Genomic DNA, 41,883 nt, shown 5'->3' with positions numbered 1-41,883 from the left:
CCGCGCGCGCGGACCCGCTCGCCTTCGCCGCCGCGCCTCTGCTCGTCCGCCCGCGCTGGCGCCCGGCGGCCTGCTCAACCGGGCCACGGTGCGGGCCTTCAACGCCGCCTGGTACGGCAAGGCCCCCGCCGTCCCGCGCCGGATCGTCCAGGGCATCGCGCCGTTCTTCCACCCGCTCGACGGCGTGGCCGGCTGGAACCGGATGTACGGCCCGCACGGCTTCGTGCAGTATCAGTTCGTGGTGCCGCTCGGCGCGGAGGACACGCTGCGCCGGGTGGTCGAGCGGCTGTCCGGCGCGGGGGTCGTGTCGTTCCTGACCGTGTTGAAGAGGTTCGGGGCGGGGACGCCCGGCATGCTGTCGTTCCCGATGCCCGGCTGGACGCTGGCCCTGGACATCCCGGCCGGGCAGAGCGGGCTGGCCGCGATGCTGACCGAGTTCGACGACTGGGTCGCGGCCGCCGGTGGCCGCCTCTACCTGGCCAAGGACTCCCGGATGTCGGCCGCCACCATGGCCGCGACGTACCCCCGGCTGGGGGAGTGGCGGGAGATCCGGCGCCGGGCCGACCCGGACGGCGTCTTCGTCTCCGACCTCGCCCGTAGGCTGCGCCTGTGCTGATTCCATCGTCGAGGGAGTGGCCATGAGGAACGCGCTGGGCTCGGTCGACACCGTCCTGCTGCTCGGCGGGCGCAGTGAGATCGGCCTCGCGATCGTGGAGCGGCTGGTCCGGCGGGGCGCCCGCCGGGTCGTGCTCGCCGCGCGTGACGCCTCTGCGCCCAGCAAGGACGGCGGCACCGCCGTGCCGGCGGAGGATCTCGAACGGCTCGGGGCCGAGGTCCACGTGCTGGACTTCGACGCCGCCCGCGCGGAGACGCATGCCGCCCTGATCGAGGAGGCCGCCGCCAAGGTCGGCGACCTCGACGTGGTGATCCCGGCGTTCGGCGTGCTCGGCAGCCAGGCGGTCTACGACGCCGACCCGGTGGCCGCCGCCCGCGACGTCGCGGTCAACTTCGGCGGCCACGTCTCGATCGGCCTGGCCGCCGCACGACGGCTGCGGGAGCAGGGCCACGGCACGCTCGTCGTGCTGTCGTCGGTGGCCGGGGTGCGGGTGCGGAAGGCGAACTTCGTGTACGGCTCGGCCAAGGCCGGGCTGGACGGCTTCGCCCAGGGGCTGGCCGACGCCCTGCACGGCTCCGGGGCCCGGGTCGTGGTCGGTCCGGCCGGGGTTCGTGGATCGGCCGGATGACGCGGGGGATGACCCCGCCCCGATGTCGGTGACGGCGGCGGAGGTCGCGGACGCGGTCGTGGAGGCCCTGGACACGCGGAAGGTGACCGTGTGGGTCCCCGCGCGGCTGCGGCTCGCGTTCGCCGTCATGCGCCTGCTGCCCCGGCCCCTATGGCGAAGGCTCCCCCGCTGACCCGGTGACGGGCCGGCGGGGGAGCCTCCTTCGATCGGCCGGGATCAGCTGGTGACCAGCGTCAGTCCGTAGACCGACAGGGCCTCGTTGACGGGCTGGAAGTAGGTGGTGCCGCCGGAGGAGCAGTTGCCCGAGCCGCCGGAGGTCATGCCCTGGGCCTGGCTGCCCGAGATGAACGAGCCGCCGGAGTCACCGGGCTCGGCGCAGACGTTGGTCCGGGTCAGGCCGCTGACCGTGCCCTGCGAGTAGCGGACGCTGGCGTTGAGCTGCTGCACGGTGCCACAGTGCCAGCCGGTGGTCGAGCCGGCCCGGCAGATCGAGGAGCCCACGGCGGCGACGCTGGAGCCGCTCACCCTCGCGTTGCCGTACGACACGATGTTCGTGGGCGTCCAGTTGCTGTTGACCGAAACCCAGGAGTAGTCGTTGCCGGGGAACGAGGAGCCCTGGAAGGTGCCCTGCGCGACCCGGTTGTAGCCGGTCGTGGTGTTGCCGGCGCGGCCGCAGTGACCGGCGCTGACGAAGCCGGGCGTGCTGCCCCTGCGCACCGAGAAGCCGATGGAGCAGCGGGCGGAGCTGTTGATGTAGTACGCGTCGCCGCCCTGCAGGTTGTAGAAGGTCTGGGGCTGCTCGTTCGACTGCTCGACGCGTACGGCCGACTTGTCGGCGCCGCTCGCGGCCACGAACGCCTCGGCCTCGGCGGTGTTGGAGGACAGCACGACGACGCTGTTGCTGCGCACGTCGACGTACCACACGGGCGTGGAGGCCGGCGCGTTGGCGGCGGCCCGGTCCAGCGCGGCCTCGGCGGAGTCGAGGGCGGCGAGGTTGCGGCTGACGATCTTCGGCTGCGCGCCTGCGGCCAGCACCGCGCCCGCCTTGGAGGCGTCGGAGGTGGCGACGATGAAGCTCTCGGAGGTGGTGCCGGAGACCCACGATCCGGCGTAGGCGTCACCGATCGCGGCGCGGACCTTGGCGTCGGTGGACATGGCCTTCGCCTCGTTGGCCAGGCGGGCGTCGACCTGGGCGGGGGTGAGCCCGAGGTCGCGCTGCATGGCCTCCATCATCGCGGGCGGGGGCTTGACGGCGGAGGAGGCGGGAGAGTTGTTCGGCTCGGCCATGGCGGGGGTGGCGACCGTGGCGAGGGCCGTGACGGCCAGAGCGCATCCGGCGAGTACGGTGCGTCTGTGGAGCATGTGGGGCTCTCCTTGTCTCTGGGGGGTGCCGTCAACGTAACCGACCTCCGCTTTCAGGTGGATCTATCAATTCGCCCCTATCACCGAGTTATGGAACCGCCCCTGTCTGGGGATTCGCTGGCCCGGAAATAACCGCCCCCGAACCTCCGGCATGAACGAGGACCCCTTGACCAGCAGGTGGTCGGCGGTCTTCCACCCCGCCTTGTCCGGACGGTCAGGGGACCGCGCCGTATTCGGGGTTGGTGACGAGCCAGTCGGCGTAACGGGCGCTGCGCCGCACCGCGTCGGCGTACGCGGCCCGGGCGTGGGCGGCGACGACGGGGGCGGCGGCCCGCGCGCCGATCGAGTCGGCGTGCCAGCCGAGCAGATGCCGCCACCGCAGCGGCGCCCCGGCCAGCGGCATCATGACGAGCCCGGCGGTGAGCCGGAAGGTGGCCTGGCACAGGGCGACCGCCTTGCCCACTCCGACCAGGTGCAGGCAGGTCCCCACGTCCGTCTCGTAGATGGACTCGGGCACGAACCCGGCCCGCGCGCAGGCGGCGGCGAAGCAGTCGGCGAAACAGCCGTCGCCGGGGGCGACCGTCCAGTGTTCCTCGGCGAGGCTGGACAGCTCCAGTTCCTTCTCTCCCGCGAGGGGGTGGTCCTCGGACAGGAGCACGAAGACCGGGTCGGTGCCGACCGTGGTCCAGTTCATCGCCTCGGCCGGGGGAGGCGGGCTGTCACCGCACGTCCCGAGCAGCACGAAGTCGAGCCGGCCGGCCACCGCGAGCGCGGTCAGCTCACCGGCCGACCATGAGGTGCGGGTGGTGACCGGGATGCCCGGCTGGTCGGCGGTCAGGCGCTCGACGAGCCCGCCGAGTATGGGCCCGTTCGTCGCGCCGATGCGATAGCCGGGCAGTTTGACGGAGGTGTTGGCGAACCGCACCGCGTCCTCCTGGAGGTCCCGTACGGCGGGCAGCAGCACCCGGGCGCGGGACAGCACCATCTCGCCGAGAGGAGTGGGACGGGCGCCGTTGCGGTCGCGTTCGAACAGCGGACCCCCGAGTGAGCGCTCGATGCGCTTGAGCTGAGCGGTGAGCGACGGTTGGGCGAGGCCGAGCCGGGTGGCCGCTTTCGTGACGCTTCCGGCTTCGGCGACCGCGTGCACGATTCTGAGGTGGCGGATCTCCAGATCCATAGGGGGAAGGTACGGCCCCCGTGGTATGGCTGCAATCCCGCATTGTCATGAAATTTGACTTTAACCCGTGAGCTATCGCCCCCCTTGTGACGCATGATGCCGGTGGGCTGTGTCGCAGGGGGGCGGCCGCCGCGTGGAACGTGTTCTCGCAGTGGATGCCGGGCGGATCTCGGCCGACTGGTTACCGGCTGGTAGGAACCCAGCGGGTGCGGATTACTAGAACGCGTTGCAGTTAGCTGGGGGCCGACGTACGTTCGAGGCATGCGGACACGTGTCACCGACATGTTCGGTATCGAGTTCCCCATCTTCGCCTTCAGCCACTGCCGGGACGTCGTCGCCGCGGTCAGCCGCGCCGGCGGCATGGGGGTGCTCGGCGCCCTGTACTTCACCCCCGAAGAGCTCGAGATCGAGCTGAAGTGGATCGACGACCACGTGGACGGCCGTCCGTACGGCGTGGACGTGGTGATGCCCGCCTCCTACGAGGGCGCGGACCTCGACGTGGACTCCCCGGCCGAACTGGTGGCGCGACTGCAGGGGATGATCCCGCAGGGGCACCGGGCCTTCGTGGAGGACCTGCTGGCCCGCCACGGCGTGCCGCCGCTGGACGGCTCCGACTCCGGCAAGGTGCTGCTCGGCTGGACCGACGCCACGGCCCGGCCGCAGGTCGAGGTCGCGCTCCGGCACCCCATCGCGCTGCTCGCCAACGCCCTCGGCCCGCCGCCCGCCGACGTCGTGCAGCAGGCGCACGCGAAGGGCGTGAAGGTGGCCGCGCTCGCCTCCACGCCCCGGCACGCCGTCAAGCAGGTCGAGGTCGGCGTGGACGTCGTCGTGGCTCAGGGCACCGAGGCGGGCGGCCACACCGGCGAGATCTCCACGATGGTGCTGATCCCGCAGGTGGTGGACGCGGTGGACGTGCCGGTCCTGGCCGCGGGCGGCATCGGCTCCGGCCGCCAGATGGCCGCGGGCATGGCGCTCGGCGCCGAAGGCGTCTGGACCGGCTCGATCTGGCTGGCCGTGGAGGAGGCCGACACCTCCGAGACCGTGCGGCAGCGCATCATCGCGGCCACCTCCCGCGACACGGTCAGGTCGCGGAGCTGGACTGGCAAGCCCGCCCGCCTGCTGAAGAACGAGTGGACCGACGCGTGGGAGTCGGCCGAGTCGCCCGGCACGCTGCCGATGCCGCTGCAGTTCATGCTGATCTCCGACGCGCTGCGGCGGATCGGCAGGTCGGACGCGACCGAGCTGGCCACGTTCCCCGCCGGCCAGATCATCGGCGCGATGAACCAGGTCAAGCCGGCAAGGCAGGTCGTCTTCGAGATGGTGGAGGAGTACATCGAGGCCATGGAGCGCCTCGGCCGCATCACCGGCGACGGGTGACGCAGCGGGCGGCAGGGGCCCTCGCGCACCCACGCCCTCACCCCTGCCGCCCCGCCTTCCCCGATCGCTCGGCCGCTGCGATTCACAGCTCGATTGGCATCAGCGGCGGATCGCTAACCTGCGGGTTATGGAACGGCGAGACATAGAGATCTTTCTGACCCTGGCCGAGGAACTCCATTTCACCCGTACGGCCGAGCGGCTGGGCGTCAGCGGTGCCCGCGTCAGTCAGACGATCAAGCGGTTGGAGCGCCGGTTCGGTGTGACACTGTTCCAGCGCACCAGCCGCCAGGTGGCGCTGACCCCGGTCGGCAGTGCGCTGCGCGAGGATGTGCAGGCGGGCTATCAACGCATACAAGAGGGCATCGCCAAGGCCATCGCCGCCGGGCGCGGCTTCTCCGGGATCTTGCGGGTGGGCTTTTCCAGCCCGCTGGTGGGGGAGGCCATCATGGCCGCCGCCGAGGCGTTCCGCACCCGTCATCCCGAATGCGAGGTGCGCATCCGCGAGGTGCACCTGTCGGACGCGTTCGGCGCGTTGCGAGCCGGCGAACTCGACGTGCAGATCACCGAACTGCCCGTGCGCGAGGCCGATCTGTCGAGCGGGCCGGTACTGCTGCGCGATAAGCGCATGCTGGCCGTATCCGCCCGGCATCCCTTCGCGCGGCGGGACAGCGTCACAGTGGAGGACCTCACCAGGGACACCGTTCTCGCGCCCACCGGCGCGCCCGAGTATCTGCTCGACGCGCTGATCCCGGCGCAGGCGCCCAGCGGGCGTCCCATCCGGCGGACGCAGATGATGACCTCGCGGCAGGAGTTGCTGACGCTCGTCAGTGCCGGCGCCGGGATGGCCGTGGTGGGCAACCAGGCCACTCGATACCACGCCCGGCCCGACATCGTCTACGTGCCCATCGCCGACCTGCCGCCCATCGAGTATGGGCCGGTCTGGCCGGCGGGCGCTCAGACCGGCAGGGTGCGTTCGTTCATTACGCTCCTCCGCGCGGAGCTCGATCGCTAACACAGAGGTTAACGATCGTTGCGGATTTCGTCGTTGTCGCAGGCAGACGGGGTGCCGAGGATGGAGGCGCCTACGAGGAGAGGAGCATCATGACGAACCCCATCCCCCAGGAGTACAAGGGCGGCGTCCCCTACCTCAACGTGCACGACGCCAAGGCGGCCATCGATTTCTACCGAAGGGCCTTCGGCGCGGAGGTGAGCATCGAGATCCCCCGGCAGGGCGGCAAGATCGCTCACGCCGAGTTCCGGATCGGCGAGGCGGTCTTCATGCTGCGCGACGAATACCCCGAATACCACTTCCGCAGCCCGAAGACGATCGGCGGCACACCGGTCAACCTGCTGGTCTTCGTGCCGGACGTCGAGACGTTCGCCGAGCGGGCCGTAGCCGCCGGAGCGCGCGTCATCCGGCCGCTGGAGATGCAGTTCCACGGCGATCTGCAGGTGGAGGTGGAGGACCCGTTCGGCCACTCCTGGTTCTTCGCCAGCCGCGTCACGGAAATGAGCACAGAGGAGCTGCAGGAGGCGGCGTCAGCGGTGGACCTCTGATCGCCACCATATGATCGGAAGGGATCCCGTCGATCGTCCTGACTTTCACTGGCGGTGCGGTCCCGCGAGCCGAGGGAGGATGCCGGGGATGAGTGGTGCCCGCGACGAGACCGTGGCGGACGCCCCGCCGATCATGGGGAACGTCCCCGGCTCCTACGCCCTGAGCGTCTTCAGGGAGCGCCACCCCGTGCTCGTCCGCCAGGTCGCGCGGGCCCTGCCGTACCCGCCCGACCGGCGGCGCGCGCTCGACCGGCTGCTCGACGAGGTCGTACGCGACGTCATGGAGCCGCTGGAGCCGTCGGCGCACGACGGCGCGGCCTGGGCCGAGTGGGGACGCGGCAAGATCGGCCGCCGCTATGTCGACGTGCCGTTCCTGTGGGGTGAGAGCTACTTCTACCGGAAGCTGCTGGAGGCCGCCGGATACTTCGGCGACGGTCCGTGGCGCGGGATCGATCCGTTCGGCCCGATGAAGCAGGCCGAACTCGACGGCCCGGTCGTCGACGGAGAGCTGGCGGCGCTCGACGGGACGGCGGCGCTTCCTCCGGGCGAGCGGGCCGAGGCGCTGCTGCTCGGCTCGCTCTGGGGCAACCGCGCCGACCTGTCCTTCGGTGTCACCCTCAAGGGCGACCACGAGAGGGCGGCGGACCTGGTGGTGGACGACCGCCCGCTGTTGTGGTCGCTCATCGAGGCCGCCGCACCGGGAAGGATCTGCCTGGTCGCCGACAACGCGGGGCGCGAACTGCTGCCCGATCTCGTGCTGGCCGACCACCTCCTCGCCTGCGGGCTCGCGGGTGAGGTCGTCCTCCACGTCAAGCCCTTCCCGTACTTCGTCTCCGACGCCACACCGGCCGACGTGCTCGCGTGCCTGCGGCGGCTCGCCGCCGCCTCCGGCCGGGCCGGAGAGGCCGGCGCCCGCCTCTGGGGCGCGATGGAGGAGGGACGTCTCACGCTGCGGGCGCATCCCTTCGCCTGCGCTCCGCTGCCCTACGCGGACATGCCGGACGACCTGCGGGAGGAGTTCGCGTCGGCCTCCCTGACCGTCATGAAGGGCGACCTGAACTACCGGCGGCTCGTCGGCGACCGGATGTGGCCGGCGACCACGCCGTTCGCCGCGGTCACCGCCTACTTCCCCGGGCCGGTCGTCGCGCTGCGCACGCTGAAGTCGGACGCGCTCGCCGGCGTGCCGGAGCGGACGCTGGCCGAGCTGGACGCGGCCGGCCGCCCCTGGAGGACCACCGGCACCCACGCCATGGTCCAGGCCCGCCCCTGATCGCTGCCGGATCCGTCCGCGTGCTCCGGCCTTCTTATCCGCCGGCGCCGGCTCAGGACACGCGCCTAGCCTTCCATGAGCCGGGCCAGTCGGTCCCAGGCCGGGGACGAGGCTCCGGGCTGGGTTTGCACGGCCAACCGGGCGACATCCGGGGTGCGGACAGGGCGGGTCTCGGATCGGCTGTGGCGATTGGCGAACCAGTTCCGCGTACGGTCCGCGAGTGCGGGGAGGCGGGGATCGCGCGGCGGCCAGTCGTAGGCGGCGTCGTGTTCGAGGTAGAGCGCGCGGAACTCCGGGTCGGTCATGAGCTCGCGCTTCTCGGCGATCCACAGGGCGGCGTCCTCGGGTGAGGCCGTCTGCATCAGGATCCAGCCGTCGCGTTCCAGACGGATCTGGCGCTCGCTGACGCCCAGGTCGCGCAGATCGTCGAGATGGTCGGCGACCTCCGGAGAGACGAAAAGCCGGTCGCCACCGCGCAGCTGGGCGAGTTGTTCGCGGGTTCGCCGCAGCCGCGCGATGCGGTCTCGGAGGTCGCGGTCGATCTCGGCGATGGCCGCCGTGAGCGCATCGGGGTCGGCGTCGAGGAGGTCCTTGATGCGGGCCAGCGGCACCCCCGCCTGAGCCAGAGTCCTGATCTTGACGAGCTTGACGGCGTCTTCGGCGGTGTAGCGCCGGTAGCCGGACGAGTCGCGGCCGGGCTCGGGGAGCAGGCCGCGCTCGTGGTAGTGGCGGATCGCTTTGATGGTCACTCCGGCGTAGTCCGCGAGCCGGCCGATCGTGAACACACTGGACATCCTTCCACCGGATTGTCACGCCCGTCGGGTCAGGCGGCCGCCGCCGTTACGGAAACGCGCTCGGCCGTCGCGGACGTCGTGGTAGGAGACGAGCAGCAGCCGCAGGTATCCGTCGAACGTCTCCAGTGGGTATCCGGCGGGTGCGAAAAGGCCGGGCCGGATCGGCACGTAGCGCTGTGGCGGGGCGGAGGTCATGCCGCCGGCGAACTCGGTGAAAATCCGCTCCTGTGATTCGTCCGCCGGTTCGTACGTCGTCCGCTCCTCGAGCTGACCGTCCACGATGCGGACGTCGATGCGGAGCTGATCGGAGCGGTAGGTGCCCACGTAGGGGGTGAGGTCGACGTCCTTCTCCGGTTCGGTGATCAGAGTGGGGATCCGGACGCCGAGACGCTCGCTCAGGAGCCGCTGCAGGATCCGGTCGTGCAGCACGATCGCCCCCGGAGTGTTGCCGAAGGCGGCGAAGACCAGGTCGTGCTCGGGTACGACGCACAGGATGGACACACCGCCGGGCGACGCGCCCGACATGGCGAGCACGGTCGTGTCGCCGAAGGGGTACCGCACCCAGCCCAGGCCCATCGGCGGGACGTTCGGGGTCGCCATGTCGTACGAGACCTGCTGCATCAGCGCGGTCGACTCGGCCGACAGAACACGTGCGCCCGACGGGGACAGACCGCCCGCGAGGTGGGTGCGCCCGAAGGCGAGCAGGTCGGCGATGGTGCCGATCGGTGTGCCGCCGGCCGGCCCCCAGGTGTCGGGCAGCATGAACATGCCCGTGGGCCTTGCCGCCATGGTCCGGGGGTCGGGGAAGTGACCGATGGCCGTGCTGCGAAGGATGGCCTGCTCGGCCGAGGTGCCGGAGTTCTTCATGCCGACGCGTGCGTAGATGTCGCGCTCGAGCAGTTCGGGGAAGGACATGCCGGTCACCACTTCCAGCAGGCGTCCCGCGACGATCATGCCGCCGTTGGAGTAACTGAGCCGCTCGCCGGGTTCGAACAGGATGCCGCAGCCGCTCGCGAGGCGGTGGACGTAGGTCTTCAGAGCGTCGCGGCCCTTGACGTCGGGGAAGAACAGGTCCGCGTCGATGCCGTTGGTGTGCGAGATGAGGTGCCGGACCAGGATCTTGTCCGCCGCGCCCGGTGCGGTCAGGGCGAAGTCGGGGAGGTGCTTCACCACCGGCGTGTCCAGGTCCAGCAGTCCCCGGTCGACCTGCTGCAGGACCAGCGTGGTGGTCAGGACCTTGGTGACGGAGCCGAAGAGGAATCCGGTGTCCTCGAGCATCGGGGCGCCTGTGGCGGCGTTCGCGATGCCGTGGGCGACGACCACTTGCTCGCCGGCGTGGTAAACGCCGGCGACGAACCCGGGGACGTTGTTGGACTCGCAGTAGGCGGCGGCCTGCTCGCGGATCTGGGCTTCGACGGTGTGCAGCGCGTTGTCGTTCATGTGGAGCATCGTCGAACCTTGCCCTAGGGGCAAGGTCAAGAGGCGGTGGTGGCTCGCAGCGGAGCGCGTCAACGCCCCTGGTAAACCGGCGGGCGCTTGTCGCGGAAGGCGCGGGAGCCCTCCTTGGCGTCCTCGGAGCCGATGACGGGCCAGCCGATCGCGTCGGAGACCTTGAACGCCTCGGCCTCCGGCATGCCCAGCGTCTCGCGGTAGGCGCGCAGGATCGCCTGGACGGCCAGCGGCCCGCAGGCGGCGACCTGGCCGGCGATCTCGCGGGCCGCCGCGAGCGCCTGACCGTCCGGCACGACCCGGTTGACCATGCCCATCGCGAGCGCCTCGGCCGCCGTGATCGCCCGGCCGGTGAGCAGCACGTCCATGGCGAACGCGTACGGGATCTGGCGCGGCAGCCGTACGGCGCTGCCGCCCATCGGGAACAGCGCCCGCCGGGCCTCGAACAGCCCGAGCGTGGCGCTCTCGCCGACGACGCGCAGGTCGGTGCCGACGAGCAGTTCGGTGCCGCCCGCCACGGCGTACCCCTCGACCGCGCACACGATGGGCTTGGCGGGCAGCGCCTCGGGATCGCGCAGCAGGCCTTTCCAGTGGTAGTCGGGGATCTCGGCGGCCCGGCGGCGCACCCGCTCGTCCTCGGACGGCGTGCCCATGGCCTTGAGGTCGGCCCCGGCGCAGAACGTGCCTCCCTCGCCGGTGAGGATGCCGACCCGCACCTCCGGCTCGTCCGAGATGTACCGCCAGGCCTCGGCGAGCCCCACCAGCATGTCCTGTGAGAGCGCGTTCCTGGCCTCCGGCCGGTCCATCGTGACGATCACCACGTGACCGTCGCGCTCGATCCGGCAGTGCGGGGTGCTGATGGGCAGGAGCTCCACGGGTGTCCTCCGGCTGGGCGGCGTCGCTGATTCAATCAAGCGCTTGTTAGACATGGCGCGCGGGGTTAGTCTGCCCGCAAGAACTAGAACCGATTCTCATCTGAGTCGCTCCGCATTGCCAGGTCTTGTCAGCGTCGTGCCGGCGTGCTTCACTCCGGGGCCGCTCACGCCGCCGACGCCCGGTTGCGGTGCCTTGAAGGAGCTGGCATATGGGCTCACTCGGTTTCTGGAGGCTGGCGCAGGCCGACCCGGCGTGGATCGCCGCGGTCGATCCCGACGGAACGGAACATCCCGCGGGCGAACTGCTCGCCAGGGCCAATCGCATCGTCCACGGCCTGCGTGAGCTGGGCCTGCGGCCCGGGGACGGCATCTGCGGCCTGCTGCCCAACGGCGCGGACGGCCTCGTGCTCTACCTCGCCGCCCTGCAGGCGGGGTGGTACTACACGCCGGTCAACTGGCACCTCACCGGGCCCGAGATCGGGTACATCGTCGCCGACAGCGAGGCCGCCGCGTTCTTCGCCCACGAGCGATACGCGGCGGAGGCCGTCAGGGGCGCACAGGAGGCGGGAATCGCCGCCGGCCGGTGCTTCGCGTACGGCGAGGTCGAGGGCTTCCGGCCGGTGGCCGAGCTGACCGACGGCAGGCCGGACACCACGCCCCCCGACCGTACGGCCGGGGCCACCATGCACTACACCTCGGGCACCACCGGCAGGCCGAAGGGCGTGCGGCGCGCGCTCACCGGCCTCGACCCCGACGACTCCGCCGAGCTGATGACGGGGCTGCTGCGGCTGTTCGGCGTGACGCCGGGCCGGCCGAACGCCCACCTGGTCACCTCGCCGAGCTACCACACCGCCGTCACCCAGTTCGCCGGTACGGCGCTGCACATGGGGCACACCCTCGTCTTCATGGACAAGTGGGACGCCGAGGAGACCCTGCGCCTGTGCGAGCGCCACCGCGTGACGAACTCCCACCTGGTGCCGACGCACTTCAAACGGCTGCTGTCGCTGCCCGAGGAGACGCGGCGCTCCTACGACCTGTCGTCGCTGTGCTGGATGATCCACGCCGCCGCGCCCTGCCCGGTGCCGGTCAAGTGGCAGATGCTGGAGTGGTGGGGCGACGTGATCTACGAGTACTACGCCGCCACCGAGGGCGGCGGCACGATCGCCACCCCCGAGGACTGGAAGAAGCGGCCGGGCACGGTCGGAAAGGCCTGGCCGGGCAGCGAGCTGCTGATCGTGGACGACGAGCTCGCACCGGTGCCCACGGGCACGCCCGGCACCGTCTACATGAAGATGGGCATCTCCTTCGAGTACAAGGGCGACCCGGAGAAGACCGCGGCCAACCGGTTGCGCGATTACTTCACCGTCGGGGACATCGGCTACCTGGACGAGGACGGCTTCCTGTTCCTCTGCGACCGCAAGGCCGACATGATCATCTCGGGTGGGGCCAACATCTACCCGGCCGAGATCGAAAAGGAGCTCATGGTCCACCCGAAGGTGGCCGACGTGGCCGTGTTCGGCATCCCGGACGACGAGTGGGGCGAGCGCATCATGGCCGTCGTCGAGCCCGCGCCCGGCGCCGTTCCCGGGCAGGAACTGGCCGCGGAGATCGTCCTTTCGCTGGAGGGCCGCCTGGCCCACATGAAGTGGCCGAGCCTGATCGACTTCATCGACGAGATGCCCCGCGAGCCGAACGGCAAGCTGCTCAAGCGCAAGCTCCGCGCCCCCTACTGGGAAGGCAGGGACCGTGCCATCTGAAGGGACCGTGCCTCCTAAAGAGACCGTGCCATCTGACATGTCCGAGGACCTGGTCGCGACGCACGTCCTGGAGTTCCCCGGCGGTTACACCCGGACGACCGGGCCCGTCATCGGGCGGTTCCTCACCGAACTGCGCGACCGGCGGCTCGTCGGGGTCCGTACGGCCGGGGGACGGGTGCTGGTGCCGCCGCTGGAGTACGACCCGGACACGGGCGAGCCGGTGACCGAGGAGTACGTGGAGGTCGGCCCGGCCGGGACCGTCCAGGCGTGGGCCTGGGTCGGCTCCCCGCGCCCCCGGCCACCCACTCGACCGGCCGTTCGCCTGGGCGCTGATCAAACTCGACGGCGCCGACACCGCCCTCGTCCACGCGGTGGACGCGGGGAGCCCGAAGGCGCTGCGGCCCGGCATGCGGGTGCGCCCGCGCTGGCGGGCCGCCACCGCCGGGCACATCACCGACATCGAGTGCTTCCTGCCCGAGGTCGCCTCGCTCGTCGCGCCCGTGCGCGCCGAGTATCGCGTCACGCCGGGCCGGGCGCTCACCCGGTTCCTGGAGGGCGTGCGCGACGGGAGGTTCGTCGGCGGCCGGTGCGCCGAGTGCGCCGCCGTCTACGTGCCCTACCGCGAGTCGTGCCCCGCGTGCGGCTCGGTCGTCGAGGAGGAGGTGGAGGTCGCCGACACCGGCACGGTCACCACCTTCGCGATCAACAACCTGCCCGACCCCCGGGCCCCCGAGGTGCCGTTCGTCTCCGCGTACGTGCTGCTGGACGGCGCGGACACCCCGATGATCGCGCTGATCGGCGGGGTGCCGGCGCACGAGGTGCGGCAGGGCATGCGGGTGCGCGCCGTATGGGTGCCGCCCGAGGAACGGACGCTGTCGATGACCAACGTGAAGTGGTTCGAACCGACCGGGGAGCCGGACGCCGACCTCGACGATTCAACCGGAGGTGCCTGATGCGCGAAGTCGCCGTCGTCGCCTTCGCCCAGACCGTCCACACCGGTCACGACACCGGGCTGGCCGAGCCGGAGCTGCTGCTGCCGGTCATCGACGAGGTCAAGCGGGCGACCGGGCTGAAGAGGTTCGGCTTCACGTGTTCCGGCTCGTGCGACTACCTGGCCGGCGCGCCGTTCTCGTTCGTCTCGGCGCTCGACGCGGTCGGTGCCTGGCCGCCCATCAGCGAGAGCCACGTCGAGATGGACGGCGCCTTCGCGTTGTACGAGGCGTGGGTGCGGCTCCAGCACGGCGACATCGACACCGCCCTGGTCTACGGCTTCGGCAAGTCGTCGATGTCGGACATCCGGGAGATCATGACGCTCCAGCTCGACCCGTACTATCTCGCGCCGCTCGGGCTCGACCAGGTGTCGTACGCCGCGCTGCAGGCCTCCACGGTGAACGCGGACAGAGCGGCGCTGGACGAGATCGTACGGCGCAGCCGGGCGGACGGCCGGGCCAACCCGTACGCCCTCGACCTGCCGGACCCAGCAGGGGACGAGTTCGAGGTCGAGCCGCTGCGGCCGTACGACGTCGCACCGGCCACGGACGGGGCGGCGGCCGTGGTGCTGGCCGTAGGCGACCGTGCCCGTGAGCTGGCCGGGCGGCCGGCCTGGATCACCGGCATCGCGCACCGCGCCGAGCCTCATTACCTGGGCATGCGTGACCTGTCCCGGTCGGTGTCCACGGCCGAGGCGGGCCGGGCGGCCGGGGTGGGCAAGGGCCCGGTCGACGTGGCCGAACTGCACACCCAGTTCAGCCACGAGGAGCCGATCCTGCGCGAGGCGCTCGGCCTGTCCGGGGACGTCGTGGTCAACCCGTCGGGCGGGCCGCTCGCGGCCAACCCGGTGATGGCCACCGGCCTGATCCGGATCGGCGAGGCGGCCCGGCGGATCCTCGACGCCGCGGCGGACCGCACGGTGGCGCACGCCACCTCCGGGCCGTGCCTGCAGCAGAACCTCGTCGCCGTGCTCGAAACGTCCGCGTAGGGAGTCGCCGTGGGAAACCGCTGTGCCGTCATCGGCGTGGGCCAGACCCGGTACCAGACCAGGCGGCGGGACGTTTCGCTCGCCGGGCTGGTCCGCGAGGCCGCCCTGCGGGCACTGGAGGACGCCGGCCTGACGTTCGCCGACATCGACGCCGTCGTCATCGGCAAGGCCCCCGACCTGTTCGAGGGCGTGATGATGCCGGAGGCGTACCTCGCCGACGCGCTCGGCGCGGCCGGCAAGCCGGTGATGCGCGTGCACACGGCGGGCTCGGTCGGCGGCTCGACCGCGCTCGTCGGCGCGTCGCTGGTCCAGGGCGGCGTGCACGGGCGGGTGCTGGTGGTCGCCTTCGAGAAGCAGTCGGAGTCGAACGCCACCTGGGCCCTGTCCACGCACCTGCCCTTCAACGCCTCCCTGGTCGTGGGCGCGGGCGGCTACTTCGCGCCGCACATCAGGGAGTACATGCGCAGGTCGGCGCGCCGACCACATCGGCACGCTGGTCGCGGTCAAGGACCGGCTGAACGCGCTGAAGAACCCGTACGCCCACCTGCGCATCCCCGGGATCAACCGGGAGATGGTCGAGTCGACCCCGATGCTGTGGGAGCCGATCCGCTACCTGGAGACCTGCCCGTCGTCGGACGGCGCCTGCGCGATCGTGCTCGCGGCCGAGGACAAGGTGACCGGCACGCCCGCCTGGATCCACGGCACGGCGATGCGCTCGGAGCCCATCATGCTGGCGGGCCGCGACGTCGTCAGCCCGCGGGCCGGCCGCGACTGCGCCGCCGACGTCTACCGCCAGGCCGGGGTCACCGACCCGCGCCGGGAGATCGACGTCGCCGAGGTGTACGTCCCGTTCTCCTGGTATGAGCCGATGTGGCTGGAGAACCTCGGCTTCGCCGCCGAAGGAGAGGGCTGGAAGCTCACCGAGGCCGGATGCACGGCCCTCGACGGCGACACCCCGTGGAACGCCTCCGGCGGCGTGCTGTCGTCCAACCCCATCGGGGCCTCCGGCCTCATCCGCTTCGCCGAGGCGGCGCTCCAGGTGCGGGGCATGGCGGGAGAGCACCAGGTCGAGGGGGCGCGCCTCGCGCTCGGCCACGCGTACGGCGGAGGCGCCCAGTTCTTCGCGATGTGGATCGTCGGCAGCAGTAAACCCTGAGCGCGGGAGGTCCGCCGGATGGAGTTCAACCACGCCGATCTTTTCGAGGGGCTCGCCGACGCCATCGGGGACCGCGTGGCGGTGGTCTGCGGCGACGACCGCCTGACCTACGCCGAGCTCGACGCCCACGCCAACCGGCTCGCCCATCACCTGGCGGCGCACGGCGTCGGCCACGGCACGCACGTGGGCATGCAGCTCTACAACGGGGTGGAGTACGTCGCGGCCCTGCTGGCGACGCTGAAGCTGCGGGCCGTGCCGGTCAACGTCAACTACCGGTACGTCGAGTCGGAGCTGCTGTACCTCTACCGGGACTCCGGCGTCGCGGCCCTGGTCTTCGACGTGGAGTTCGACGACCGGGTCGCGGCCGTGGCCGCGCAGGTCCCCGGGCTGCGTCACCTCGTCGCCGTCGGCGGCCCCACCGCCGTGCCGGGCGCGGTGCCGTACGAGGAGGCGGTGGCGGGGCAGCCGGAGGGCCGGGGGTTCCCGCCCCGGTCCGGCGACGACGTGTACGTCATCTACACCGGCGGCACGACCGGCATGCCCAAGGGCGTGATGTGGCGGTCGGAGGACCTGTTCTACGCCTTCGGGGGCGGCAACCCGTACGGCGAGCCGCTGAAGACGCCGGAGGCGGTGATCGAGCAGGCGCGCGGCGCGGCGTCGCCGATCGTCATGATGACGGCGGCCCCGCTGATGCACGGCGCGGCGCAGGTGGGCACCTTCATCGCCTGGTGGATGGGCGGCACGATGGTGTACGTCCGCAGGTTCGACGCGGCCGCCGTGCTGCGCGCGATCGAGCGGGAGAAGGTCGTCAGCCTGAACATCACCGGCGACGCGATGGCCCGCCCGCTCGCCGACGAGATCGCCGCCGGCTCCTACGACCTGTCGTCGCTGTTCGCGCTCAGCTCGACCGGCGCGATCCTCAGCGGGGCCGTACGCGCCCGGCTGGAGGAACTGCTGCCCGGCACGATGATCCTCGACAACTTCGGCTCGACCGAGTCCGGATACACGGCGTCCGCCGTCGACGGGTCGTCGCCCGAGTCGGGCCTGCGCTACCGGCCCAACGGCAACGCCTGCGTGGCCGTGCTGGACGAGACGCTGACCCCGGTCGAGCCGGGCTCGGGGCGGATCGGCACGGTGGCCAGGAGCGGCCGGATCGCGTCCGGCTACCACAACGACCCGGACAAGACCGCCCGCACCTTCGTGACCGACGCCCACGGTGTCCGGTGGCTGCTCACCGGCGACCTCGCCACGGTCGAGGAGGACGGCACGATCCGCATCCTCGGCCGCGGATCCCAGTGCATCAACACCGGTGGGGAGAAGGTCTTTCCCGAGGAGGTCGAGGCGGTGCTCAAGGGGCATCCCGCCGTCTTCGACGCCGTGGTCACCGGCCTCCCCGACGAACGCTGGGGCTCGCGGGTCGCGGCCGTCGTCCAGCCGTACGACGGGACCGCGCCGACGGCGGAGCAGCTCGACGCCCACTGCCGCTCCCGGCTGTCGGGCTACAAGGTGCCGCGGACCTACGCGTTCGTGGAGGAGATCCTCCGCTCCCCGGCGGGCAAGGCCGACTACCGGTGGGCCGGTCAGGTGGCCGCCGCCGCATCTCAGCCGGCCGCATCTCAGCCGGCCGAGCGTCGGCCGGCCGCGCGTCAGCCGGAGTAGGCGGCGGCGAGGGCGTGGAAGACCTCCTTCGGCTCCCGTCCGCCGTCCTTCAGCAGCCGGACCACCCCGTAGGAGGACATGTCGAGGTCGCCGCGCGGGTCCGGGTCGTACGTCGTGCCGTAGCCGGCGAAGGTGAACCAGAAGGCGCTGTCCACGCCCTCCTCCTCGAACACGGCGAGCAGTTCGCGGAGGTAGCGGACCTGCTCACCCTCGTCGCGGCGGTAGTCGCCGTCCAGCCGCGGCGGATCCACGGTGTAGTCCACGATGGCCCACGCCATGCCGCCACGTGCGCCTGCCCCTGTGTAGGCGCACGTGCCGAACTCGGTGACCGCCACCGGCTTGCCGTACCGGAAGCGGGAGCGCAGCTCCTCGCGGTAGGTCGCGGCGTTGCGCCGGTCGCGGTAGGCGTCCACGGCGACGATGTCGAACGGGCTCCAGTCGACGTCCTCCCAGTCGCCCGAGGCGTACGTCACCCGCCCGCCGAAGACCTCGCGGGCGGCCTCGGCGGTCTCGGCCAGGAAGGGGTTCAGCCGCGCGGGGATCTCGGCGAACCGGGCGCGCAGCTCGGCATCCCCCTTGCCGAGCGCGGCCATGCGGTCGAAGAAGGTCTCCCCGGGCAGGAAGCCGGCGCAGAAGATGCTCAGCTCGCACCCCGTCACGAGCACCACCTCCGCGCCGTCGCGCCGCACCTCCTCGGCCCGCTCGGCGCATTTCGCGAAGTACGGCGCGAGCTCTCGCGCGGTCATCTCGCAGGGGAAGGGCGCGAACCACACCTCAAGCCCCGCGTCGGCGGCGTGCCGCGCGGCGACACTGAGCCGTTCGGGATGCCCACCGGTGATGCGGACGGCCGTGCAGTGCAGCTCGTCGGCGATGACGCGCATCTCCGCGCGGACCGTCTCCGGGTCGAACGTCTCCCGGCTGATGTGCCCGCCCGGCAGGAATCCGGTGTCGTAGTTGATGCCCCTGCCTCTCATCGCGCGTCCCTCGCCTCGATGCCGACCATCGTCATGATCGGCCCGGAGCCGAACGCGCCCGCGACCAGGAGCCCCACCACGAGGGCGGCGATCAGCAGCACGTTGGACAGCCAGACCATGGTGGACACCGGCAGCGTGAACGCGCCGATCAGCCGGGCCGCGCAGTCGGCGAGCAGCGCCCCGCCCCAGATGCCGGTGAAGCGGCGCTCGGCGCGGCGGAACCGGGCGGAGCCCGCGAGCCGTTCCCAGGCTGCCTCCCGCACCGCGTTCCCCCGGGTGATGAAGGCGCGCATGCCCGGGGTCATCACCGGGCGCGCGGTGAACGCCGAGAGCATCATGAACAGGCTGATCACGCCGCTGAGGGCGGAGTCCTTGGCGATCATCATGCGGGCGTCGCCGGTGACGAAGCTCAGTGCGATGCCCGCCACGTTCACCGCCAGAGTCAGCCCGGCGAGCCCGTTGAGGGTGCGGTCCCTGACGATCCCGGCGACCACCCGGACGGCCGGGATCACGCCGCTCACGGCCAGCGCGGCGACCTCGCTCGTACCGAACGCGCCGTGCAGGAGGTAGTAGCACGCCATCGGCGCGGCGACGTCGAGCGCCAGCGGCGTGAGCATCGTGCCGAGGTTGCCCCGCCGGGGCTGCTCGGCTCTCGCCGGGGCGGTCAGGGTCTGGGTCATCGGCTCCTCCAGCGCTTCTTCGTGTACGCGTCAAGCGTCTCGAAAGCCGGAGGAGCCGGGCAGATTCAGCGATCCCGTTTGCGGCAGTACAAATGTCCCGGTCGCCGTCAGAGCTTCTTGGCGCCCTCGGTCGCGAGCGCCGCCACGGCGCCGAGGCCGAGGTAGACGACGCCGCTGCCCCGGTCGAGCCGCCGCCGGGCCCGTGCCGAGGAGCGCAGCCGCCCGGCGAGGACCGAGGCCAGCAGCGCGTACGTGCCGTCGCTGGCCATGCCGAGCGCGACCCACACGGCCCCGAGCACCAGCACCTGCGGCGCCACGGGACCGCGGGCCGGATCGATGAACTGCGGCAGGAACGCGAGGAAGAACATGGCCGTCTTGGGGTTCAGCACGTTGACCACGAACCCCTCGCCGAACAGCCGGCGGGGCGAGGCCACCTTGACCTGGGCGTCCTCCGCCTCGGACCGCCGCATGAGCTTGCGGACGCCCAGGTAGACGAGGTAGGCCGCGCCGAGGTACTTCACGACGGCGAACGCCGTGGCCGAGGCGGCGAGCAGCGCGGTGATCCCGAACGCCGCGGCGGCGATGTGGACCAGCGAACCGGCGTGGACGCCGAGGACCGACACCAGGCCCGCCGTACGGCCCTGGGCCACGCTGCGGGTGACGATGTAGAGCACGGCGGGTCCGGGGACCAGGAGCAGCGCCAGCGTGGCGGCCGCGAACAGGGCGAGCGTGGGCAGAGTCGGCATGGTCGGATGGTACGGACACCGCGCCCGTTCCGGCACGTGGATTTAGAGCACGGCGTTAGAGCACGGTGTTTAGAGCACGGCGTTAGAGCACGGTCAGCACGCGGGGGCCGTCCTCGGTGATCGCGATGGTGTGCTCCATGTGGGCGGCCCGGCTGCCGTCCACGGAGTGCAGCGTCCAGCCGTCGGCCGCCGTGTGGTAGCCGTCCCGGCCTCCGGCGATGAACATCGGCTCGATGGCCAGGGCGAGGCCGTGCCGCAGGGGGTAGCCGCGGCCGGGCCGGCCGTGGTTCGGCACCGACGGGTCCTCGTGCATGCGGCGGCCGATGCCGTGGCCGCCGAAGTCCCTGGGCATGCCGTATCCGGCCTCCTGGGCGATCGCGCCGATCGCCGCGGAGATGTCCCCGATGCGGTTGCCCACGGTCGCGGCGGCGATCCCGGCCTCCAGCGCCCGGCGCGTGGTGTCGACGAGTTCCAGGTCGCCGGGCCGCGGCGTGCCCACGATGAACGTGACGGCGGCGTCGGCCGCCCAGCCGTCCAGTATCGCGCCGCAGTCGACGCCGACGACGTCCCCGTCCCGCAGCCGGTAATCGGTCGGGATGCCGTGCACGATAGCGTCGTTGACGGACACGCAGATCACGGCGGGAAACGGTGTCGGCGCGAAGGACGGCCGATAGCCGAGGAACGGGGAGCTCGCCCCGGCCTCACGCAGCACCTCCCGCGCCGTCTCGTCCAGGTCGGTGAGCCGCACTCCGATGGCCGCGGTTTTCCTTACGGCGTCGAGCGCGCGGGCCACCACGCGCCCCGCCTCCCGCATCGCGTCCAGCGCGGCGTCGGTCTTGATTTCCACCATGACATGCCCTCCCGGGGTGGCACCAATAACTATACCGGTATTAGTATCACGGTCATGGTGAGAGTGCCCCTGACCCCCGAGGAGCGGCAGCGGGGGGAGCGGTTCGGCGTCCTGCTCCGGCAGGCGCGCGGCGAGCGCAGCATGGTCGAGGTCGCCGCGGCGGCCGGGCTGTCGGCAGAGACGCTGCGCAAGATCGAGACCGGCCGCGCGCCGACCCCGGCCTTCTTCACCGTCGCGGCGCTCGCCGCCGCGCTTAACCTGTCGCTCGACGAACTGGCGGCCGCCTGCGCCGAGGGTCCGCAGGCCACCGAATTCCGCCAAGCCGGCTGACGTCCGCCGGAGCCTCCGGCCGGGAGCGTGCGGCGCGGCCCCTACGGCAGGCCGGGCGCCAGGCCCTTGCCGAGCGCGCGGCGCCGTACCGCGGCGAGCATGAACCGCCTGATCAGGCCGCTGCCCGGTCGGATGACCCGCCAATACCGGCGCATGGCCCGGTGCGCGGCCGGGCTCGTCGTGACCACCCTGGTCTCGGTCACCAGCAGCGTTCGCCCGCCGCCCAGAGGGTGCAGGGTGAAGGAGAACGTGCCCTTTGCGTAGCCCGGGCGCGTGAAGGCCGCGAAGTCGGCCGGCCCGGCGAGCCTCGGCTCGTTCACCTTGGCGGGCGGCCGCCACCACCGGCCGGCCAGGCCGACGGTGACCTCGTGTCCGGGCCTCTCCCGCAGGAGGACGAAGCCGCGGGTGAACCGCAGCGACGCCAGCGCGGCCCACACGCGGTCGGCGCTCGCCTCGATGGCGACGGCGTGCCGTTCTGCGAACTCGGGGTCGGGCAGGATCGGCGGCGTCCCCGAGACCTCCCGGTCCAGGTTGTCGAGCAGGGCCTCCACCACCGCGTTGTGCCTGCGCCGGATGACCAGCGGCCACAACAGGCGCATCGCCCCCAGTGTGCGTCCTTTCACCTCGTGCCGCACCAGCGTGCCACCCTCCGCCGGGGTGAGGGTGAAGCCGTGACCCCCGCTGAAGCCGCCCGGGGTGTCGAACCAGAGCCGGCTGCCGGGCTCGACGACCCCGACCCGGTATCTCATCGGGCCGTGCCGTACGGGTGCGCCCTCGGCGAGGCCCTCCGGCAAGGCGAACGTGCCGGGGAGCGGCCAGAGGCGGTCGCGCTCGGATCCGAGCGCGCCGAGCACGTCCCATACCTGGTCCGGAGTGGCGGAGACGACTCGTTCGTGCACGTTGTGCACCATCGCTGACCTCCATACGGTTGCGTATGGTCCGACTATACGCAACCGTATGGAAGACTTGCGGCATGGGAAGGGTGAGTGCGCAGGACTGGGCGAGGGCGGCGCTCGACGCCCTCGCCGAGGACGGTTTCGCCGCCGTGGCCGTGGAGCCCGTGGCGGCCCGGCTCGGGGTGACGAAGGGCAGCTTCTACTGGCACTTCGCCAATCGGCAGAAGCTCATCGAGGCCGCGCTCGCGCTGTGGGAGGCGGACTCCGAGCAGATCATCGCGAACCTGTGGGAGATCACCGACCCGGCCCGGCGGATGCGCACGCTCCTCGGGGCCGCCTTCGGCGACCCGCGTGACGCCGCGATCGCCTTTCGCCTGATCGGCGCGGCCGACGACCCCGCCGTCGCCGAGGTCGCGCGCCGCGTCACCGCGCGCCGCCTGGACGTCATGCGGCAGACGCTCGAGGAGCTGGGGCAGCCCCCGGACCTCGCCCGGCGGCGCGTCCTCGCGGGGTACGGCGTCTACGTCGGCGTCGCCGCCCTCCGCCGGATCGGCATGCTCGACGACTCCGCCGAGTTCGTCGAGACGGCCGTCGCCGAGATGGGTCTCGACCTCCCGCGGTGATCCCGCGGCCCCGCTCGGAAGGAGCCGGTCCGCCGCCGTAGCGCGGTCCGAGCCGGCTGACTCCCCGGCCGCGCCGTTCTCTAGGAAAGTTCGTACACCAGCGAGGTCGTCCCGCCGCCCGTTGGACCGGGCCGCTGTGTCTGCACCCAGAGCCGGGTCGTGCCCCGCACGGGCGCGATGTCGACGATCCGCTCGCCGGGGGCGGCCGCCGGCAGGGTGAACCTGCTCCATCCGCCGTCGCGCAGGTTGAGGACGTAGGGCGTGCCAGAGGCGGGATGGGCGGCCATCCACACGCCGCCCTCGGGGTCCACGCGCACCGTCGTCAGGCCCGCCCTCGTCAGGTCCGTGCCCACCTGCGTCCACCGGGTGCGGTCCCAGTGGAGGACGACGGGGCTGCCGCCGTCCGCCCAGTAGGGCCCGGCCGCCCACGCCTGGCCGTCCGGCCGCACAGCCAGGTCCAGATCGCTCAGATGGGAACGCCCGCGACAGGGCGGACGAGCGGAGTCGACGGAGCACGGGTAGAGCACGTCCTTCCATGACGCGCCGTCCCAGTGCAGCGTTCTGTCCCCCCGCTCCCGGCTGACGATCCACGCGTCGTCCGGGCGTGCCGCGGCGACCGCGGTGAAGTCGAAATCCGGCGGCGACGGCTGCCGGCGCCAGGCGTCGCCGCTCCAGCGCAGCACGGTGGAGGGAGCCCCGTCCGGGTCCATGCCGGTGACGAACCAGGCGCCGCCCCGCGAATCGACGGAGATGTCGATCACTCCGCTCCACGTCGCGTCCCGGGAGAGCAGACGCGTCCAGCGCCCGCCGGACAGCCGCCACAGGTGCTCCGTCACGGTGTCGTACTTCTGGGGGACGCTCACGGCCGCCCAGGTCGTCTCCCCGGACGGAGATCCGCCGATCTCGACCCCCGAGGCCTTGGCGAACTGTGCGGGCAGGCCGGCGCGTCTCCAGGAGGTCCCGTCCCATCGCAGCATCGACCAGCCGGGGCCCGGTCCCCTCCTGATGAACAGCGATACTCCGCCGCCCGCGGCGGGGACCATCGACAACGGAAAGTCCGCGTGGTCCTTGGCGGCGTACCTCAGGGTCCATCGCGACGACGACTCGACAGCGCGGCCGGCCGTCCACCCGGCGTCGTGCGGGGCCGTGTCGGAGGCCAGCGCGGATGCGCACACGAAGACCAGGGCGGCGACTGCTCCCGCACCGGTACGCATCCAGACATGATCGCATGAGGGCCGGAATCCGATCGTCTCATCTGAATCTTTCAACGGTCTTCACGCACGGCGGCCTCCCCGCCCCGGCGGCCGCCGACCGCGTTCGCTGAGGTGAGCAGGGGCGGCCGCCAAGCGCCGGGCCGCCCACGACAAGGGCGGGCCGCCGGTCTTCCTGTACAGCGGGCGGAGGAGACCCGACGCTGGGACCATCGCCGGCGATCGGCGGCAGCCGGCCCGTGACGGTGTGGCCGGCTCACCATGGAGGTGCCGGATGCGATTCCCCCACGGCCGGTTACGTGGCCCGGTCGTCCTCGCGGCCGTCGTAGCCGCGGCGTCCGCGGTGACCGGGCTCGTCCCGGGCACGGCCGACGCCGCGCCGCGCGGATCGGCTGGCGTGGCCCGCCTGCTGCCCAGCCCGGTTCCCACTCCCACCCCGACGGTGAGTTCGACGCCGAGCGTCGTCGTCTCGCCCGCCGAGGTCGTCGTGCCCGAGGGAGGCTCGGCGCTCATCCATGTGCGGCTCAGCCAGAGGCCGTCGTACGGCTGGGTGACCGTCGACAGCGAGCGGCTGCTCGGCGACCCGGACCTGTCGATCGGCCCCCGGCTGCTCTTCCCCGCGGACAGGTGGAGCACCTGGCAGTCCCTCATCGTCTTCGCGGAGGAGGACGACGACGCGACGGACGGCACCGCCACGTTCCAGTCCCGGATCAGTCAGCTGCCGGGCAGCGGCGTCGCCGTGTGGACCGCCAGGGAGCTGGACAACGACGTCCCCACGCCGAGTCCCACCTGAACCTCGTCAGAAGTAACGCGAGCTGAGATCCGTGGTGGGCCAGCTCGTCACCTTCCCGATCTGGGCGTTGAACAGGTCGGCGAGCACGTCGAAGTCGGGGGACCCGCTCTCCTCCCGCCGGTTGAACAGGGCGGCGTAGGTGACGCCGTTCTGCAGGCGCGCGATGTAGGTGTAGGTGCCGGGCTGTGAGCCGTCGTGCCAGGTGTTGACGTGTCCCGTCACCTGGCGCACCCACAGGCCGGCGCCATACCAGGAGCCGTACTGGTTCACGCCGATCTCGGGCTTGGCGAGCATCCTGCCGATGGAGGTCGAGTTGAGCACCGCGTTGGGCGCGTCGAGCACCTTCGCCAGGCGCACCAGGTCGACGGCGGAGGCGATCCAGCCGCCGTTGGGGCCCTGGCAGGCCATGCCGAACCCGCCGCCGTACGGCGCGGGCAGGACCTGGCCGGTCTCGTCCAGGATGGTCTGGCCCGTGTACTTCGACTCGTATATGACTTCACCGGAGGCGGCCTGCGACCGGAGCGTACGGCCCAGCCGCGGACGGGTGATGCCGAGGGGCGCCAGGACCTTCTGCCTGACGTAGGACTCGTAGCTCGTCCCGGAGACCTTCTCGATGATCCGGCCCAGCAGCAGATAGCCGTAGTTGCTGTAGGCGAACTTCGTGCCGGGAACGAAGTCGAGCGGCCGGGCGCTCGCGTACCTGACGATGTGGTCCTGGGTGATCGGCAGCGGCACGCCGAGCGCCTTGGCGATGGCGCGGTCCATGTGCAGGTAGTCGCCGGAGACGTCCCGGTCCCAGCCCCCGGTGTGCTGCAGCAGCCGCCACACCGTCACCTGCGCCAGCCGGGGGTCGGCCGAGGTGGACAGGCCGAGGAGCTTCGCGACCGAGGCGGTCAGGCTGAGCTTGCCCTCCTGGGCGAGCCGCATGATCGCGATGGCGGTGATGTGCTTGCTCAGGCTCGCGATGCGGAACAGCGACGTGGGCGACACGGCGGGAACGGCATGGCTGCCGTCGGAGTATCGGTAGCCCCTGGCGAGCACCAGCCTGCCGCCCTTGGAGACGGCGAGCTGCCCGCAGGTGATCCCTCGCTCCTTGATATAGGTCTTCATCAGCGTGTCGAACCCGGCGAGCGAGGCGGGCGCCACCCCGGTGGCCTCCACGACGGGCGCGGGCAGCATCCTCGAACCGAACGCGAGGGCGGGCGCCGCGACGGCACCCATCTGGAGGAAGTTCCTCCTGCTCAGACCTCCCTGATCCTCAGATGTGGACGCGAACAGCGACATTTTCTGCATGTCCAATTTCTAGTGGATCAACGCCGCCGCCGCACACTTCACGCATCTGTCCGGGGGAGGAGGGCCGCGACCAGGGCGGCGACGGCGGGCGGGTCGGGCGGCTCGCCGTACGTCGCGGCGTAGACCCGGCGGTCCGATCCCGGCAGCTCGGACACCCGCACACCCGGGTGACAGTGGGCCGACATCGCCAGCCGGGGGAGGAGCGCCACGCCCAGCCCGGCCGCGACCATGGCCTGCACGGCCACGTAGTCATCCGTCGTGAACGAGACGCGCGGCTCGAAGCCCGCCTCGGCGCACAGCGCGAGCAGATGCGCGCGGCACCGCTCGCACCCCGCGATCCACGGCCCGTCCGCGTACGCCGCCAGGTCCCCGCGATCGCCGTACGCCGCGGGGGGTGACGAGGAAGCTCGGGTCGTCGAGCAGGTGGACCAGGCGGACGCCGTCGTCCTCGGGAGCGGTCTCGCCGTAGCGGAAGACCACGGCGACGTCCACCCGGCCGGCCCGCAGCAGGCGCAGCGCCTCGGGCGGCTCGGCCTCCATCAGCCGCAGGTCCAGCCCCGGATGGTCCTGGGCGAGCCGCGCGGCGGCGGCCGGGACGAACGTGCCGAGGGCCGAGGGGAACGCGGCCAGCCGTACGCGTCCGGCCCGCAGCCCGACGTGCGCGGCGAGCTCCGCGGACGCCGCGTCGAGGCGGCCGAGGATCTCCGCGCCCCGCTCGGCGAGCAGGCGGCCCGCCTCGGTGAGGCGGATGCCGCGCCCCACCCGCTGCACCAGCTTCGCGCCCGTCTCCGCCTCCAGTCGCGCGAGGTGGTGGCTCACCGAGGGCTGCGAGTAGTGCAGCTCCCGCGCGCGGCGGTCACCGTGCCGGTCCTCGCCACGGCCACGAGGACCCGCAGTCGTACGACGTCGAGCGGCATTCATCGATCCCGTCTATGGATTGGCATCGGAACTTCAGTTGGACCTATTGTCCCGTCGGCGGCCAGGCTGGGGGCCATGAGCGACATCCGCGACATCCTGGACGCCCGGCGGCTCATCGCCCCGCACCTGCCCGAGACTCCCATGTGGTCCTATCCCGTGCTCGACGCGGCGGTCGGCGCCGAGGTCCACGTGAAGCACGAGAACGTCCAGCCGACCGGGGCGTTCAAGGTGCGCGGCGGCATCACGCTGCTGGCCCGTATGGCCGACCGCCGTCGCGGGGTCGTCACCTACTCGACCGGCAACCACGCGCAATCCGTCGCGTACGCCTCCCGCCTGTACGGCGTCCCCTGCGCCGTCCTGATGCCGGAGAACCCGAACCCCGCCAAGGTCGCCGCGGTCGAGGCGCTCGGGGCGGCCGTCGAGGTCCGGGGCGCGACGATGGTGGAGGCCGCCGGGCACGCGCGCGACCTCGCCGAGCGCACGGGACGCAGGCTGATCAGCCCGGCCGACGAGCCGGACATCCTGGCCGGGGTGGGCACGCTCTACGTCGAGATGTTCACCGCCAGGCCGGACCTGGAGGCGGTGTTCGTGCCGGTGGGCAGCGGCAGCGGAGCCGCCGCCGCGTGCCTCGTCGCCGCCGCGCTCGCGCCGGGCTGCCGGGTGATCGCCGTCCAGTCGGCCCAGGCTCCGGCCGCGCACGACTCCTGGCGGCTGCGGGAACCGGTGACCCGGCCCGTGAAGACCGTCGTGGAGGGGCTCGCCACCGGCTCCGCGTTCGCGCTCCCGCAGGCCGTGATGCGGGAGGGCCTGGCCGACTTCGTGCTGGTGGACGACGACGACATCCTGCGGGCCCAGCGGCTGATGCTCACCGAGGCCCACACGCTGGCCGAGGGAGCGGGGGCCGCAGCGCTCGCGGGGCTGCTGGCCCGTCGGGAGGAGTTCGCCGGGCGGAAGGTGGCCGTGGTCTGCACGGGCGGCAACGCCGGCCCGGCCGAGCTCGCCCGCCTTCTGGTCGCGATGAATTAGACGACCGACCGATCGGTCGTATAGTTTGCAGGGGTGACAGAAGACGGCCGGCGGCTACGCGGGTTGCGCAGCCGCGAGACGATCCTCCGGCAGGCGGTGGAGCTGTCCTCCGTCGAAGGGCTCGACGGGCTCTCCCTGGGGCGGCTGGCGACGGCGACCGGCGTCAGCAAATCCGGGCTGTTCGCGCACTGGCGCGACAAGGAGCAACTGCAGCTCGACGCCGTGGAGTGGGCCGTCCGGCAGTGGACCGAGCAGGTGGTGGGGCCCGCTCTGCGCGCCCCCGCGGGCGTACGTCGCCTGTTCGCGCTGCACGAGGCGCGGCTGGCCTTCTACGGCGACGGCGTGCTGCCCGGTGGGTGTTTCTTCTTCGCCGTGCAGGCCGAGTTCGACGACCGTCCCGGAGCCGTCCGCGACCGGCTCTCGCGGTCCATGCGCGAGTGGCAGGGGCTCATCCGCCGGCTGGTCGCGGAGGCCGTGACGCTGGGCGAACTGGCCGATGGCGTCGATCCGGCCCAGCTGGCCTACGAGATCGACGCGCTCGGCGAGATGGTGATCGTCCATTCCCGGTTGCACGACGGGGCGCAGGCCCTCGTCCATGCCCGCCGTGCCGTGCTCGCGCGCCTGCGTGCGCTCTGCCCCGACCCCGCACTTCTCCCGGAGGATTGACATGACCGCAGGTGGCGTCCACGAGACCGTCCAGGTGCACTTCGACGACCTCGACGCGATGGGGCTGCTGCACAACTCGCGCTACGCCGTGCTGGTCGAGCGGGCGATCGGCGCGTTCTGGCATCGGCTCGGCTGGGCGGCCGACCCCGCCCGGTCGGCGTTCAGGGACGTGCTCATGGCCGTACGCGAGTTCAAGGTGACCTACCACGTGCCCATCGCGGAGCCGGGCGAGCAGTCGGTGCACTTCTGGCTGGAGCGGATGGGACGCACCAGCGGGGTCTACGGTTTTCGCGTGCTGTCCGCGGACCGCGCCACCGTGCACGCCGAGGGCTACCGCGTCAACGTCAACCTGGATCCGGCCACTTTCCGTCCGACGCCGTTCAGCGACGAGATCCGCGAGGCCGCCGCGCCTCTGTTGCCCACGGCGCTCGCGGCGCTCCCGGAGGCGGCGCCGTGCTGAGGAGGCGCTGAATCGCCGGGCGGCGGCGAATCAGGGGCTCAGGGGCCGATGTCCTGGCGGGTGGCCTCCTCGACCTCGTGCAGGCTCTGCCGGGTCAGTTCGAGTTCCGAGGTCAGCTCGTCGAGTGCCCGGGCGCCGCCGCCCGCGCCGTCGGAGGTCGCCGTCATGGCGGAGATCTCGACGGCCCGCGCGACCAGGCCCTCCAGGCTGATGGCGCCCGACTGCAGCCGGGCCAGCACCCGCTCCCGCGCGCCCGACAACCTGTCGTACACCTCGCGCTGCCCGTCCAGCGCGGCGATCGACCGGTCGAGCTCGCCCGCGACCTCCTGCCGGGCCGTCTGCCGCGCCCGCGTGAGCCGTACGTGCTCCTGCTCCAGGAACCGGGGATCGAAGCGGGCAAGCGCCGCGCCGGTGACGGACGCGTGCCCGGCCAGCCGGCGCAGCGTGCCGACGGTGTCGTCCACCTGCGGGCGCATGGCCGCGATCCGGTCGAGCAGGAGCTGCCCGCGCATGGAGGCGGTCAGGTCGGCGAACGACGCGGCGGCCCGCTCAGCCCGCCGCAGCCACGCCTCCTCGGCGCTCCCCTTCGCGACCGGCGGAGCCTGCGGTTCCGTACGGCTCTCGCCTCCGGTGGACTGCCACGCGGAGGCGAACGCCTTGATGAGCCAGACCGCGACCCCGGCGACGGGCACCCCCACAGGAGGGACGCCGACCGCCCAGGCCGCGCCCGCGGCGGTGGCGCCCAGAAGCAGCGCCCAGGGGTCGCGGAGTTCCTCGGTGAAGCGGGACAAGGGGGCTCCCAGGTCGGACGGTGGGGGTCGGTCAGAAGTTGGAGATGACGGCGGTGAACACCTCGTCGATGCTTCCCGGCTTGCGCGAATCGTAGGCGGCGGCGTCCGTGGTCTGCGAGATGCGCCGCAGGACGTTCAGGTCGGCGTCGCCGCCGTACGCGATGGTGAACATCCGCACGGTCTCCTGCCCGGCCTCCTTGTGCAGGTCGGGCAGCAGGTTCTCGAGCGAGATGGAGTTGTTGTCCTCGTTCTTGCCGTCCGTCAGGAACACGACCGCGTTGATCGCGTCGCCGCTCTGGTGCCGCAGCACGTACTGGTAGGACGCGAGGGCCGTGTCGTACAACCCCGTGCCGCCGTTGGGGATCAGGCCGTTGATGCGGCTCTTGAGCCGCGACTGGTTGTTCCTGCCCAGGGGGACGAGCTCGCGGTAGTCCTTGTCGCCGTCCTGCTTGAGGCTGAACATCCACAGGCCGACGCGGTCGTTCGGGCCGAACTGCGGCAGGGCGTTGATCGCGGCCTGCTTGGCGAGGTCGAGCTTGGTCTTGCCGGTGCCCTTGACGTCGGCGCCCATCGAGCCGGAGACGTCCATCACCATCAGCACGTTGGCGGGCTTGCGCAACTCGGCCCAGCTCTTGAGGATCCGGTCCAGCACCTGCGGACTCGGGGTGCTGAGCGTGGTCGCCGGCTGCTTGGGGTCGAGGCCGTTGGCGGTCGTGATGAGGTCGCCCGGCTTGCTGTCGAACGACCGGAAGGCGTACTTCTCGAACTCCCGCTGCCGATCGGGCTCCCGCAGGTACTTCAGGAAGTCCGCCGCCGCGGCCTTCTTCGCGGCGTCCGCCCAGGACAGCACGGCGTACGGGTGGTCGGAGAAGAGCGTGCCCTCCTTGGGATAGATCGCCACCAGCGGCACCTTCGGCTTGGCGTGGTCGCCGAGCGTCTTGGGGTCGCCCGTCGGGTTGCCCTGGTTGTAGTCCCACACCGACTTCTCCTCCACCGTCACGGCGGAGATGTACGACATGGCCGTCCCCGAGTCGTCGGCGTGCTGGAGGTTGGACAGGAAGGTGAGAGTGGTGTCGCCGTAGTGGACGATCGACCGCTCGACCCCCTTGACGAAGTCACGCGTCCTGGGCGCGGCGACGTCCCGTTCCGTCAGGTCGCCCGACAGCCCCGTGGCCGCGAAGTACGCTCCGACGGTCGCGTTGAGGCCGGAAGTGGAGAAGTTCGGGTTCGTCTTGCCGAGACGGAACTTGCCCCACTCCGGGTGGTCGTACTTCGCCCAGCCCTTGGGGTCGTTGGCGAGATCCAGGATGTCCGACCAGCCGATCTTCTTGGACGGCCAACCGAGCGCCTGGGCCATCGGCTTGGGCATCGCGATGACCAGCGGAGACGTGGCGATCGTCGGGTTGTCCGCGGACACCGGCGACGCCTGGTCGCCGCCCTCGACGCGCTGCCGCAGGAGGGTGACCCAGCCGGTGCTCGCCGGCGTCCAGACGTCCGGCTTCGGACCGTCCTGCCGCTCGTCCCAGCCGCGTGCCAGGGCCTGCATCGCCCCGCCGGACGCCTTGGAGTTCACGACGACGTCCACGCACTGCCCGTCCACCTTGTGGCCGTTGTAGCTGTTGGCCATCGTGCGCAGCAGTTCGGCCTTCTCGCTCGATGCGGCGATGGTCAGCATGATCCCGTCGTCGCCGCAGGCGCGTCTGCTCGCGTTCCCGCCCTCGTCGTCACCGCCGTTCCCGCCGCCGCCCGAGACCCCGCCGAACAGCAGCTTCAGCCCGACGATGAGCGCTCCCGCGAAGATGACCGCGACGACGAACGGAGCCACGCTGCGGCGGCGCTTCTGCTGCGGTGGGGGGTACACGGTCTCCTCCATTGCCACGGGATACCTGCATTTATCCCGACGAACGGCGGATCACGTTAGTTGCCGATCATCTCGTCCTGCTAACGCCCCAGCCCCGTTCCCACGCCCATCCACAGAACCTGATAATTCTCCGTAATAACACGAACACTACGAGTAAAGTGCCATTCCGGCGACGAGCCTCGGCTCGGGCGGAAGTCGTCGCCGGGAAGGCCGGTCGCCGAGGGGCGGTCAGGGCGAGATGCGGCGGTGGACGAGCTCGGCCAGGGTCGCGTGCACGTCCTCGACCGGCTGGTCGGGGTGCAGCGCGCGCCGCTCTATGGCGACGGTGAGCACCATGCCGAAGACGGCCGTGGCGGCGGTGCCGGTGTCGAACCCGGGGCGCAGCTCGCCGGCCTCCACCGCGTCCGCGAGGACCCGCTCGTACACCGCGAGCACGCTCGTACGCAGCCGCAGGACGGCGTCCTGCCACGCCGCCCGCCACAGCTCGGCCAGCAGCACCCGGGCGAACGGCCCGTACTCGTCGAAGAAGCGGAGCTGGGCGAGCATGAGCGCGTCGAGCACGGCGACCGGCGACGTGGCGGGGCCGCGCGCGGCCTCGGCGAGGGCGCCGGCGAGCCGTTCGATGCCGTGGTCGAGCAGGCCGGCGAACAGCGCCTCCTTGCTGCCGAAGTTGTAGAAGACGGTGCCCTTGGCCACCCCGGCGCGTTCGGCGATCGCGTCGACGGTCGTGGCGGCGAAGCCCTGCTCGGCGATGAGGTCGGCCGCGGCCCGGTACAGCCGCTGCCGCGTCTCGGCCCGCCTGCCGCCCTGCTCCTTCGCCGGACCGTCCACCGGGCGGCTCACAGCGACAGCTCCGGCTTGAGGCGGCGCATCGACCACGTACGGCCGCGGTGGACGGCGAGCACGGTGAGCGCGAGACCGAGGGCGACGAACGCGGACAGCACGCCGCAAGCCTGCCACACCACGGCGGTGTCACCACCGCTGATGAGGCGGCGCATCGCCGACACCACCCAGCTCATCGGCAGCCACGGCGAGATGGCCTGGAAGAACCCGGGGGAGGTCTCGATCGGATAGGTGCCCGCCGACGAGGTGAGCTGCAGCATGAGCAGCGCCAGCACCGCCACCCGTCCGGGCGGTCCGAGCAGCGCGTTGACCGCCTGTACGACGGCGAGGAACGCCGCCGCGACCAGCACGAGGAAGGCCACCACGCCCGGCCAGTTCGCCGCCTCCAGGCCCAGGCCGAAGCGCAGCACGGCGAGCAGCACCGCCACCTGGAGCGTCCCCATCGCGAGCCCCGGCAGCCAGCCCGCGAGGGCCGTGCGCCACGCCGGCGCCGACCCGGCGAGCAGGCGCGGGTTGACCGGCCGCAGCACCATGTACGTCACCATCGCGCCGACCCACAAGGCGAGCGGCACGAAGAACGGCGCGAATCCGGTCCCGTAGTTGGGCACCTCGTTGTCCACCTCGGTGGCGAGCCGGACGGGGTCGCTCATCATGTCCGTACGGCTGTCGCGCTCCTGCGTGCCGTAGTCCGGGATCCGGGCGGCCCCGTCGCCGAGCTTGCCGGCCAGCTCGCCCGAGCCGTCGGTCAGCTTGACCAGCCCGGAGTCGAGCTTGCCTGCGCCCCGCTCCAGCTTGCCGATGCCGTTGTCGAGCTTGCCCGCACCGGAGGCGAGCGAGGCGAGGCCGGTGTTGAGACTGCTCGCTCCGTTGTCGAGCCTGGCCAGGCCGGTGGACAGGCTCGACGCACCGCTGTTCAGCGTGCCGAGGCCGCGGGACAGTGAGGTGGCCCCGCTCAGCGCCTTGTCCGTGCCGTCGCGGAGGCCGGAGGCTCCGTCGGCCAGTTGCCTGAGCCCCTTGTCGAGCTGGTTGAACTTGTCGCGGGCGTCGTCCAGCGCGCTGCCGAGGCCGGGTGCGGCGGCGGCGAGCTCGCGGGCGTCGTCCGCCACCGCCCGTGCCGTACCGGCGAGGTCGTCGAGCCTGCCCGCCTGGGTACCGAGGCGGTTCTGCAGCCGTCCGGCGGCCGACGCGAGGTCGCCCGCCGACCCGGCGGCCCGCTCGACCAGCGCGCGCAGCTCGGGATCGGGCGTCGGGATGGGCGTTCAGCCAGCGCTGGACGGCGCGCAGGTCCTGCCTGGCCGTGCCGGCCGAGCCCTGCACCTCCTGCGGCAGGCCGTCGAGCGCGTCGGCGAAGCCGTCGGCGCCCTTCGCGAGGGTGAGCGCGGCCTGCCGGATGCGGTCGCCGTTCTTCTCCAGCACGGGGACGTATTCGTCGGCCGCCCGGTTGACCGTGGGAGACAGGGTGTGGACCTGGCGGTAGACCTCGCGGTTGCCCTCGGCCAGTTTGGCCGCCCCCTTGTCGAGCGCGGACAGGCCCTTGCGCAGGTCGGCCGCGCCCGCGGCCGCCTTCGACAGGCCGGAGGACAGGGCGGCCGAGCCGGTCCTGGCCTGGTGCAGTCCGTTCGTCAGCTGCTTCGACCCGCTGTACAGGGCGTCGGCTCCGGACGACAGCTTGCCGGTCGCGTTCTGCGCGGACCCGAGCCCCTTGGCCAGCGAGGCGGCGCCGTCGCTCGCGGCGGCGGCTCCGTCGTGCAACCGGTCGGCGCCGTCGGCCGCCTGGGCGGTCTTGTCGTGCAGTTCGCCGAAGGACAGGAAGATCTGGTCCAGGTAGTCCTTGACCGCGCTGCGCCCGGCCGCCTCCTTGACCTCCCGGAACACGGCGTCCGAGATCGTTCGCATGATGTAGCTGCGCCCGGTGTCCACCCGTACGCCGAGCTGGGCCGGGCGCGGCGTGCCGTCGCCGGAAGGTGAGGCGAGGTCGGCGCTGAAGTCGGCCGGGATCGTGAGCGACAGGTAGTAACGGCCCTCGCGGACGCCCCTGTCGGCCTCGGCCGCGTCGACCCGGTGCCAGGCGAAGACCTTGCGGTTCTCCAGTTCGGCGGCGAGTTCACGGCCCGCGTCCACCGTGCTCGGCGGGCCGCCCGCGGCGCCGGCTGCGGTGGCGGGACGGTCCTCCACGACGAGGGCCACCGGTACGCGGCTCAGGTTCCCCTGGGGATCCCAGAACGACCAGAGGTAGAGCCCGGCGTACAGCAGGGGCAGCATGATCACGGCGACCAGCGCGGCCCTGGTGAGCCGCGAGCGCATGAACCTGCGCAGTTCGAGCCGGCCGGGGAGGGGGACGCTCATCGCCGCTCTCCTTCCTCGGTCTCATCGGCGCGCGCCGCCCCGGTGTCGTCCCCCGGGTCGTTTCCGATGACGGGCGGCGGGGGAGGCGGGGGGAGCGGGGGACGGGCAGCGGCAGCAGCGTGGTGGCCACGCCGGTCGCCTCCTCGGCGTCGGTGCACGCCGCGACGACGGTGAGCCCCTGGTCGGCGAGGCCGCGCAGGATGTCCCACATTTCGTGCCGCCTGCCGGCGGGGATGCCGGTGTCGGCGTCGTCCACGAGGAGCAGGCCCGGCTGGTCGAGGAGGGCGAGCGCGACGCCCAGCCGCACCGCCTGGTCCCGGGTGAGCTCCCTGGTCAGGGTCCGATCGCCGTGTGGCAGGGCGTCCGGGTCGAGGCCGGCGTGGGCGAGCGCCGACCGCGCGGCGTCCGGATGCCGCCTGCGCCACAGGAACCCGTGCGGGCGCAGCCGCTCCTGCAGGTGCTCCCGTACGGACAGGGCGTCGTCGAACGGGTTCACCTCCGTGAAGAGCCCGAGTGCGGCGATCTGCCTGATCCTGCGGGGCGTCGCCAGGCCGCCGACGGTGAGCGTGCCCTCGGCGGGCTTCATCCGTCCCGCGAGGGTGAGCAGCAGGCTCGTACGGCCGCTGCCCGCCTCGCCCGTGACGACGGTGAGCGTTCCGGGGGCCGCGTGCAGGGAGACGTGCCGGTAGACCCAGCCGTGACCACCTCGCACGCCCAGCCCCCGCGCCTCCACCTCGACGCCTTCGAACACGCCGGCCATGGGACCGGACGGCCCGGCGGGAGTTCCGGCAGAGGGGGTGACGTCCCCGGCGGTTCGCCCGGCATCCACGTCTGTGCTCCATTCTTTTGCACTGACCAGTCGGTACAAAAGAATATCGCCGAGGGCTCCTCGCCCTATGCCCCGCCGTGGTGTGATTTCACCTACATGCGACGAGGCCCGGTCAGCGGTGACCGGGCCTCGTGGTTCGCGCTCAGCCGACGCTCAGCCGATGCGCTGCCAGAGCGCCGGCACGTTCGGGGGCTCCCAGCCGGCCTGCGCGGTGTGTCCCTGGAGGCAGCGATAGGTCGAGCCGCCGTAGGTGACCGTGTCGCCGGCCGCGTACGTCCGGCCGGCCTGCCAGGTCCCGCCGGGGCCGGTCGTCGGGCTGGTGGTCGGGCTGGTGGTCGGGCTGGTGGTCGGGCTGCTGCTGGGCGGCGCGCCCTGGACGTTCAGCACGAAGTCGAACGTCGCCTCGAGGCCGGCGCCGTTGGTGCGGACGTTCATCAGCAGCCTGGCGTCGTAGATCGTGTCGGTGTTGTTGCGCGGCTCGCCGGGGAAGTACAGCTGCGTCGTGAGGATGGGCTTGTTGGGGGCCTGTGCCTTCACGTGGATGTGCCGGGTACGTCCCGGGTAGAGCCCGGGGACGATCGTGGTCAGCTTGTACGCCCCGTTGGCGTTGGTGTACTGGTGGCCGCGGAAGTTGAAGCCGACGTTGTCGTAGGCGCCGTTGGCGTCCGCCTGCCAGAAGTCCAGCAGCACGTTGGCGAGCGGCTGGCAGGAGAGCCCGAAGACGTAGCCGCTGACCGTCAGGGGAGTGCCGTTGCCCGGCAGCGTGGTGCGCTGCGGGGAGTTCGGCTTGAAGTACGGCCCCTCGATCTGCTCGACCGTCGGCTCATCGTCGTCGTCGCAGAACGGCGTGGGGAGCAGCGGTCCGCCGGTGACGGCGACGTCGCGGGCGAGCGAGGCGTGGGCCGCCGTGCCCGCCAGGATCGACATCGGCGCGCCGATCAGCGCCGCCTTGAGCAGGGTCTTGCGGGTGATCCCGCCGGGCTTTTCCTCGTCTCCGAGGTCTACGGGTTCCATGGGATTCCTCCATGTGAGGGTCGGGGTGTGGAGGAGTCAGGACGACGGCCCCCCTCCGCGAGGTACGCCGCCCTGACTCCTCACCGGGCGTACGGCTTCCGCCCGGTCGGGAGACGTCGCCCCGCTGTGCGCGAGTCAGGCCGGGGCGACGTCGTGTGGTCAGACGGGCTGCCAGAGGGCCGGGACGTTGGGCGGCTCCCAGCCGGGCAGTGAGGTGTGCGACTGGAGGCAGCGGTAGGTCCTGCCCGCGTACGTCACCGTCTGGCCGGCGGTGTACGCGGTCCACTCCTTCCAGGTGGTGTCGCCCTGGTCGCCGCCGATGGTGAGGGAGAAGGAGGCCGAGTGGTCGGCGCTGCTCCCGTCGGCGTTGAGACCGATGGAGTACGTGCCCGGCGCCGCGCCCGCGGTCGTCGAGATCGTCACCTGGGACGACTGCCCCGCGGTGATGGTCTGCGGCGAGAACGACACCGACACCCCGGCGGGGACGCTCGACGCCGACAGCGTCACCTGCTGGGCGTTGCCCGAGCTGACCTGGGTGAACAGCGTCGTGGCCGTCGACTGGCCGGCCTGGACGGACGCCGAGGACGGGTTCACCGAGACGGTGTAGTCGTCCGTGGGCGCCGGGCCCTGCCCGACCGCGAGCTTCCACAGCACGTACGCGATGCCGTCGGCGTTGCGGTCCAGGGCCGTGGTGTTGACGTTGGACGGATAGGTGTCGCACGCGGAGTGGTAGCAGCGGTCGAACGCCTGCCCGGCCGTGCCGCCCCACTTCTGCGCCTGGGCCGCCGACTTGACCGTCTCGGCGCCGGTGAAGACGCCGCCGACCCGTACGCCCGCGTTCTTGAACGGGGTGTGGTCGCTGCGGCCGTCGCCCTCGGTCTCGATCTCCGTCGGGACGTTCAGCGTGGCGTAGTAGTCGTTGAACAGCTTCTGGAGCGCGGGGTCGTCGTCGTAGACGAAGTATCCGGCGTTGGGCGAGGCGGTCATGTCGAAGTTGAGGTAGGTCTCCACTCCGGCGGCGCCGCCGTTCTGCACGTAGTACGTCGAGCCGCGCATGCCCAGCTCCTCGGCGCCCCACCAGGCGAACCGCACGTGCTTGGTGAGGGTGGGGTTGCGCGCGGCGAGGGTGAGCGCGACCTCAAGCAGCGAGGCCGAGCCGGACCCGTTGTCGTTGATGCCGGGGCCCGCCGCGACGCTGTCGAGATGACCGCCGAGCATGACGGTCGGGCTCGCCGGCCCGCCGGTCCAGTCGGCGATCAGGTTGGTGTGCGTCTGGCCGTTGTAGGTGAAGCTCTGCGTCCGCGTGCTGTATCCGGCGGCGTCGAGCTTGGCCTTCACGTAGTTCAGCGCGTTGGTGTACGCGCCGGACGGTGAGGGCCGGTTGCCGATCGCCTGCAACTGCTGCAGGTGGGCGTTGATGTTCGCCACCGGGATGTCAGGCGTGGACGGGTCGGGGTTGCCGGACTCCACCGTGAGCGAGTAGGTCGCCTGCCTGTCGACGTCCGTGCCGTCCGCCACGATCGTGATCGGGTAGGCGCCCGCGGGCGTGCTCGCGGACGTGGCCAGCCTGAGCTGCGAGGTCTGCCCGGCGGTGACGGTGGCCGGGGTGAACGTCGCGGTGACGCCGGCGGGCAGGGTGCCGGTCCTCAGCGTGATCTGCTGGGCGCTGCCGGTGGTGACCGTCGTGCTCACCGTGGTGGTCACGGCCTGGCCCGCCTGCGTGCTGCCGGAGGCCGGGTTGACCGAGACGGAGAAGTCGTTGCCGCCCGGGTTCGCCGTGCAGGTCGGGTCGTTGGTCGCCGGGACGTTGACCGCGGTCCAGGCCGCCTTGACCGCGTTGAACTCCACGCAGCTGCCCGGGAACAGCGACTTGGCGGCGTTCAGCGTGTTCACCCGCGCCTTGGCGTGCGTACGCGGGAGGGTCTTGAGGTTCAGCGAGGCCAGGAAGATCATCCCGGCCTTCTGGATGCCGATGCCGGTCAGCGACGAGGGCCCGCTGCAGACGGGGCTGCTCGGCTTGCCGCCGCCGGGGTTGGTGCCCTCGGCGAGCAGGTAGAACCAGTGGTTCTGCGGGCCGGCCGCCGAGTGGACCTCGGTGTTCGGGATCGAGGCGCTGTAGCAGTCCGGGTCGCCGTTGGTCGAGGGCCGGTACATGTACCGGATCGGCCCGCCGCCCACCAGGTTGACCTCTTCGCCGACCTGGTAGTCCGGTGGGTCGTTCGGGTTGTTCGCGTACGCCTCGGTCAGCGCGCCGAAGATGTCGCCGGTCGACTCGCCCATGCCGCCGGCCTCGTTGCCGCTGCCGGCGCCGCCGCCCGTGTACTGGTCGATGGCGTGGCCGAACTCGTGGCCGACCACGTCCATCGAGGTCGCCTGCTGGTTGTTGGCCTGGTTGTGCCCGAACGAGGTGGAGCTGCCGTCCCAGTAGGCGTTGACGTCGTTGAGGCCCACCTTGACGGGGAACCCGCCGCCCGAGCCGTTGATGCCGCTGCGCCCGAGCCAGTCACGGAGCATGTTCCACTCGGTCTGCACCGCGTAGAGAGCGTCGACGCACGCGGTTTCGAGGCTGGTGCCCGAGGCGTTGCCCCAGTCGTCGTCCGGCCCGGTGTAGGCGCCGCCGCTCTGGCCGCCGCAGCGGATACCTGGACGGGTGGTGTCGGTCATCGAGTAGTTGCCGGCCGACCCAGAGGTCTGGATCGTCACCGGGTTGCCGTTGTAGTAGCTGTGCCCGACGCCGGCCTTGACGTCGTCGTAGGAGTCGAGCACCTTGCCGGTGACGGCGTCGACGAAGACGTGCAGGACGCTCGGGACGTCGCCCTTCTTCCTGCCGGTGACCACCGTCTCCCACGCCAGCCTGGGCGTGTCGAGGGCGGCGTCGACGAGGAGGGTGGGCGTGCCGACGGACTCGACCGAGGCCAGCAGGCCGCGCGCCTTCGCGGCCGCCTGGGCCTCGGTCACGCGGGGCACCTCGGAGACGTTCAACTCGGTGCGCTGACCCGTGGTGACGACCTGCACCGTCTGTCCGGACGCGTCGGTGGAGACGATGACGTCGCCGCCGTGGACGGGCAGGCCCGCGTGGGTGCGGGCGTAGGTCAGGTAGCGCAGCCCGCCCGCGCCGGTGACGGTGCGGGCGAGCGTGAACTCGTCCGAGGGCGCGGTGTGCAGCGCCTGCGCCGAAGCGGCCAGAGCGCTCGCCGCGCTGGCGAGTGCGCGCGCCTGGGGGCCGGGTGGGGCCGGGGCGCTCGACGCGGAAGCCGGCGTGATGGCCGTTCCCGCGAGGGATGACGAGGTCAGGGCTACCGCCGTCAGTACGGCCAGCGCCGCTGACCTTGCAGGGGGTCTCACTCCTGGTGACTCCTGTCCCTTGGGGGGTTGAGGGGAGGAGCCGGCCGGGGCTGAGACACACCGTGACATCGACGACGGAGGGCGGGTAACCCCGCACCTTCCTATACGGTCGCGCTATAGGGGGCTGGCTAGGGCTGGGCAAGAGGCCCGTGACGCCCGAGCCAGTCCTGGTAGACCGCCGACTTCTCCGCGTCGGCCCAGTACGCCCGGCGCACCGCCGCCACGAGTTCGGCGATGTGCGGATCGACGGGACCGGCCTCGGTCCAGCCGATCAGGTGGCGGAAGCTGAGCGGGGTCCCGGCCAGTGGGCGGATCGCGATGCCCGGGTAGCCGCGGCTGGTGGCCTGGAACATCCCGACGCAGCGGGACGCGGCGATCAGGTCCACCGCCACGCTGAGGGTGGCCTCGCAGCCGATCTTCGGCACGAACCCCGCCCGTGCGCAGGCCTCGCCGAAATGCTCGCGGTGGCCGACCTCGATCATCACCGGCAGCGACCATTCCTCCTCGGCGAGGTCGGCCAGGTCGATCTCCTGCCGGGCGGCCAGGGGATGCGACTCGGCGATGCCGACGAAGATCGGCTCCCAGGCGACCGGCGCGTACCCGACGCCGGCGGGCGGTGTGAGCGGGAGACCGGGGTAGTCGGCGAGCGTCGCCAGCTCCAGCCGCCGCGAGCGCAACAGGCTCGGCAGCACGTCCATCGCCTCCTCCGTCCGCAGCGTGACCTCGGCGTCCGGCAGCAGCTCCCGGAGCGTTCCGATGATGTGCAGCGCGAGGTGGCTGGACATGCAGCCCACGCGCAGCACCCTGCGGCCGGCGAACCGCATGCCGTCGCGACGCAGTTCCTCGAACGCGGGCAGCAGCGAGCGGGAGCGTGCCAGCACCCATTCGCCGAGAGGCGTGGGCGAGGCTCCCTCCCTGCCGCGCTCGAACAGCGGGCTGCCGAACATCGACTCGATGCGCCGAAGCTGAGCCGTCAGGGACGGCTGGGAGGTCTTCAGCGCGGCGGCGGCCTTGGAGATGCTCCCGTGGTCCGCGATGGCGCAGACCGCGCGCAGATGACGCACTTCTAGCTCCACGCCACGAGCGTAATAAGTAAAGAAACTTTGCAGTAGACCCCAATAGCGGATCGTTGCCCCTGGTGGCCGCCGTGCGGGGGGAGGCCGGCGGTCATCCGGCACCGCCGCTCACGCGAGTGGGACATTCCGCCCACGTATCCGTGTTTCATGAAAATTTCACCGCCGGGCACCGGGCGCATCGGCTCTCACCTGCTCCAATCGGCCGGCGTCCGGATGGAGCCGTCAACCGGGTGACACAGAGCATTGACCCGCGTTCCCGAGGTCCGTAATTTTGGCCGTGTTCCGGTTCATGGATGTTGTTCACATTCATGAATTTCCTCAGCGGGACCAGGAGTCACCCCCTCGGTCAGGGGTCCTGCACGACATGCAAGGAGCTCGGCTTTGAGAAGGAGTACCAGAACCGGAGTCGGGGTGATCGGCACCGTCGCCGGGGTCGCCGCCCTGGTCGGCGGCGTCTTCGTCGGCGTCTCCAGCGCGGCGCCCAGTGCGGGGGCCTACCGGATCGTGAACGGCGCGAGCGGCCTGTGCCTCACCGTTCCGGGCGGCAGCACCTCCGACGGCGTGCAGCTCACGGTTTCCAGTTGCAACGGCGCGAGCAACCAGACCTGGAACCTCTCGTCCCAGGGCAGCGGCTTCCGCGTGGCCGCCGGCAACAGC

Annotated in this window: 35 protein-coding genes and 5 pseudogenes; 18 read left to right on the top strand and 22 right to left on the bottom strand. The window is 71.7% G+C overall.

Going from position 1 to position 41,883, the window contains the following annotated elements:
* Both B1L11_RS31845 and B1L11_RS31840 read left to right on the top strand, forming a co-directional pair.
* A partial coding sequence (locus tag B1L11_RS31845; RefSeq protein WP_306291730.1) for a D-arabinono-1,4-lactone oxidase occupies window positions 1-616 on the top strand: 616 nt, incomplete at its 5' end.
* 22 nt (window positions 617-638) lie between these two features.
* Window positions 639-1,416, top strand: a pseudogene (locus tag B1L11_RS31840) (decaprenylphospho-beta-D-erythro-pentofuranosid-2-ulose 2-reductase).
* Between the two features lie 44 nt (window positions 1,417-1,460).
* On the opposite strand, the gene B1L11_RS31835 reads toward B1L11_RS31840, so the two are convergent.
* Both B1L11_RS31835 and B1L11_RS31830 read right to left on the bottom strand, forming a co-directional pair.
* Window positions 1,461-2,606, bottom strand: coding sequence for a S1 family peptidase (locus B1L11_RS31835; RefSeq protein WP_079319085.1), 1,146 nt, complete (start codon window positions 2,604-2,606; stop codon window positions 1,461-1,463).
* 214 nt (window positions 2,607-2,820) lie between these two features.
* A complete protein-coding gene (locus B1L11_RS31830; RefSeq protein ID WP_079319084.1) occupies window positions 2,821-3,783 on the bottom strand; it encodes a LysR family transcriptional regulator in 963 nt (320 codons plus the stop codon).
* Window positions 3,784-4,044: 261 nt separating this feature from the next.
* Here B1L11_RS31830 and B1L11_RS31825 point away from each other — a divergent pair, with 261 nt between their 5' ends.
* From B1L11_RS31825 to B1L11_RS31810, 4 genes are all read left to right on the top strand, one after another.
* Window positions 4,045-5,160: a nitronate monooxygenase family protein gene (locus B1L11_RS31825; RefSeq protein WP_079319083.1), complete on the top strand. Its 1,116-nt coding sequence runs from the start codon at window positions 4,045-4,047 to the stop codon at window positions 5,158-5,160.
* A 127-nt stretch (window positions 5,161-5,287) separates the two neighbouring features.
* Window positions 5,288-6,172, top strand: a complete 885-nt coding sequence (locus B1L11_RS31820) for a LysR family transcriptional regulator (protein ID WP_079319082.1) — start codon at window positions 5,288-5,290, stop codon at window positions 6,170-6,172.
* An 89-nt stretch (window positions 6,173-6,261) separates the two neighbouring features.
* On the top strand, window positions 6,262-6,717 hold the full coding sequence (locus B1L11_RS31815; protein WP_079319081.1) for a VOC family protein: 456 nt from the start codon (window positions 6,262-6,264) through the stop codon (window positions 6,715-6,717).
* A gap of 88 nt (window positions 6,718-6,805) precedes the next feature.
* Window positions 6,806-7,987: a damage-control phosphatase ARMT1 family protein gene (locus B1L11_RS31810; RefSeq protein ID WP_079319080.1), complete on the top strand. Its 1,182-nt coding sequence runs from the start codon at window positions 6,806-6,808 to the stop codon at window positions 7,985-7,987.
* Window positions 7,988-8,052: 65 nt separating this feature from the next.
* On the opposite strand, the gene B1L11_RS31805 is transcribed toward B1L11_RS31810, so the two are convergent.
* The 3 genes from B1L11_RS31805 to B1L11_RS31795 form a co-directional block, all read right to left on the bottom strand.
* Window positions 8,053-8,772 (bottom strand): MerR family transcriptional regulator, encoded by a 720-nt coding sequence (locus B1L11_RS31805; RefSeq protein ID WP_218671445.1) that lies wholly within the window; start codon window positions 8,770-8,772, stop codon window positions 8,053-8,055.
* 24 nt (window positions 8,773-8,796) lie between these two features.
* Entirely contained in the window at window positions 8,797-10,221 is a 1,425-nt protein-coding gene (locus B1L11_RS31800) for a serine hydrolase (protein WP_218671444.1), read from the bottom strand.
* Between the two features lie 68 nt (window positions 10,222-10,289).
* Window positions 10,290-11,105 (bottom strand): crotonase/enoyl-CoA hydratase family protein, encoded by an 816-nt coding sequence (locus tag B1L11_RS31795; protein ID WP_256863065.1) that lies wholly within the window; start codon window positions 11,103-11,105, stop codon window positions 10,290-10,292.
* Window positions 11,106-11,314: 209 nt separating this feature from the next.
* On the opposite strand from B1L11_RS31795, the gene B1L11_RS31790 reads away from it, so the two are divergent.
* The 5 genes and pseudogenes from B1L11_RS31790 to B1L11_RS31770 all read left to right on the top strand — a co-directional run bounded on the left by B1L11_RS31790 (window position 11,315) and on the right by B1L11_RS31770 (window position 17,655).
* Entirely contained in the window at window positions 11,315-12,862 is a 1,548-nt protein-coding gene (locus tag B1L11_RS31790; protein ID WP_079319076.1) for an acyl-CoA synthetase, read from the top strand.
* A 371-nt stretch (window positions 12,863-13,233) separates the two neighbouring features.
* Complete coding sequence (locus B1L11_RS54215; RefSeq protein WP_306291729.1) at window positions 13,234-13,815, top strand: Zn-ribbon domain-containing OB-fold protein; 582 nt, start codon at window positions 13,234-13,236, stop codon at window positions 13,813-13,815.
* Window positions 13,815-14,840: a thiolase domain-containing protein gene (locus B1L11_RS31780; protein ID WP_079319075.1), complete on the top strand. Its 1,026-nt coding sequence runs from the start codon at window positions 13,815-13,817 to the stop codon at window positions 14,838-14,840. The genes B1L11_RS54215 and B1L11_RS31780 overlap by 1 nt, the downstream gene beginning before the upstream one ends.
* Before the next feature lie 9 nt (window positions 14,841-14,849).
* Window positions 14,850-15,996, top strand: a pseudogene (locus tag B1L11_RS31775) (thiolase domain-containing protein).
* A gap of 18 nt (window positions 15,997-16,014) precedes the next feature.
* Window positions 16,015-17,655, top strand: coding sequence for an acyl-CoA synthetase (locus tag B1L11_RS31770; RefSeq protein ID WP_079319074.1), 1,641 nt, complete (start codon window positions 16,015-16,017; stop codon window positions 17,653-17,655).
* Here the strand turns inward: B1L11_RS31770 and B1L11_RS31765 are convergent.
* The 4 genes from B1L11_RS31765 to map form a co-directional block, all read right to left on the bottom strand.
* The gene (locus B1L11_RS31765; protein ID WP_079319073.1) at window positions 17,643-18,629 is read right to left on the bottom strand and encodes a hypothetical protein; all 987 of its coding nucleotides are present in this window, start codon (window positions 18,627-18,629) and stop codon (window positions 17,643-17,645) included. The genes B1L11_RS31770 and B1L11_RS31765 overlap by 13 nt on opposite strands.
* Window positions 18,626-19,309 carry a VC0807 family protein gene (locus B1L11_RS31760; RefSeq protein WP_079319072.1) on the bottom strand — a complete coding sequence of 228 codons (684 nt, stop codon included), beginning with the start codon at window positions 19,307-19,309 and terminating at the stop codon, window positions 18,626-18,628. Before B1L11_RS31760 ends, B1L11_RS31765 begins: the two co-directional genes overlap by 4 nt.
* 107 nt (window positions 19,310-19,416) lie before the next feature.
* The gene (locus B1L11_RS31755) at window positions 19,417-20,055 is read right to left on the bottom strand and encodes a LysE family translocator (RefSeq protein ID WP_079319071.1); all 639 of its coding nucleotides are present in this window, start codon (window positions 20,053-20,055) and stop codon (window positions 19,417-19,419) included.
* Between the two features lie 82 nt (window positions 20,056-20,137).
* A complete protein-coding gene (map, locus tag B1L11_RS31750; RefSeq protein ID WP_079319070.1) occupies window positions 20,138-20,905 on the bottom strand; it encodes a type I methionyl aminopeptidase in 768 nt (255 codons plus the stop codon).
* 54 nt (window positions 20,906-20,959) lie between these two features.
* Between map and B1L11_RS31745 the strand changes: the two genes are divergently transcribed.
* Window positions 20,960-21,235 carry a helix-turn-helix transcriptional regulator gene (locus B1L11_RS31745; protein ID WP_079319069.1) on the top strand — a complete coding sequence of 92 codons (276 nt, stop codon included), beginning with the start codon at window positions 20,960-20,962 and terminating at the stop codon, window positions 21,233-21,235.
* A gap of 41 nt (window positions 21,236-21,276) precedes the next feature.
* Here B1L11_RS31745 and B1L11_RS31740 read toward each other — a convergent pair whose 3' ends face one another.
* Window positions 21,277-22,146 carry an SRPBCC family protein gene (locus tag B1L11_RS31740; protein WP_079319068.1) on the bottom strand — a complete coding sequence of 290 codons (870 nt, stop codon included), beginning with the start codon at window positions 22,144-22,146 and terminating at the stop codon, window positions 21,277-21,279.
* A 62-nt stretch (window positions 22,147-22,208) separates the two neighbouring features.
* Here B1L11_RS31740 and B1L11_RS31735 point away from each other — a divergent pair, with 62 nt between their 5' ends.
* Window positions 22,209-22,754 (top strand): TetR/AcrR family transcriptional regulator, encoded by a 546-nt coding sequence (locus B1L11_RS31735; RefSeq protein ID WP_179155417.1) that lies wholly within the window; start codon window positions 22,209-22,211, stop codon window positions 22,752-22,754.
* A gap of 80 nt (window positions 22,755-22,834) precedes the next feature.
* Here B1L11_RS31735 and B1L11_RS31730 read toward each other — a convergent pair whose 3' ends face one another.
* Entirely contained in the window at window positions 22,835-23,968 is a 1,134-nt protein-coding gene (locus tag B1L11_RS31730; RefSeq protein WP_079319066.1) for a hypothetical protein, read from the bottom strand.
* Between the two features lie 271 nt (window positions 23,969-24,239).
* Here B1L11_RS31730 and B1L11_RS31725 point away from each other — a divergent pair, with 271 nt between their 5' ends.
* Window positions 24,240-24,758, top strand: coding sequence for a hypothetical protein (locus B1L11_RS31725; RefSeq protein WP_079319065.1), 519 nt, complete (start codon window positions 24,240-24,242; stop codon window positions 24,756-24,758).
* Window positions 24,759-24,764: 6 nt separating this feature from the next.
* On the opposite strand, the gene B1L11_RS31720 is transcribed toward B1L11_RS31725, so the two are convergent.
* Both B1L11_RS31720 and B1L11_RS31715 read right to left on the bottom strand, forming a co-directional pair.
* Window positions 24,765-26,042, bottom strand: coding sequence for a serine hydrolase (locus tag B1L11_RS31720; protein ID WP_079319064.1), 1,278 nt, complete (start codon window positions 26,040-26,042; stop codon window positions 24,765-24,767).
* Between the two features lie 47 nt (window positions 26,043-26,089).
* Window positions 26,090-26,972: pseudogene (locus B1L11_RS31715) on the bottom strand (LysR family transcriptional regulator).
* A gap of 72 nt (window positions 26,973-27,044) precedes the next feature.
* Here B1L11_RS31715 and B1L11_RS31710 point away from each other — a divergent pair.
* From B1L11_RS31710 to B1L11_RS31700, 3 genes are read left to right on the top strand one after another with little or no spacing between them, the layout of a single operon-like run.
* The gene (locus tag B1L11_RS31710; RefSeq protein ID WP_079319063.1) at window positions 27,045-27,995 is read left to right on the top strand and encodes a threonine/serine dehydratase; all 951 of its coding nucleotides are present in this window, start codon (window positions 27,045-27,047) and stop codon (window positions 27,993-27,995) included.
* 33 nt (window positions 27,996-28,028) lie between these two features.
* Window positions 28,029-28,661, top strand: coding sequence for a TetR/AcrR family transcriptional regulator (locus B1L11_RS31705; protein ID WP_079319062.1), 633 nt, complete (start codon window positions 28,029-28,031; stop codon window positions 28,659-28,661).
* A gap of 1 nt (window position 28,662) precedes the next feature.
* Entirely contained in the window at window positions 28,663-29,121 is a 459-nt protein-coding gene (locus B1L11_RS31700) for a thioesterase family protein (protein ID WP_079319061.1), read from the top strand.
* 38 nt (window positions 29,122-29,159) lie between these two features.
* Here B1L11_RS31700 and B1L11_RS31695 read toward each other — a convergent pair whose 3' ends face one another.
* The 9 genes and pseudogenes from B1L11_RS31695 to B1L11_RS31650 form a co-directional block, all read right to left on the bottom strand.
* Window positions 29,160-29,912, bottom strand: a complete 753-nt coding sequence (locus tag B1L11_RS31695) for a hypothetical protein (RefSeq protein WP_079319060.1) — start codon at window positions 29,910-29,912, stop codon at window positions 29,160-29,162.
* Window positions 29,913-29,943: 31 nt separating this feature from the next.
* On the bottom strand, window positions 29,944-31,773 hold the full coding sequence (locus B1L11_RS31690) for a substrate-binding and VWA domain-containing protein (RefSeq protein ID WP_143737688.1): 1,830 nt from the start codon (window positions 31,771-31,773) through the stop codon (window positions 29,944-29,946).
* 228 nt (window positions 31,774-32,001) lie between these two features.
* Window positions 32,002-32,616 (bottom strand): TetR/AcrR family transcriptional regulator, encoded by a 615-nt coding sequence (locus B1L11_RS31685; RefSeq protein WP_218671443.1) that lies wholly within the window; start codon window positions 32,614-32,616, stop codon window positions 32,002-32,004.
* Window positions 32,613-33,722 carry a YhgE/Pip family protein gene (locus B1L11_RS31680; RefSeq protein WP_256863064.1) on the bottom strand — a complete coding sequence of 370 codons (1,110 nt, stop codon included), beginning with the start codon at window positions 33,720-33,722 and terminating at the stop codon, window positions 32,613-32,615. Before B1L11_RS31680 ends, B1L11_RS31685 begins: the two co-directional genes overlap by 4 nt.
* 484 nt (window positions 33,723-34,206) lie before the next feature.
* Window positions 34,207-34,878: pseudogene (locus B1L11_RS55370) on the bottom strand (YhgE/Pip domain-containing protein); the annotation flags it as partial.
* Window positions 34,879-35,218: 340 nt separating this feature from the next.
* A pseudogene (locus tag B1L11_RS55365) lies at window positions 35,219-35,722 on the bottom strand (ATP-binding cassette domain-containing protein); the annotation flags it as partial.
* 222 nt (window positions 35,723-35,944) lie between these two features.
* Window positions 35,945-36,805 carry a carbohydrate-binding protein gene (locus B1L11_RS31660; protein ID WP_079319056.1) on the bottom strand — a complete coding sequence of 287 codons (861 nt, stop codon included), beginning with the start codon at window positions 36,803-36,805 and terminating at the stop codon, window positions 35,945-35,947.
* 159 nt (window positions 36,806-36,964) lie between these two features.
* A complete protein-coding gene (locus B1L11_RS31655; RefSeq protein ID WP_256863061.1) occupies window positions 36,965-40,150 on the bottom strand; it encodes a M28 family peptidase in 3,186 nt (1,061 codons plus the stop codon).
* Between the two features lie 128 nt (window positions 40,151-40,278).
* Window positions 40,279-41,226, bottom strand: a complete 948-nt coding sequence (locus tag B1L11_RS31650) for a LysR family transcriptional regulator (RefSeq protein ID WP_256863060.1) — start codon at window positions 41,224-41,226, stop codon at window positions 40,279-40,281.
* Window positions 41,227-41,607: 381 nt separating this feature from the next.
* On the opposite strand from B1L11_RS31650, the gene B1L11_RS31645 reads away from it, so the two are divergent.
* The coding region (locus B1L11_RS31645) for an RICIN domain-containing protein (RefSeq protein WP_143737686.1) at window positions 41,608-41,883 on the top strand (276 nt) is incomplete at its 3' end.

It is taken from the genome of Microbispora sp. GKU 823, assembly GCF_002027145.1.
In the GTDB taxonomy this organism is placed as follows: Bacteria; Actinomycetota; Actinomycetes; order Streptosporangiales; family Streptosporangiaceae; genus Microbispora; species Microbispora siamensis.
Note: the sequence above shows the minus strand (reverse complement) of the source record. Positions and strands in the feature narration are given on the sequence as shown.

Bases quoted from the DNA above. Each gene is read 5' to 3' on its own strand.
- B1L11_RS31745 (WP_079319069.1), top strand. From the start codon at position 20,960: ATGGTGAGAGTGCCCCTGACCCCCGAGGAGCGGCAGCGGGGGGAGCGG.
- B1L11_RS31755 (WP_079319071.1), bottom strand. From the start codon at position 20,055: ATGCCGACTCTGCCCACGCTCGCCCTGTTCGCGGCCGCCACGCTGGCG.
- B1L11_RS31735 (WP_179155417.1), top strand. From the start codon at position 22,209: ATGGGAAGGGTGAGTGCGCAGGACTGGGCGAGGGCGGCGCTCGACGCC.
- B1L11_RS31820 (WP_079319082.1), top strand. From the start codon at position 5,288: ATGGAACGGCGAGACATAGAGATCTTTCTGACCCTGGCCGAGGAACTC.
- B1L11_RS31835 (WP_079319085.1), bottom strand. From the start codon at position 2,606: ATGCTCCACAGACGCACCGTACTCGCCGGATGCGCTCTGGCCGTCACG.
- B1L11_RS31740 (WP_079319068.1), bottom strand. From the start codon at position 22,146: ATGGTGCACAACGTGCACGAACGAGTCGTCTCCGCCACTCCGGACCAG.
- B1L11_RS31770 (WP_079319074.1), top strand. From the start codon at position 16,015: ATGGAGTTCAACCACGCCGATCTTTTCGAGGGGCTCGCCGACGCCATC.
- B1L11_RS31825 (WP_079319083.1), top strand. From the start codon at position 4,045: ATGCGGACACGTGTCACCGACATGTTCGGTATCGAGTTCCCCATCTTC.
- B1L11_RS31800 (WP_218671444.1), bottom strand. From the start codon at position 10,221: ATGAACGACAACGCGCTGCACACCGTCGAAGCCCAGATCCGCGAGCAG.
- B1L11_RS31725 (WP_079319065.1), top strand. From the start codon at position 24,240: ATGCGATTCCCCCACGGCCGGTTACGTGGCCCGGTCGTCCTCGCGGCC.
- B1L11_RS31765 (WP_079319073.1), bottom strand. From the start codon at position 18,629: ATGAGAGGCAGGGGCATCAACTACGACACCGGATTCCTGCCGGGCGGG.
- B1L11_RS31760 (WP_079319072.1), bottom strand. From the start codon at position 19,309: ATGACCCAGACCCTGACCGCCCCGGCGAGAGCCGAGCAGCCCCGGCGG.
- B1L11_RS31730 (WP_079319066.1), bottom strand. From the start codon at position 23,968: ATGCGTACCGGTGCGGGAGCAGTCGCCGCCCTGGTCTTCGTGTGCGCA.
- B1L11_RS31710 (WP_079319063.1), top strand. From the start codon at position 27,045: ATGAGCGACATCCGCGACATCCTGGACGCCCGGCGGCTCATCGCCCCG.
- B1L11_RS31700 (WP_079319061.1), top strand. From the start codon at position 28,663: ATGACCGCAGGTGGCGTCCACGAGACCGTCCAGGTGCACTTCGACGAC.
- B1L11_RS31815 (WP_079319081.1), top strand. From the start codon at position 6,262: ATGACGAACCCCATCCCCCAGGAGTACAAGGGCGGCGTCCCCTACCTC.
- B1L11_RS31720 (WP_079319064.1), bottom strand. From the start codon at position 26,042: ATGTCGCTGTTCGCGTCCACATCTGAGGATCAGGGAGGTCTGAGCAGG.
- B1L11_RS31660 (WP_079319056.1), bottom strand. From the start codon at position 36,805: ATGGAACCCGTAGACCTCGGAGACGAGGAAAAGCCCGGCGGGATCACC.
- map (WP_079319070.1), bottom strand. From the start codon at position 20,905: ATGGTGGAAATCAAGACCGACGCCGCGCTGGACGCGATGCGGGAGGCG.
- B1L11_RS31830 (WP_079319084.1), bottom strand. From the start codon at position 3,783: ATGGATCTGGAGATCCGCCACCTCAGAATCGTGCACGCGGTCGCCGAA.
- B1L11_RS31780 (WP_079319075.1), top strand. From the start codon at position 13,815: ATGCGCGAAGTCGCCGTCGTCGCCTTCGCCCAGACCGTCCACACCGGT.
- B1L11_RS31790 (WP_079319076.1), top strand. From the start codon at position 11,315: ATGGGCTCACTCGGTTTCTGGAGGCTGGCGCAGGCCGACCCGGCGTGG.
- B1L11_RS31810 (WP_079319080.1), top strand. From the start codon at position 6,806: ATGAGTGGTGCCCGCGACGAGACCGTGGCGGACGCCCCGCCGATCATG.